Annotated in this window: 53 protein-coding genes, 1 tRNA gene and 4 pseudogenes (2 of these 58 only partly in view); 19 read left to right on the top strand and 39 right to left on the bottom strand. The window is 71.0% G+C overall.

Annotated elements, in window-relative coordinates:
- From AB0I71_RS06915 to AB0I71_RS06925, 3 genes are all read right to left on the bottom strand, one after another.
- Positions 1 to 482: the 5' portion of an HAD family hydrolase gene (locus AB0I71_RS06915; protein ID WP_357582280.1), read on the bottom strand. It extends 331 nt beyond the left edge of the window; only the first 482 of its 813 coding nucleotides appear in the window; the start codon lies at positions 480 to 482; its stop codon lies off the left edge, out of view.
- Positions 482 to 1303, bottom strand: a complete 822-nt coding sequence (locus tag AB0I71_RS06920) for an HAD-IIB family hydrolase (protein ID WP_357582281.1) — start codon at positions 1301 to 1303, stop codon at positions 482 to 484. The genes AB0I71_RS06915 and AB0I71_RS06920 overlap by 1 nt, the downstream gene beginning before the upstream one ends.
- Positions 1304 to 1477: 174 nt before the next feature.
- Positions 1478 to 2191 carry a hypothetical protein gene (locus AB0I71_RS06925; RefSeq protein ID WP_357582282.1) on the bottom strand — a complete coding sequence of 238 codons (714 nt, stop codon included), beginning with the start codon at positions 2189 to 2191 and terminating at the stop codon, positions 1478 to 1480.
- A 155-nt stretch (positions 2192 to 2346) separates the two neighbouring features.
- Between AB0I71_RS06925 and AB0I71_RS06930 the strand changes: the two genes are divergently transcribed.
- The 3 genes from AB0I71_RS06930 (at position 2347) to AB0I71_RS06940 (ending at position 4043) form a co-directional block, all read left to right on the top strand.
- Positions 2347 to 2778 (top strand): OsmC family protein, encoded by a 432-nt coding sequence (locus AB0I71_RS06930; protein ID WP_357582283.1) that lies wholly within the window; start codon positions 2347 to 2349, stop codon positions 2776 to 2778.
- A 118-nt stretch (positions 2779 to 2896) separates the two neighbouring features.
- Complete coding sequence (locus tag AB0I71_RS06935; RefSeq protein ID WP_357582364.1) at positions 2897 to 3241, top strand: metallopeptidase family protein; 345 nt, start codon at positions 2897 to 2899, stop codon at positions 3239 to 3241.
- An 85-nt stretch (positions 3242 to 3326) separates the two neighbouring features.
- Positions 3327 to 4043 (top strand): AIM24 family protein, encoded by a 717-nt coding sequence (locus AB0I71_RS06940; protein WP_357582284.1) that lies wholly within the window; start codon positions 3327 to 3329, stop codon positions 4041 to 4043.
- A gap of 57 nt (positions 4044 to 4100) precedes the next feature.
- Here AB0I71_RS06940 and pheA read toward each other — a convergent pair whose 3' ends face one another.
- The 4 genes and pseudogenes from pheA to AB0I71_RS06960 form a co-directional block, all read right to left on the bottom strand.
- The gene (gene pheA, locus AB0I71_RS06945) at positions 4101 to 5057 is read right to left on the bottom strand and encodes a prephenate dehydratase (protein WP_357582285.1); all 957 of its coding nucleotides are present in this window, start codon (positions 5055 to 5057) and stop codon (positions 4101 to 4103) included.
- 132 nt (positions 5058 to 5189) lie between these two features.
- Positions 5190 to 5669, bottom strand: a pseudogene (locus AB0I71_RS06950) (hypothetical protein); the annotation flags it as partial.
- A gap of 165 nt (positions 5670 to 5834) precedes the next feature.
- On the bottom strand, positions 5835 to 6293 hold the full coding sequence (locus AB0I71_RS06955) for a PAS domain-containing protein (protein ID WP_357582286.1): 459 nt from the start codon (positions 6291 to 6293) through the stop codon (positions 5835 to 5837).
- A 167-nt stretch (positions 6294 to 6460) separates the two neighbouring features.
- Positions 6461 to 7201, bottom strand: coding sequence for a hypothetical protein (locus tag AB0I71_RS06960; RefSeq protein WP_357582287.1), 741 nt, complete (start codon positions 7199 to 7201; stop codon positions 6461 to 6463).
- A 163-nt stretch (positions 7202 to 7364) separates the two neighbouring features.
- On the opposite strand from AB0I71_RS06960, the gene AB0I71_RS06965 reads away from it, so the two are divergent.
- On the top strand, positions 7365 to 8585 hold the full coding sequence (locus AB0I71_RS06965) for an arginine deiminase (RefSeq protein ID WP_357582288.1): 1221 nt from the start codon (positions 7365 to 7367) through the stop codon (positions 8583 to 8585).
- Between the two features lie 8 nt (positions 8586 to 8593).
- Here AB0I71_RS06965 and AB0I71_RS06970 read toward each other — a convergent pair whose 3' ends face one another.
- The 19 genes and pseudogenes from AB0I71_RS06970 to AB0I71_RS07060 form a co-directional block, all read right to left on the bottom strand.
- Positions 8594 to 9478: a DUF5926 family protein gene (locus tag AB0I71_RS06970; protein WP_357582289.1), complete on the bottom strand. Its 885-nt coding sequence runs from the start codon at positions 9476 to 9478 to the stop codon at positions 8594 to 8596.
- Positions 9479 to 9558: 80 nt separating this feature from the next.
- Positions 9559 to 9972, bottom strand: coding sequence for an ATP-binding protein (locus AB0I71_RS06975; RefSeq protein ID WP_357582365.1), 414 nt, complete (start codon positions 9970 to 9972; stop codon positions 9559 to 9561).
- Between the two features lie 66 nt (positions 9973 to 10038).
- Positions 10039 to 11496 (bottom strand): ATP-binding protein, encoded by a 1458-nt coding sequence (locus AB0I71_RS06980; protein WP_357582290.1) that lies wholly within the window; start codon positions 11494 to 11496, stop codon positions 10039 to 10041.
- Between the two features lie 105 nt (positions 11497 to 11601).
- Positions 11602 to 12393 (bottom strand): glycerophosphodiester phosphodiesterase family protein, encoded by a 792-nt coding sequence (locus AB0I71_RS06985; protein ID WP_357582291.1) that lies wholly within the window; start codon positions 12391 to 12393, stop codon positions 11602 to 11604.
- A 9-nt stretch (positions 12394 to 12402) separates the two neighbouring features.
- The gene (locus AB0I71_RS06990) at positions 12403 to 12738 is read right to left on the bottom strand and encodes a rhodanese-like domain-containing protein (protein WP_357582292.1); all 336 of its coding nucleotides are present in this window, start codon (positions 12736 to 12738) and stop codon (positions 12403 to 12405) included.
- Positions 12739 to 12807: 69 nt separating this feature from the next.
- Positions 12808 to 13735: pseudogene (locus AB0I71_RS06995) on the bottom strand (LCP family protein).
- Positions 13736 to 13934: 199 nt separating this feature from the next.
- Positions 13935 to 15122 (bottom strand): LCP family protein, encoded by a 1188-nt coding sequence (locus AB0I71_RS07000; protein WP_357582293.1) that lies wholly within the window; start codon positions 15120 to 15122, stop codon positions 13935 to 13937.
- A gap of 173 nt (positions 15123 to 15295) precedes the next feature.
- Positions 15296 to 16522: an LCP family protein gene (locus tag AB0I71_RS07005; RefSeq protein ID WP_357582294.1), complete on the bottom strand. Its 1227-nt coding sequence runs from the start codon at positions 16520 to 16522 to the stop codon at positions 15296 to 15298.
- 56 nt (positions 16523 to 16578) lie between these two features.
- On the bottom strand, positions 16579 to 17553 hold the full coding sequence (locus AB0I71_RS07010; RefSeq protein WP_357582295.1) for an NAD-dependent epimerase/dehydratase family protein: 975 nt from the start codon (positions 17551 to 17553) through the stop codon (positions 16579 to 16581).
- Between the two features lie 46 nt (positions 17554 to 17599).
- Positions 17600 to 18175 (bottom strand): annotated as a pseudogene (locus tag AB0I71_RS07015) (flavin reductase family protein).
- A 4-nt stretch (positions 18176 to 18179) separates the two neighbouring features.
- The gene (locus AB0I71_RS07020) at positions 18180 to 19562 is read right to left on the bottom strand and encodes a hypothetical protein (RefSeq protein WP_357582296.1); all 1383 of its coding nucleotides are present in this window, start codon (positions 19560 to 19562) and stop codon (positions 18180 to 18182) included.
- A 101-nt stretch (positions 19563 to 19663) separates the two neighbouring features.
- The gene (locus AB0I71_RS07025) at positions 19664 to 21355 is read right to left on the bottom strand and encodes an ABC transporter permease (protein ID WP_357582297.1); all 1692 of its coding nucleotides are present in this window, start codon (positions 21353 to 21355) and stop codon (positions 19664 to 19666) included.
- Positions 21340 to 22104 carry an ABC transporter ATP-binding protein gene (locus AB0I71_RS07030; RefSeq protein WP_357582298.1) on the bottom strand — a complete coding sequence of 255 codons (765 nt, stop codon included), beginning with the start codon at positions 22102 to 22104 and terminating at the stop codon, positions 21340 to 21342. The genes AB0I71_RS07025 and AB0I71_RS07030 overlap by 16 nt, the downstream gene beginning before the upstream one ends.
- A gap of 106 nt (positions 22105 to 22210) precedes the next feature.
- Positions 22211 to 23851, bottom strand: coding sequence for a cation acetate symporter (locus tag AB0I71_RS07035; protein WP_357582299.1), 1641 nt, complete (start codon positions 23849 to 23851; stop codon positions 22211 to 22213).
- A 1-nt stretch (position 23852) separates the two neighbouring features.
- The gene (locus AB0I71_RS07040) at positions 23853 to 24299 is read right to left on the bottom strand and encodes a hypothetical protein (protein ID WP_357582300.1); all 447 of its coding nucleotides are present in this window, start codon (positions 24297 to 24299) and stop codon (positions 23853 to 23855) included.
- Positions 24300 to 24401: 102 nt separating this feature from the next.
- On the bottom strand, positions 24402 to 25181 hold the full coding sequence (locus AB0I71_RS07045) for a LytTR family DNA-binding domain-containing protein (RefSeq protein ID WP_204028462.1): 780 nt from the start codon (positions 25179 to 25181) through the stop codon (positions 24402 to 24404).
- On the bottom strand, positions 25178 to 26404 hold the full coding sequence (locus AB0I71_RS07050) for a histidine kinase (RefSeq protein ID WP_357582301.1): 1227 nt from the start codon (positions 26402 to 26404) through the stop codon (positions 25178 to 25180). Before AB0I71_RS07050 ends, AB0I71_RS07045 begins: the two co-directional genes overlap by 4 nt.
- Positions 26405 to 26454: 50 nt before the next feature.
- The gene (locus tag AB0I71_RS07055) at positions 26455 to 28026 is read right to left on the bottom strand and encodes a sugar transferase (RefSeq protein WP_357582366.1); all 1572 of its coding nucleotides are present in this window, start codon (positions 28024 to 28026) and stop codon (positions 26455 to 26457) included.
- Positions 28027 to 28292: 266 nt separating this feature from the next.
- Entirely contained in the window at positions 28293 to 29153 is an 861-nt protein-coding gene (locus tag AB0I71_RS07060) for a DNA-formamidopyrimidine glycosylase family protein (RefSeq protein WP_357582302.1), read from the bottom strand.
- Positions 29154 to 29178: 25 nt separating this feature from the next.
- Here AB0I71_RS07060 and AB0I71_RS07065 point away from each other — a divergent pair, with 25 nt between their 5' ends.
- Positions 29179 to 30498 carry a glycosyltransferase family 4 protein gene (locus AB0I71_RS07065; protein ID WP_357582303.1) on the top strand — a complete coding sequence of 440 codons (1320 nt, stop codon included), beginning with the start codon at positions 29179 to 29181 and terminating at the stop codon, positions 30496 to 30498.
- A 99-nt stretch (positions 30499 to 30597) separates the two neighbouring features.
- Here AB0I71_RS07065 and AB0I71_RS07070 read toward each other — a convergent pair whose 3' ends face one another.
- From AB0I71_RS07070 to AB0I71_RS07090, 5 genes are all read right to left on the bottom strand, one after another.
- Positions 30598 to 31314: a CDP-alcohol phosphatidyltransferase family protein gene (locus AB0I71_RS07070; RefSeq protein ID WP_357582304.1), complete on the bottom strand. Its 717-nt coding sequence runs from the start codon at positions 31312 to 31314 to the stop codon at positions 30598 to 30600.
- A complete protein-coding gene (locus AB0I71_RS07075) occupies positions 31298 to 32365 on the bottom strand; it encodes an iron-containing alcohol dehydrogenase family protein (protein WP_357582305.1) in 1068 nt (355 codons plus the stop codon). Before AB0I71_RS07075 ends, AB0I71_RS07070 begins: the two co-directional genes overlap by 17 nt.
- Positions 32353 to 33084: a phosphocholine cytidylyltransferase family protein gene (locus tag AB0I71_RS07080; RefSeq protein ID WP_357582367.1), complete on the bottom strand. Its 732-nt coding sequence runs from the start codon at positions 33082 to 33084 to the stop codon at positions 32353 to 32355. Before AB0I71_RS07080 ends, AB0I71_RS07075 begins: the two co-directional genes overlap by 13 nt.
- Positions 33085 to 33188: 104 nt before the next feature.
- The gene (locus AB0I71_RS07085; RefSeq protein ID WP_357582306.1) at positions 33189 to 33932 is read right to left on the bottom strand and encodes a hypothetical protein; all 744 of its coding nucleotides are present in this window, start codon (positions 33930 to 33932) and stop codon (positions 33189 to 33191) included.
- Positions 33929 to 34378, bottom strand: coding sequence for an NUDIX domain-containing protein (locus AB0I71_RS07090; protein WP_357582307.1), 450 nt, complete (start codon positions 34376 to 34378; stop codon positions 33929 to 33931). The genes AB0I71_RS07085 and AB0I71_RS07090 overlap by 4 nt, the downstream gene beginning before the upstream one ends.
- A 117-nt stretch (positions 34379 to 34495) precedes the next feature.
- Here AB0I71_RS07090 and AB0I71_RS07095 point away from each other — a divergent pair, with 117 nt between their 5' ends.
- From AB0I71_RS07095 to corA, 4 genes are all read left to right on the top strand, one after another.
- Positions 34496 to 34888: a CBS domain-containing protein gene (locus AB0I71_RS07095; protein WP_221086736.1), complete on the top strand. Its 393-nt coding sequence runs from the start codon at positions 34496 to 34498 to the stop codon at positions 34886 to 34888.
- Between the two features lie 132 nt (positions 34889 to 35020).
- On the top strand, positions 35021 to 35479 hold the full coding sequence (locus AB0I71_RS07100) for an ester cyclase (protein ID WP_357582308.1): 459 nt from the start codon (positions 35021 to 35023) through the stop codon (positions 35477 to 35479).
- A gap of 127 nt (positions 35480 to 35606) precedes the next feature.
- A complete protein-coding gene (locus AB0I71_RS07105) occupies positions 35607 to 36701 on the top strand; it encodes a PLP-dependent aminotransferase family protein (RefSeq protein WP_357582309.1) in 1095 nt (364 codons plus the stop codon).
- Positions 36702 to 37175: 474 nt separating this feature from the next.
- On the top strand, positions 37176 to 38243 hold the full coding sequence (gene corA / locus AB0I71_RS07110; protein ID WP_357582368.1) for a magnesium/cobalt transporter CorA: 1068 nt from the start codon (positions 37176 to 37178) through the stop codon (positions 38241 to 38243).
- A gap of 133 nt (positions 38244 to 38376) precedes the next feature.
- Here corA and AB0I71_RS07115 read toward each other — a convergent pair whose 3' ends face one another.
- Positions 38377 to 39174: a hypothetical protein gene (locus tag AB0I71_RS07115; RefSeq protein WP_357582310.1), complete on the bottom strand. Its 798-nt coding sequence runs from the start codon at positions 39172 to 39174 to the stop codon at positions 38377 to 38379.
- 59 nt (positions 39175 to 39233) lie between these two features.
- Between AB0I71_RS07115 and AB0I71_RS07120 the strand changes: the two genes are divergently transcribed.
- A complete protein-coding gene (locus tag AB0I71_RS07120) occupies positions 39234 to 39761 on the top strand; it encodes a peptidylprolyl isomerase (protein ID WP_357582311.1) in 528 nt (175 codons plus the stop codon).
- 346 nt (positions 39762 to 40107) lie between these two features.
- Positions 40108 to 41019, top strand: a complete 912-nt coding sequence (locus AB0I71_RS07125; RefSeq protein WP_357582312.1) for a rhomboid family intramembrane serine protease — start codon at positions 40108 to 40110, stop codon at positions 41017 to 41019.
- 49 nt (positions 41020 to 41068) lie between these two features.
- On the opposite strand, the gene AB0I71_RS07130 is transcribed toward AB0I71_RS07125, so the two are convergent.
- On the bottom strand, positions 41069 to 41512 hold the full coding sequence (locus AB0I71_RS07130; RefSeq protein ID WP_357582313.1) for a PH domain-containing protein: 444 nt from the start codon (positions 41510 to 41512) through the stop codon (positions 41069 to 41071).
- A 128-nt stretch (positions 41513 to 41640) separates the two neighbouring features.
- Here AB0I71_RS07130 and AB0I71_RS07135 point away from each other — a divergent pair, with 128 nt between their 5' ends.
- The 5 genes and pseudogenes from AB0I71_RS07135 (at position 41641) to AB0I71_RS07155 (ending at position 46358) form a co-directional block, all read left to right on the top strand.
- Positions 41641 to 42813 carry an acetyl-CoA C-acyltransferase gene (locus AB0I71_RS07135; RefSeq protein ID WP_357582314.1) on the top strand — a complete coding sequence of 391 codons (1173 nt, stop codon included), beginning with the start codon at positions 41641 to 41643 and terminating at the stop codon, positions 42811 to 42813.
- Between the two features lie 197 nt (positions 42814 to 43010).
- Entirely contained in the window at positions 43011 to 43520 is a 510-nt protein-coding gene (locus tag AB0I71_RS07140) for a hypothetical protein (RefSeq protein WP_357582315.1), read from the top strand.
- Between the two features lie 71 nt (positions 43521 to 43591).
- A complete protein-coding gene (locus AB0I71_RS07145; protein WP_357582316.1) occupies positions 43592 to 44284 on the top strand; it encodes a response regulator transcription factor in 693 nt (230 codons plus the stop codon).
- A gap of 7 nt (positions 44285 to 44291) precedes the next feature.
- A pseudogene (locus AB0I71_RS07150) lies at positions 44292 to 45664 on the top strand (HAMP domain-containing sensor histidine kinase); the annotation flags it as partial.
- Between the two features lie 103 nt (positions 45665 to 45767).
- Positions 45768 to 46358, top strand: coding sequence for a hypothetical protein (locus AB0I71_RS07155; protein WP_357582317.1), 591 nt, complete (start codon positions 45768 to 45770; stop codon positions 46356 to 46358).
- Positions 46359 to 46437: 79 nt separating this feature from the next.
- Here the strand turns inward: AB0I71_RS07155 and AB0I71_RS07160 are convergent, their stop codons facing one another.
- Complete coding sequence (locus tag AB0I71_RS07160; protein WP_357582318.1) at positions 46438 to 48036, bottom strand: ricin-type beta-trefoil lectin domain protein; 1599 nt, start codon at positions 48034 to 48036, stop codon at positions 46438 to 46440.
- Between the two features lie 186 nt (positions 48037 to 48222).
- The gene (locus AB0I71_RS07165; protein WP_357582319.1) at positions 48223 to 50487 is read right to left on the bottom strand and encodes a hypothetical protein; all 2265 of its coding nucleotides are present in this window, start codon (positions 50485 to 50487) and stop codon (positions 48223 to 48225) included.
- Between the two features lie 125 nt (positions 50488 to 50612).
- On the opposite strand from AB0I71_RS07165, the gene AB0I71_RS07170 reads away from it, so the two are divergent.
- Positions 50613 to 51317 (top strand): glycosyltransferase family 2 protein, encoded by a 705-nt coding sequence (locus AB0I71_RS07170; protein WP_357582320.1) that lies wholly within the window; start codon positions 50613 to 50615, stop codon positions 51315 to 51317.
- A 100-nt stretch (positions 51318 to 51417) separates the two neighbouring features.
- Here AB0I71_RS07170 and AB0I71_RS07175 read toward each other — a convergent pair whose 3' ends face one another.
- Together AB0I71_RS07175 and AB0I71_RS07180 are read right to left on the bottom strand one after the other, a co-directional pair.
- Complete coding sequence (locus AB0I71_RS07175; protein ID WP_357582369.1) at positions 51418 to 52308, bottom strand: transketolase; 891 nt, start codon at positions 52306 to 52308, stop codon at positions 51418 to 51420.
- A gap of 2 nt (positions 52309 to 52310) precedes the next feature.
- The gene (locus AB0I71_RS07180) at positions 52311 to 53036 is read right to left on the bottom strand and encodes a transketolase (RefSeq protein WP_357582321.1); all 726 of its coding nucleotides are present in this window, start codon (positions 53034 to 53036) and stop codon (positions 52311 to 52313) included.
- 47 nt (positions 53037 to 53083) lie between these two features.
- Between AB0I71_RS07180 and soxR the strand changes: the two genes are divergently transcribed.
- Complete coding sequence (soxR, locus tag AB0I71_RS07185; RefSeq protein ID WP_357582322.1) at positions 53084 to 53521, top strand: redox-sensitive transcriptional activator SoxR; 438 nt, start codon at positions 53084 to 53086, stop codon at positions 53519 to 53521.
- Between the two features lie 151 nt (positions 53522 to 53672).
- Here soxR and AB0I71_RS07190 read toward each other — a convergent pair whose 3' ends face one another.
- A complete protein-coding gene (locus AB0I71_RS07190; RefSeq protein ID WP_357582323.1) occupies positions 53673 to 54650 on the bottom strand; it encodes an NAD(P)H-quinone oxidoreductase in 978 nt (325 codons plus the stop codon).
- Positions 54651 to 54798: 148 nt separating this feature from the next.
- Between AB0I71_RS07190 and AB0I71_RS07195 the strand changes: the two genes are divergently transcribed.
- Positions 54799 to 54885 (top strand) — tRNA-Ser (locus AB0I71_RS07195).
- A 159-nt stretch (positions 54886 to 55044) separates the two neighbouring features.
- Here AB0I71_RS07195 and AB0I71_RS07200 read toward each other — a convergent pair.
- Positions 55045 to 56995, bottom strand: partial view of a hypothetical protein gene (locus AB0I71_RS07200; protein WP_357582324.1) — the 3' portion only. 467 nt of this gene lie beyond the right edge of the window; the window shows 1951 of its 2418 coding nt (coding positions 468–2418); the start codon falls outside the window, past its right edge; its stop codon occupies positions 55045 to 55047.

The following is a 56995-nucleotide window of genomic DNA, read 5'->3' on the forward strand; positions in this document are numbered from 1 at the left end:
GGGTCCTGCTCACCGGCGCGCGCCAGCAGCTTCACCGCTGGTGCCGACAGCAGCTCCTCGGCGGTCTCCACGGCCCGGATCGCCTCGTCGTCGGCGTCCCAGCGCAGCGGGTAGTGCGTCTCGTGGCGCATCTGCCGGCCGTCGACGATCTCCACCGCCAGGCTCACCCCGGGTATCTCGGCACGCAGGCGTCGGACCACCTCGGCGAGCAACTCCGGGGCCAGCGGGTCGGCCCGCAACACCTCGTCGGTGGTCGGGTCGTAGACCACCGCGCCGTTGGCGCAGACCGCCGGCAGCGGCTCGGCCAGTTGGTCGTACACCAGCCGGAGCCAGCGGATCGGTCGGCCGGTGACCAGGACGACAGGCGTGCCCTGGGCGGAGATCCGGGCCAGCACGGCGGCGGTGCGGGCGCTGAGGGTGCGGTCGTCGCGCAGGAGTGTCCCGTCGATGTCGCTGGCGACCAGGTGCGGCGTGGAATCCATCACCGGGACAGTAGCCGGTCGAGATAGATCGCCACCCCGTCGTCGTCGTTGCGCAGGGTGACCTCGTCGGCGACCGCCCGCAGGCTCGGGTGGGCGTTGGCCACGGCCACCCGTCCCCAGCCGGCCCACTCGAACATCGGCAGGTCGTTGGGCATGTCACCGAAGACGAGCACGTCGGCCGGGTCCACGCCGAGGGTCTGCGCGATCACGCTGAGCCCGGAGGCCTTGTCCACCCCGGGCGGGCAGATCTCGATGAAGCCCAGACCCGCCTGGGTGAGGGTGGCGAGGTGCGGCGGGACGATCTCCCGGGCGACGGCCAGCAGCTCGTCCACGTGGTGATCGGCGGTACGCGCGAACGCCTTGATCACGTCACCGGCGAGGCACTCGGCGCGGCTACGCACCTCGAACGCGTCCTGGTAGGGCCAGGCGGGATGGTAGTCGCCCCAGAGCGGAGCCTCGTGCTCGTCCGACGCCTCGACCATGACCGTGAGCGGGCCGACCGCGGCCTCCAGCTCGGCCAGCAGAACAGCCAGCACCTCGCTGGAGAGGCGCTCGTCCCGCAGCACCACCGGCCCCTCCGGGTCGCTCTGGTCGACCACCCGGCCGCCACCGGCCAGCACCAGGAAGTCGGCGGCACGGATGTCGTTGCGGGTCAGTTCGGTCAGTCGGGGACCGCGACCGGTGGCACCGACCACCGGGATGCCGGCGGCGCGTACCCGGTCGAGAACCCCGTGGGTGAAGGCCGAGACGGTGTCGTCGCTGCGGACGAGCGTCCCGTCGAGGTCGGTGGCGATCAGCTTGGGCAGGCCCGGGCGGGTCATCGTTCCTCCTTCGCCCGCCGCCGTCGCGACCAGCCGTTCACCTTGTCGATCGGCGACCCGGCGTGACGGCGGGCAGCAACCGTACCTCGCAGAAACGGTCGCAACCATGGCTTCCAGGCGAATCGGGTGCCAACGGGCGACACACCGGAGGTGACCTCTTGACCAGGGCGGGGATCAGTCGGACGGCGCCTCCCGGGCGAAGGGGACCGTCGGCGTGACGGTGATGTCCGCGGGCGGACGTTCCCCCTCCGGCTCCGCCTCCTCGGCCGGTCGTCGGCTGCGCCGTCGCGGCTCGTCCGGCCCTGGCCGTGCTCCGACCGGTCCGGGCGAGGTCCGGGCGAGCGCCGCGGCGAACAGCCCGACGGCGACGAACGCGACGATCAGTCCGCGCTCGTACTCGACGGCGAAGGTCAACTCCGGGTTGTAGAACATGCTCCGTCGCATCGTGTCGTCGAGCGACACCAGGGTCGTCGCCAGGAGCGCGAGCACGCCGGCGGCGAGTGCCAGCCCGGCCACCCGGGCATTCGCCCGGACGGAGTCCGTGCCGCGCAGCGCGAGCGCCACCGCCACGCCGAGCGCGAGGAGCCCGATCAGGTACGCGGGGCCCAGCCCGATGTCGGACACACCGCTTGTCACCTGGAGCGGGGTCTCCGGCTCCGGCCCGCCGTTGGGGATGGTGACCGTCGACCACTCGCCCAGCAGCGAAGCCAGAGCCGCCACCGCACCGAGGCCGGCCAGCAGCGCCGGCACCCGATGGTCCCGACCGAGACCGCCGAGAGACCGACGGAACCGGCCCGCCGCAGGTGACTCGTCCTCCGTACCCCACTCGATGACGCTGGCACCGTCGGAGCGGTCGTCCTGACGGGGAATGGGGAGGTCGTGGGTCATCACTCACCCTCTCCTGGTGGCCGGGACGCCGTGCGTCCGCCGCGCCGCGGGGTCCGGGTCGCATCATGACACAGCCGGCTGCTGCCGCCGAGGAACAACCACGCGGCCGGGGCGGTCGGTCGCCTGCCGGCCCGCGGTGGACTAGCGTCAGGTGCATGCCTATCCGTACCGCTTCCGCACGCTGGCAGGGCAACCTCACCGAGGGGTCCGGCACCATCCGCACCGGCAAGGGCGGAATTCAGGGGAACTACTCCTTCAAGTCGCGCTTCGAGGAGGGTGAGGGCACCAACCCTGAGGAACTGATCGGCGCCGCGCACGCCGGCTGCTTCTCGATGGCGTTCTCCAAGGCGCTCGCCGACGCCGGCACGACGCCCACCTCCGTGGAGACCACCGCGAAGGTGCATCTCGACAAGACCGACGCCGGGATGACCGTGACCCGGATCGAGTTGGACACCGTCGGTGAGGTGCCCGGCATCGACGAGGCACAGTTCGCCAAGCTGGCCGAGACCGCCAAGCAGAACTGCCCGATCTCCCGCCTGCTCTCGCCCGGCGCCGAGATCACCCTCACCGCCCGCCTCACCTCCTGACCCACCCCCTTCGCGCCGATCTTGCATTTTCGGTCTCCGTTATGCGGCTTCTGTGCCAATTCGCGACGACCGGAAGTGCAAGATCGCGGGCGGGGTGGGGAAGAATGAGGGCGTGGCGGTGGAGATGGGGCGGGAGCGGTTCGAGGAACTCGTGGGGGAGGCGCTCGATGAGGTTCCGGAGGAACTGCTGGCGCTGATGAACAACGTGGTGATCCTGGTCGAGGACGATCCGCCGCCCGGCGAGGATCTGCTCGGCCTCTACGAGGGACACGCGTTGACCGAACGCGGCTGGGACTACGCGGGGGTCCTGCCGGACCGCATCCTCATCTACCGCAACCCCATCCTGCGCATCTGCCACAGCGACGAGGACGTCGTCGACGAGGTGGCCGTGACAGTGGTGCACGAGATCGCCCACCACTTCGGCATCGACGACGCGCGCCTGCACGAGCTGGGCTGGGGCTGAGAGTTCCCGAACCAGGTCGCCCGGCTGGACGTGTTGCGGGCTGGCCCTACCGTCTCGGCCAGGTACGGCGAGTACGGGAGGAACCATGCGCAGTGAGCTGTTCTCGGCGGCGAATCTGGAGCGGGAGTCGGCGCAGCCCGGCATGCGGCTGCAGAACGCCAAGATGTTGAAGATCGAGCTCGACGGCGAGGCGATGGCCCGGGTCGGTTCGATGGTCGCGTACCAGGGTCAGGTGCAGTTCCAGGCGCTCGGCTCCGGTGGGCTGGGCAACTTCCTCAAGCAGAAGCTCACCGGCGAGGGCGTACCGCTGATGAAACTCAGCGGACGCGGCGACGTGTTCCTCGCCGACTTCGCCAAGGACGTGCACGTCATCGACCTGGAGCCGGGCGACGCCCTGTCCATCAACGGCTCCAGCGTGCTGGCGTTCGACGCCACCCTGCGCTACGACATCAAGATGGTCGGCGGGGCGGGCATGGCCTCCAGCGGCCTGTTCAACTGCGTCTTCACCGGGCACGGCAGGATCGCCGTCACCACCCGGGGAACCCCGGTGGTGCTCGCCGTCGACGCGCCCACCTACGTCGACCCGCAGGCCGCCGTCTGCTGGTCGGCGAGCCTGCAGACCGGCTACCACCGGGCCGACCAGCTCGGGCTCGGCACACTGCTGGGCCGCACCACAGGCGAGGCGTACACGATGAGCCTCGCCGGCCACGGCTTCGTCGTCGTGCAGCCCTCCGAGGAACCGCCGATCATGGGCAGCGGTCAGCAGGACCAGGGCGGGGTGCTCGGCGGCCTGTTCCGGTAGCTCGCGCTTCCGGATGTCGCGCAACCGGCGCAGCCGGACCCGGCTGCGCCGGGCCGCTCAGGTCAGCTCGCCCGCGCGCAGGCGGGCGAGCCAGGCGGCGGCGTCGGTGTAGTCGGCGTCGGAGAGGCCCGCCGGGGCGGCCACCGGCCGCTCCCTGGTCGGCCCGTCCCACCGGTGCCGGGGGTACGAGCCGAGGAAGCGTACGTCGGCGCAGACCCGGCGCAGCCCCTGCAACGCCTCACCGAGCCGGACGTCGGCGACGTGACCGGTGCAGTCGAGGAAGAAGACGTAGCGGCCGAGCGCCTCGCCCGTCGGTCGGGACTCGATCCGGGTCAGGTTGACACCCCGGACCGCCAGCTCCATCAGCACGGACAGCAGCGCGCCGACCCGGTCGTGCGCGATGTAGACGGCGAGCGACGTCACGTCGTCGCCGGTGGGTGGCGGCGGTGGACCGGGCCGGGACAACAGCGCGAAGCGGGTCACCGCGTCCGGATGATCGGCGATCTTGTCGGCCAGGACGGCGAGCCGGTGCCGGGTCGCCCCGATGGGGGCGCAGATGGCCGCGTCGTACTCACCGTTGGCCGCGCCGGCCGCCGCCGCTCCGTTGGACAGCACGTCCACCACGATCGCGTCGGGCAGGTGCGTCCGTAACCAGCCCCGGCACTGGGTGGAGGCCTGCGGATGCGCGGCGACGCTGCGTACCGACGGCAGCAGGGTGCCCGCGCGTGCCCCGAGCACGAACTCCACCGGGAGGATCACCTCTCGGGTGATGACCAGCGGTTCCCCCTCGGCCAACTCGTCGAGGGTCACCCCGACCGCGCCACCTATCGAGTTCTCCAGCGGCACCAGAGCCGCGTCGGCCTCGGCCGCGCGGACGGCCTCCAGCGCCTCGCCGACGCTGCGGGCCGGCGTGCGGCTGCCCCGCTCGGCGGCGGGCACTGTACGCAGTGCCTGCTCGGCGAAGGTGCCCTCGGGCCCGAGGTAGACGAAGCGTGTCGGCGGCGTTCCCGGCATGCGCCCAGCCTACGCACCCGGAGTCGGCGACGAGCCCGACGGCGAGGGCGAGGGGGTCGACGGCGTGGGCAACGGCGTCGGTGGGGGCAACGGCGTCGGTGGGGGCACCGGGACCGGGAAGCCGCCGCCGTCACTGCCGCAGGCCAGCGTCTGGATGCCGGCAGGACTGGCGACCCGCACCTCGGCCGTGCACACGTCGGTACCGGCGGTCACCAGGCTCAGGGTCCCGGCCCGGTCCCGGGTCACCACCTGGAGCGGCTCGTACCCGGCCACGTCGAGGGTGGTCAGCTGCCAGTCGGCGGCACACAACGGACCGTTGCGGACGCTGACCCGGGCATTGCCGGGCAGCAGCCCACGGCGGCCCCGCACCAGCTCGATGATCCGCTTCGCCGACGGCTCGCCGGTACAGGCCACCGCGACCAGCCCCGGGTCGGCGGAGGGAAGGGTGGGACCGGCACCGGGCGGTGCGCCGAACGACGGGGTGGCGGGGCTGGTCGGGCCGCTCGGTGTCGGGGTGGCCGCCCGGGTCGGCAGACCGCCGCCCTCGCGTACCTCCGGTGGCGCGCCGCATCCGACCGTCAGCAGCGCGGCCAGCACGGCGACACCGACCAGCCTGCTGTGCCGCCGGAACGGCCGGCAGGTGAAGTCGACACCGGACCAGGAGCCGGCGGTGGGCCGTTCAGGGGCGGCGTGCAACGGCGGGGTGGGCGGCACGGCGGTGGTCCTCAGGGCGGGAGACTCGGGGTGGCAGGTGGCCGTGCCCATGGTAGGAGGAAGTCAGACCTCGGAGAAGAAGGTGAGGGAGCCGGCTACCTCGCCGTCGGCGAGCACGGGTGTGGAGATGGCGTCCACTGTCGCGTCGGGCGCGTCCTCCGTCGCCGCCTCGATCCGTAGCAGCCCGCGGGCCAGGCGCCCGGAGGTGAGCGCCAGCAGCGGCGGGATCTTGTCGATCTCGGGCTCGGCCAACTCGCCCCGATAGGCGGTGAAGTCCAGTAGTCGCAGCCCGCCGTCGAGCAGCGGCAGACCTATCACGTCCTCCGGCGCGCCGAGTTGGAGCAGTTCACAACCGGCGGTGGAGACGGCCAGCACCCGGGTCTCGGCGTCGATCAGCAGACACGGCTCGTGGGCGCTGGAGACCGTGGCCGACCAGCGGCCGATGTTGTCGCACCCAGGCTCTGTCGGTGTCCCCCCGGAGGGTGCGAACACTTCCGAGAGCGAGAGTTCGACGTGGGCCACCGAGCCTCCTATGCACACCGACGGTACGTCCACGCTAGCCGGTCGCGGCAGCGACCGCCGACCGCGCTGGGCGTACGGTGCCGTCGGTGTTGATCAGTGCCCGGTCGGCGACGGCGCGGGCCGGCGGGAGCTGAGCCGTGCCCGGCCGCGTGGCGTCGCCGCTGACGTTACCGGCGGCCGGCCGGCTTGTCAGCGGCCATTCGGCCGTCCTCGTACCACCGGTAGTCGGCCGCGGGCGGGTAGCCGCCGTTTCCCCAGGTGCCGGGGTGCTGCGCGACTCGGGACAGCTTCTCGGCGGTGGCCGGGCTGATCCGGTTGCCGCCGGCCACGAGCAGCCGGTCGAGCTCCCGGTGGGTCGCCATGAGGCAGTCCTTGGGCAGGCCGTACACGCTGATGACCCCCGAGCCCACGAAGGTGAGCACCGGAGTCACCGGGATCGGGTGGCCGACGGCAGCGGTGAGCGCCTTGCTCGCCCGCCGGGCGTCGCGGCGGGCCTCGGCCACGTACGGCGGCCGCTTGCCGTTGATCTGCACCACGTCACCGGCGACCAGGACGCGGGCGCGGCCGTGGTCGGCGATGGTGACGGCGAAGAGCCCGCTCGGGCCGATGGCCAGGAACCCGGCCCGGTTGTCCGCGGTGTCGTCGAGCAGGACGTCGGCCGCATCGGTGCGGGGCCAGTCGATGACGTGCCACGCCGGCCCGAGGTGGTCGAGCTGACCGAGCGCGCGGGCACCGGCCGCCTCCAACCGCCGCGCGCCCCGCTCCGCCCGGCGACGACGGGCCCACTCCAACGGGGACGGGCGAGGAGTCGCGACCACCCCGGGCGACTCGACCCGGGGGTGCGGTACCGCCACTGGCGGCAGCGCCCTGGCGGACGGTACGGCTCGACGAGCGGGGAAGACAGTCATCGCGACCTCCGGCAAAAGGTCCCTCGAAGTTACGTTCTCACTACCCTACGTTGCCAGTCCCGGTGGTCGGCAAGCCGGAGCGCCGGAATGACTGTGGATGAATGCCATATTCACCCACGGTTGTTTTACCGGATACCGCCAAACCCTGCCCTACGCTGCGAGGGTGAGCCACCACGTGGACAGTGAGGTCGGCCGGCTCGGCACCGTCCTGTTGCACCGGCCGGGGCCGGAACTCGCCCGGCTCACCCCACGCAACAACGACTCGCTGCTCTTCGACGCCATCCCGTGGGTGGGCCGGGCCCAGGAGGAGCATGACGCCTTCGCGGCGGCGCTGCGGGAACGTGGCGTCGAGGTGCTCTACCTGACCGACCTGCTCACCGAGACGCTGGCCGTGCCGGACGCCCGGACGGAGCTGACCGACGAGGTGCTCGACTCGCCCCGGCTCGGCGACACCCTGCGCGCCCGGGTCGCCGCGCACCTGGCGTACCTCGACCCGGCCGCGTTGGCCGGCGTCCTGGTGGCCGGCCTGGCCCACGAGGAGCTGCGGCTCGGCCGGGACCGCCGGGGCGGCCTCGTCTACACCCTGATGGACCGGCACGACTTCATCATCGATCCGCTGCCCAACCTGCTGTTCACCCGCGACTCGTCACTGTGGATCGGTGACCGGGTCGGTGTGACGAGTCTGGCGATGCCCGCCCGGCGGCGGGAGACCACCCTCACCGACGCGATCTACCGCCACCATCCCCGGTTCGCCGGCACCGAATTCGTCTACCGACCGGACCTGGAGCCCCTGGAAGGGGGCGACGTGCTGCTGCTGGCCCCCGGGGTGCTGGCCGTCGGCGTCGGCGAGCGGACGACACCCGCCGGTGCCGAACGGCTCGCCCGCCGGGTCTTCGCGGCCGGACTGGCGCACACGATCCTCGTCGTGCCGATCGCCCAGGAGCGGGCGACCATGCACCTGGACACCATCTGCACGATGGTCGACGTCGACGCCGTGCTGATGTACCCGAATGTCGCAAGCACGCTGTCGGCGTACACGGTCATCGCCGGCACCGACGGCGAGGACCCGCAGGTCGACGGACCGGCACCGTTCCTGCGGGCCGCCGCCGACGCGATGGACCTGGACCGGCTACGGGTCATCGACACCGGGCTGGACCCGGTGACCGCCGAGCGGGAACAGTGGGACGACGGCAACAACACCCTGGCGCTCGCGCCGCGGCTCTGCGTCGGCTACGAGCGCAACGTCGAGACCAACGCCCAGCTGGAGCGGGCCGGGATCGAACTGATCCCGATCGCCGGCTCGGAGCTGGGCTCGGGGCGCGGCGGCCCCCGCTGCATGTCCTGCCCGCTGCTGCGGGAGCGGGACCTGAGCCGGCCCGGATGACCTGTGGATCAGCGCAGGGTGAGCTGGCGGCCCAGCAACCCCTGCCGGGACCTGCGGGCAGCGGCGTCGAGCGGACCGGTCTCGGCCAGGGCGTCGGCGTACCGCTTGGCGAAGTCGGCGACCGGCTGCTCCCATTCGCCGGCCGGGATCTCCTCGGGCAGGTCCCAGACCGGCACCAGCCGCCCGTGGGCGCGGAACATGCCGGCGAACCTGGTTTCCTCGCCGAGGGTCAGCGAGCCGGCCGCGCCGAGCCGGGCCAACGCGTCCAGGGCTGCCTCCTCGGCCTCGGGCAGCACCCAGCGGACATGGGCCTTCGCCGTCACCTGGCACCAGTACGCGGCACGCGCGGCAGTCAGCCGCACCGTGGGGTAGATCGCCGCGTTGGCCCGCTCCAGGGAGGCCCGCACGGTCGGGTCCTCGGCGGCTTCCGGGGCCAGCCAGAACTCGAAGCCCTCGTGCAGGCTGATCTCCAACGGGCCGTCGACCAGGATGTCCTGCAACCGGGGGCCCGGGCCGGGTAGCGGCGGCACCACGACCTGGGCACCGGGGTCGGTGCGCAGCGCGCAGAGCAGCGACTCGGCCAGGTCGCGAGAGACGTCACCGGACTGAAGATGACGCTGAAGCCCGATGAAGATGTGACCGTCGTCCCGGCTCATCGCGGGAGCGGCCATCGGCAGCACGGTGGCCAGGGCGACCGGCCGGTCACCGTACTCGTCGACGAGTGCCGGGGTGAGCCGCAGCGGTGCGGAGGCGGCTGGCACCAGCTCCCGCAGGGCGATCCATTCGGGCTCGTCGACCAGGCCTTCGAAGGGCCGGGGTACGAAGACGTCCCGGATGCGCTCCCGCTTGCCGGAGGAAGTGGCGGCTCGCTGGTTCTTTCGACGCTTGCTCACGGCGACACAGCCTAGAGCCCTCCGGCGGACGGTGGGGGCCGGACCCGCCCGCGGCCGCGTCAACCGGTCGACCGACCGGTTCAGCCGGTCGTCACCAGCGCCGGCCGGTCACCGGCCGGGTGGAAGTCGGCCCAGACGCTCTGACCGAGACCGTCGCGCTCCACGCCCCAGCTGGTCGCCAGGCCGGAGACGATGTGCAGGCCGCGGCCGTCGGCCGCGTCCATGTCCGGCGGCCGGATCCGCGGACTGCACGCGGCGCCGCCGTCGGTGACCCGCAGTCGGAGCTGCGGACCCTCGGGCGTGCACCGCAGCCGCCAGGCGACCCGGACCACGCCGCCCGGCAGTGGGTCGGCGTGCCGGACCGCGTTACCGACCAGCTCGGCCAGGACCGCCACCAGATCAGCCAGCATCGCCGGGGAGACGGCCCCGGCCAGCTCGGCGGCGAGCCGGTGCCGGGCGATCCGCGCCCCACTGGCATGGTGCGGCACCACCACGCACCACGCCCGTTCGACAGCTGTCGTCGCCACCTCTGCCCCTCTTTCGCCCCGTGACCCCCACTGTCACCTGCGGGGCAGCCGCACCTCTGCGACCGTACCCCCACCACTTCTCGGTCGGAGGAATACCCACCCATTCTGCTGTTCAACGATCCGGCGGACGAGATAGAGGCCGAGACCGGTGCCGGGATAGCGACGCCGGTCGCCGGAGTCACCCTGCCAGAACCGGTCGAAGGCCCGTTCCACGTGCTCGGGGCGTACGCCGATGCCCCGGTCACTGATCCGGAAGCAGACGGTCTGGCCGTCGGCACCGGCGGTGACGTCGATCGGGGAGTCGGGTGGGGAGTACTTGCCCGCGTTTGTGACGAGTTCGGTGAGCACGGTGGCCAGGCTCTGCCGATGCCCGATCGCCCTGGGCAACTCGGCCGGCACCTGGAGGGTGGTCCGCCGACGCAGGTCCGTGGGCAGGTCGTCGATCGCGACCCGCAGGGTCTCGGTGAGGTCGAAGGCGGCCGGCGGTCCGTCGCCCGGCCACGCCTCCGTTGCGGAGGAGAGCAGCCGGTCGAGCAGCCGGGCCAGCTCGTTGGCCCGCTGGCCGATGACCCGGGCCGCCTGCCGCCGGTCCGACTCGCTCAGCGACTCCCAGTGGTCGGTGAGGGTGTCCGCGTAGCCCTTGATGACGGTCACCGGGGTACGCAGTTCGTGACTGGTGACCGCGACGAAGAGGTCCCGTTCGTGGTCGTGCCGCTGCTGGTCGGTGGTGTCCCGGAAGGTGACCACCCGCAGGGCGCCGGGTCCCGGCAGCTCACCCGAGGTGATCCGCAGCCAGCGCCCGCCCGGCAGGCGATGATCGAGGACCTGCCCGGACGGCGGGAGCGGAAAGGGCAGCGGCTGGTTGATCGCCTCTTCGGTGGACCGACCGGTCACCTGCGCGGCGGCCGGATTCCAGAGCCGTACGTGGGCGTCCCGGTCGACCACGGCCAGCCCGTCGGCGAGCGCCGCGACCACCGGCCCGTCGCCGTGCACCGGCAGGCCGCTCTGGTCGCCGTACATGTGGGCGATGCAGGAGCCGAGGTATCCGACCACGCCGCGTTGCTCGGCACTCGGCTCCTCGTCGCCGGCCAGGTAGAGGGCGTGCAGGCTGCCGACCGTGTGTCCACCGATCTCGGCCCGGGAGACGACCATCCGCCGCAGGTCGCGCTCGGCAAGCTCGCTGACGAGCGGGTTGGTGAACTGATCGGTCCGTACGCACTGCACCCGGGGACCGGCGAGCAGGCAGATGGTGACCGGATCGTTTGCGGGTAGCGGCCGGCCCACGGTCCACTCGGCGGCCCCGGTGGCGGCGATCACCCGACCGCCGCTGGGCGCGAACTCCACGAACGCCATCCCGGCTGCCCCGAGCGCCGGCTGGGCCACCCGGAGCAACTGGTTCAGGACCGGTAGACCCGCGTCACCGGAATTGATCATCTCGATGACGGCGGTGTGCCCGGCGATGAGAGCCGAGTAGTCGGTGCGGTCCGGCATCCCCCGAGTGTGCCCGTCGTCGGAGTTTCCGGGCACCCCCGAGTGGCCCAGGGCCGGTGTCGGAGCCCCCGGCCAGCCACGTCGACACCGACGGTGGCCGGTCGCTCACCGCTGCATCCGGGCGAGGGTCTGCGCCGGGCGGTCGGTGATCACGCCGTCCACTCCCGCCGCCAGTACCAGGTCGAGGTCGGCCGGCTCGTTCACGGTCCAGACGTAGACCTGGCTGCCGGCCGCGCGCAGCGCCGGTACCAGGGCGGGGCGGGCGCGGACCAGCGCGATCCCCGGTCCGGCGATGCCGGCGCCGAACGGCAACCGACCCATGGGCAGCCAGCGCGGCAGCACCTCCAGCAGGAGCACGGTCGGCAGCGCGGGAGCCAGCGTCCGGATCCGGCGTACCGCCAGCGGGGAGAAGGACATCACGGTGACGTGTACGGGTGTGTCCGGGCCCGGCTCGGCCAGACCGTACCGGCGCAACAGGGCGACCAGGCGGCGCTCCACGTTCCCGCCGTAGCGGGACGGATGTTTGGTCTCCACCAGCAGCCGGACCGAGCGACCGGCGGCGAGCACGGCCTCCAGCAGCCGTTCGAGGGTGAGCAGCCGGGTGCGCGAGTCGTCGAGTACCTCGTCACCGTTGGCCGGAACACCCCCCGGATGCCAGGAACCGAAGTCCAACTGCTCCAACTCGGCGAGCGTACGGGCGCTGACCAGGCCACGGCCGTTGCTGGTCCGGTCCAGCCGCCGGTCGTGTACGCAGACGAGGTGCCCGTCGCGGGTCAGCCGGACGTCGCACTCCAGCCCGTCGGCACCCTCGTCGAGGGCGCGCAGGTAGGCGGCGAGGGTGTGCTCCGGAAGGTCGTACGAGGCGCCCCGGTGGGCGAATACGAGGGGTCCGTCCACGGCTCGCGCCTACAGGACCCGACCGGGCTGTCCGTCCGAGCCGATCACCTGTCGACCGGCCGCCTCCCAGTCACCCATCCCGCCGGCGACGTTGCTCACCTGCTCCCAGCCGTTACGCAGCAGATAGGCGACGACCTGAGCGGAGCGGCCGCCGGACCGGCAGATCACGGCCACGTCGCGGTCGGTCGGCACCTCGGTGAGGCGGACCGGTAGTTCCATCATCGGCAGGTGGTGGGCGCCGGGGGCGTGACCGGCGGTCCACTCGTCGTCCTCCCGGACGTCGAGCAGGTAGGTCTCATCGTTGATCTCGGCAACGGTCACTGTGGGTATCTGAGGTCCGAACACGGGTACCAAGCCTAGAACCTCGTCGCGCGGCTGCCCGCGACCTCCCGCCGGGACGGCTGCCGACAGCTCTCAGAGCCGGGTCACCCAGCGCGGATGGGCACCGGCCCAGTCCGGCATCCGACTGCCGCGCACCGCCGCGAACAGCCCGTCACTCTCGGTGTCGAGCCGGACGTAGGACACCTGGTCGATCATCTGGGGGTAGGACGGCACCTGCACGCCCCGTAGCCCGTCGGTGGCCAGGCCGTGCAGCGCGAGCAGCAGATCCTCCACCGGCACCCCGTTGGTGTCCACCGTCAGTGAGTTGCCGACGGCCCCGATCAGCCGGTGCAGCCGTACCGGGTCGGTACGCAACCGGGTCTCACCGGCCTGGTCCAGCATCGCCCCCAGCAACTGCTGCTGGTGGGTCTGCCGGTCGTAGTCGCCGCCCGGCAGGTCGTAGCGCTGGCGCACGTAGTCCAGCGCCTGGGCGCCGTCCATCCGCTGGCAGCCGGGATGGAAGACCCGGTCGGTGTGGATCGACCGCACCTCGGTGCGTACGCACATCTCGACCCCGCCGAGCAGGTCGATCACGTTCCGGAGGCCGGCGAAATCGACAAGGGCGGCGCCGTCGAAGCGGATGCCGGTGAGCTGGGCCAGGGTGGCCGAGAGCAGGTGCGCGCCGGGCTGGCCGCCGCCACCGTACTCGTACGCCGTATTGATCTTGTCTTCGCCGCCCGGGTAGCCGCCGCCGGGTGGGATGGCCACCAGCAGGTCGCGCGGCACGGAGACCAGATAGCCCGGGCGGCACGTGCACGATCAGGATCGTGTCGGTGCGCTGCTCGGAGCCGGCGTCACCGGGTCGGCGGTCCGAGCCGACGAGCAGGTAGTTGAGCGGGCCGTCCAGGTCGGTGCGGTCGGCGCGGGCGCTCGGGTCGAGCAACTCCGCGCGGGTCATCGTGCGTTCGTACCGATCGGTGAGCACCCGGAGCCCGACCACCGCGACGGTGGCCAGCAAGATCGCGGCCAGCCCGATGCCGAGCAGTACGCGGGGCCATCGCGGTCTCCGGGCGCTCTCGCCCGGGGCCCGCTTTCCGCCCGTACGCCGCTTCCTGGCCGTGACGTCCCTCCCGTGAGCCTGATGTGAATCCAACTCACATCAGGCTACGGAAGTGTCACTGCCAGTGACGGTGGTTTCGACTACCGCGCTGCCCGGCCGGTCACTTCCGGGAGGAGATCACCTCGGGGTTGTAGAAGACGAACTCGGCGAGCTTGTCCTTCCGGACCGCCTGGAACATGTCCAGGGTCTGCTCGCTGAGCGCCTCGTTGCCGTTGCCCTTGGCGTTGTACGTGCCGCCGTTGGTCTTCAGCATGATCAGTTCGTTCCCGGTGACCCCGCGCATGGTGAACACGAAGTCCTCGATCGATACGCCACCGGTGTCCAGGATGAAGGCCTTGCCGGCCGCCTTGACCAACTCGTTCAGCTTCACCGGGTTGGTCAGGCTGCCGTTCTGGGTGGCCTTCTTGGCCATCGCCTTGATCAGCTGCTGCTGGTTCTGCTGGCGGTCGTAGTCGCTGTTCTTGAGCCCGTACCGCTGGCGGGAGAAGTCCAGGGCCGCCCAGCCCTCCATCTCCTGGCAACCCTTCTTGTGCACGACCGGGGTGCGCGGCTTGCCGGTCTTCCTGGCGTCCGCGTTCCACATCGGCTCGCCGTCGACGTACGACATGTGGATCGACTTGACGTCCTGCTTCGGGCAGATGCGCACCGAGCCCAGCGAGTCGATCACGTTCTTGAAGCCGCCGAAGTTGATGATGGCCGCGCCGTCGAAGCTGACCCCGGTCATGCCCTTGATGGTCTGTGCCATCAGCTGGGCGCCGCCCTCCCAGCCGCCGCCGTTCTGGGCGCCGGCCTGGAAAGCAGAGTTGATCTTGCCGACGCCACCCGGGTAGCCGGTCTTCTCGAAGGCGGGGATCCGCGCCTCGGTGTCCCGGGGGATCGAGATCAGGTACGCCTGGTCGTGGGTGGCCGGGATGTGCAGCACGATGATGCTGTCCGCGCGTACGTCGTCGGCTGCCCACCGCTCCCGGGCGTCCACACCCAGCAGCAGCATGTCGATCGGGCCCTTGAGGTCGGCCCCGCCCTCGGCCGAGGTCTTACCCGCGTCGCCGAGCAGGTTGCGCTGGGAGATGCTGCCGGTGGCCTGACTGATCACGGCCTTGCTGCCGACGATCGCCACACCACTTGTCATCATCAGCGCGGCACCGAAGATCACGGTGAGCCGGGCCCAGAGCGGGTCCTTGCGTCGGGTGCGCTTCTTGCCGGACTTGCCGGAACCCCCGTCCGCCGGGGTCGGCGGAGCGGCGGACGCGCGCGGCGGCTCAAGCAGGGAGGGGCTGTGAACCGGCATGCGTGCTCCAGCTCGTGTTCGCAGAAGGGGGCGGGAACACTTTACGTTCGCATTCCCGTGGTGGCGAGTTCGTGTGGTGTCCGATTCACGTTCTCTGCCACGTCATCCTGCTGAAATGGCCGATCGTCCAGAACAAAGTAGACGACCGGCCGTTCCCTACCGTCCGGTCGTGCTCAGCCGTTACCTGTGGGCGACGGTTTGTTGGCCTGCATCCAGTCGGTCATCGTGTCCGCGCTCATCGCCCGGTACATGGTCAGCGCCTTCTCCCGGTCGGAGACGACCACCGACTCGCCGTTGATGGTCTGGCTGCCCAGGTGCGGGCTGGTAACGAAGGTCAGATTCTCGCCGCGCAGGTTGCGGAACTGCACAGCCATGTCGGTGAGCGAGAAGCCCTGGTCGACGGTGACCGCGTCGGTCACCGACCGGAGGAAGGCGTTGAGCTTCTTCGGGTTGGTGAGCGTGCCCGTGCTGGCCGCCTTGTCCATCAGCGCCCGCAGGAAATCCTGCTGGTGACGCATCCGGGCGAAGTCGCCGTCCGGGAACTGCTTGCGCTGCCGGATCCAGTCCAGGGCCTCGGTGCCGTTCATGTGGTTGGTGCCCTTTGTGAACTTCCGGTAGGGCTTGTGGATCGAGGTGATGGTCCGCTCCACCTTCAGGTCCACCCCGCCGAGGGCGTCGGTGACCTGCTTGAACCCGGCGAAGTCGATGGCCATCACGTGATCGATGTGCACGTCGGTGAAGCACTCGACAGTGCGTACCGCAAGGGGCAGCCCACCGAATGCGAAGGCAGCGTTGATCTTGCGCCGTTGACCCGTCTCACATCCGGCACCGGCGCTCTCCGGGATCGGCACGTACAGGTCCCGTGGGATGGAGACGAGGTACGCCTGCTTATGGTCGGCCGGGATGTGCATGACGATGATCGTGTCGGCCCGCCACTCGCCAGCCCGGTCCATCGGCGCGTCCGGGTCCCGCGAATCGGTGCCCACCAGCAGGATGTTCAGCGCGCCGTTTACCGCCTTGGCCGGTCGGCCGCCGGTGATCTCCGAGAACGGGTCGGTGCGGGCCATGTTCTTGTCGAGGCTACGGGCGTAGAACCAGGCACCCGTGCCGCCGATCAGCGCCAGCACCAGCACGGCCACGCCCGCCACCAGCGCGATGCGGCGCCAGTGCGGACGCCGCCGGCGCGGCGGTGGACCGCCACCGGGCCCGCCCGGACCCACCGGGCCACGTGGCCCTCCCGGGCCGCCTGCCGGAATCGGCTCGTCGTCGTACGCCGGGTACCACCGGGTGTCGGCCGGCTCGCTGGCCCGGCCCCCGCGTCCTGGGCCCGGCACCGCCGCCCGCCCGGCGCCACGGTGCAGGCGAAGGACCGGCAGCGCGGCGGGAATGGTCGCTGACATGTAACTCAATGTACGCAGCGCGAGCCACCATTGCCCCTAGGCGGTGGTGGCGGCGACTAGCCCAGCCGCTGGCGGAAGTGCTCGATGGTGCGCCGCAGCCCCTCCTCGGGCGCCACGGTGGGCTCGTAGCCGAGCGCTGTCCGGGCGAGGGTGAGATCCGGTCGGCGCATCTCGGGGTCGTCGGCACTACGCGTGACGTACGTCACTTCGGACCGGCTGCCGCAGAGCGACACGATCGTCTCGGCCAGCTCGCGCATGCTCATCTCGTGCTCGGTGCCGCAGTTCACCGGCCCGCTCTCGGTCGAGTCCAGCAGCAGCAGGATGCCCCGGACCAGGTCGGCGACGTAGCAGATGGAGCGGGTCTGGTTGCCGGTGCCGTGCACGGTGATCGGCTCGCCGCGCAGCGCCTGGGAGATGAAGGTCGGGATGGCCCGCCCGTCGTCCGGCCGCATCCTCGGCCCGTACGTGTTGAAGATGCGCACGATCGCGGTGTCCACGCCCCGACTGCGGCGGTACGCCATCGTCGCGGCCTCCGAGAAGCGCTTGGCCTCGTCGTAGACGCTGCGGATGCCGATCGGGTTGACATTGCCCCAGTAGGTCTCCCGCTGCGGGTGCTCCTTCGGGTCACCGTACGCCTCGGAGGTGGAGGCCATCAGGAACCGGGCACCGTCGGCGGCGGCCCGCTCCAGCAGGTGCAGGGTGGCCACCGAGCCGACCCGCAGGATCTCCACCGGCAGCTTCTCGAAGTCGGTGGGACTGGCCGGTGAGGCCATGTGCAGGATCGCGTCGAACCGCTCCGCAAGTGCCGGGTGGGCGGGCAGCCCGTCGGAGATGTCCGCCTCCACCAGGGTGAAGTTCGGCGCGTCGAACAGGTGCGCGACGTTCTCCTTGGACCCGGTGACGAAGTTGTCGAGCGCGACGACCGTGCAACCGCGCTCGATCAGCGAATCCACCAGGTGCGACGGAACGAAACCGGCACCGCCGGTGACCAGGACGCGGTGACCGGGACCGAAGCGCTGCTCAACCTTCATGACCGGTCAGCCTATAAGGAGTGCGTTGTTGATTCGTCGTGACGGGTCACGCCAGTTCCCGGTAACGCCCCCGGTGGTGCAGCAGCGGCTCGGCCTCGTCGGCCAGTTCCACCCGCTCGATCGTCGCCTCGACGAGCAGGCCCCAGCCGTACTCCCGGGCACCGTCGAGGCGGCAGCCGGCCCAGCCACCCGCGTCGTCCGGCACCGGTCCGTAGGGCGTGTCGAGCCACGCACCGGTGGCGAAGAGGCCGCCCGGCGACGGGAACAGACCGGCGAACCGGTCGGCGAGCTGCCGGTGCGGTGGACCGAGCGGCGTCACGGCGAAGCGGCCGGCCTCCTCGACCGCCGCCCACAGGTCCGACTCGGCGTCGACGAGTCCGAGCAGCCGCCCCGGCTCGCCCTCGGCGACCAGGGTCGAGGACACCGTCAGCCCGGCCGGGCCGGGTGCCGTCCAGAGCGTCACAGGCGCGGCGAGCCGCCCCCGCAGCCGGCGTACCGGCGAACGTGTGTCGGCCGGCGCGGCGAACGGGTCGGTGTGGTGGATCTGGGCACCCGGCTCATGATTCACGTGAAACATTCTGACCCCCCAGTCCGATTCGCGGGCCGGAGCCCATCAGCTCACCCGTTCAGCGTCGGCGGGTGAAGGCGCGCCCGGCGAGGGGGAACAACGACAGGCTGATCCCCGCGACGAACAGCCGCACGGTCGGGTCGAAGGTCAGGGCCGAGCCGAGGTCAGGGGAGACGTGCGTGCCGATGAAGGTCGGCACCGCAGGCCACACCGTGGCCGCCAGCAGCAGCAGAGCGGCGATCGCGATGAGGCCGGCGAGCAGGCACTGGCGTACGTACCGAGCGGATTGTCGGCTGCGCGCCCACAGCCGGCCGAGCGCAGACGTCGGTGGTCGGCGCCAGCTGCCATGGAGGATCCACCCCTCCTCGTGGCTGGTGAGCGGGTAACGGTTGACGATCGCCTGGATCAGCTCGTAGGTACACATGAGCAGGGCGACCGTCTGTGGTGTGCCCGACGCGCACAGGCGCTGTAGCTCCCGCGTCTCCGCGCGGATCCGGCCAGCCCACCCGCGCAACTGCCGGTCGGTGATGTCGACCCCGGTCCGGTTGACGCGCGGCCACGCCAGCTCGAACCGCTCCGCAGCTCGGTCGAGTTCCGCCACCGCGCCGCGTCGGTCAGGTGGCAAGGGATCCGACTCGACAAGTTCTCCGAACTCCAGCAGAGCGGCGACCAGAGCCAGGTCGGGTTCGCTCCACCGGAGTCGCTCGGCGCGCCAGGCCCGCGCGTACGGCCACAGTGCGGCAGCGACCACACCGGCACCGGCGAAGGCGAATCCCACCAGAAGGTCGTACCACCGCGTCCCGTGAACCGCGGGCGCGGACGACACCGCGACACACGCCACGGTCGGGACAGCGGCGCCGAGGGCAGCGGTGCGGGAGGCAATGGCGAAGCGCAGGACGATCGTGGCGAAGATGACCCCGACGATCAGGCTCGTGGCGGAGGCCACCAGCCCGGCGACGGAGGGGCCACCGACGATGCCGAGCGCGGCTGCGGCGGCCACGACGACGCCGACCATGAGCGGACGTGGGCGTGGTCCTTCGAGTGGCTGGGCGGCAGCGGCCTGCCGGAGCAGGATCGCGGTCCGGACCGTGGGCAGCACCGACACCGGTTCGGTGTCCACGAAGCCCCAGAAAGTGTCGTAACCTGCCGGCCCGCCGAGCCGCCTGGACCGCTCCCGCAGGGTCTGCTGGTTCTCCAGGGCGGTCCCGGCGATCTGCTCGCCGCGGCTGATCCACCAGGGGATCCCGTCCGGAGGGCCGGCGAGTTCCTCGTCGACCAGCGGCTCGCTGGCGGAGGGCGGGTCGGCGTCGTACCAGGGGACGAACTCGTCATCCAGGAACAGTCCCTGGCCGTCGGCCCCGCCGGTGAAGTCGATCGGATCCGGTTCGGGTCCGGGCGCGGCGGCCGTCCGGGGTCGAGGTCGAGGTCGTGCGTCGTCCACGCGATCACCACCAGGTCGCGGTTGTGCCCTCACGTGGTAGCACGGCAAGGCAACCTCGACGCGGTGCGCCGCCGGAAAGTCGGCGCGCCCGGCGCAAGCGGTCAGCGGCGGGGGGTGACCAGGGCGAGGAGTTCGGGTTGGCGGCGGTCCAGCACGTCACCGGCGAGGTACGCGCCGAGCAGCGCCGCGCCGACGCCGTAGGCCACGCCGAGCGGCAGGCCAAGCCAGAGCCAGGCGTCGCCGAGCAACGCCGCGGCGAGCACCATCGGTGCGGCGAGCGCGGCGGTGGCCACCATGGCCAGCAGGGTCAGCAACCCCTTCACCACCCCGGCACCGCTGTTCATCGCGAACGGGTTGCTCGTCTCCGGCAGCGCGTACGCGCCCAGCACGGAGACGAACGAGTTGACCGCCAGCCCGGCGCCGTAGGTGGCGACCAACGCACCCGCCATGAACCCGAGCCACGTCGGCTGGCCGAGCACCAGCGCGATCACCACGGCGACCACCGCCAGCATCGGCAGCACGTAGAGCGAGAACGCGGTGATCCGGGCACGCAGCTCCAGCCGGCCCGGCACACCGGCCACCACGTTCGCCGCGTACGCGCTGCCGTCGAAGCCGAACTGGTTGGCCAGGGTCACCGCGGCGAGCAGCCCGACGAAGAGCATCGAGAGGCTGACCAGCACCGGTGACGAATTTCCGGCGGCACTGAAGCCCTGATCGCTGTCGAACGTGAAGCCCTGCCCACCGAAGTTGACCATCACCGGCACGAAGAGACCGACCACCGCGATGGTGATCAGGTTGGCTCGTCGTCGCGCGTCCCGCCACCAGTAGCGGGCCTCCCGAGCGACCAGGGCACCGAACCGGTCCCGGCGCAGCCAGCCGGCGGCCCGGGGGAAGAGCTGGGCCACCACACCGCCGGTGAGCCCGGGCCTCGCCCTGGTCGGCCCGGCGCTGGCCGCGCCCACCATCGCCGACTCCAGCGAGCGCGACCACCAGGCCAGCAGTGCGACGATCGTCGCCACGGTGATCAGCAGTTTCACGGGTGCGGCCCAGGCCCGGCCCTGCGCCACGTCGATACCCACCGTCCACGGGGCACCGAAGGGGGTCCAGCCGATCACCGTCGCCAGACCGCTGAGCCGGTCCCAGTTGGTGTCCTGGATCGCGGCCACGCCGGCGATCTGCAACGGGCCGAGCAGCGCGGCGACCACCGCGAGCAGGACGGCGGCCAGGTCGCGAACCCGGCGGGAGCGAAGCATGGAGGCGAATGCGCTGGTCACCGCTCGGGCACCGGCGACGCAGAGGAGCAGCCCGCAGACCACCCCGACCGCGGCGACCAGGGCGGCCGACCAGCCACCGAACACCCCGGCGGTGACCACCAGGCCGGAGAGCGCCAGCAGCACGGCGATCGTGGGCACGCTCACCAGCGCCGCCGCGAACAACCCGGTCACCAGGGTGCGTCGGGACAGCGGCAGCAGCGCGAACCGGGCCGGGTCGAGTGTCTCGTCGACGCCGAAGAAGACCAGGGGCAGCAGCAGCCAACCGAGTACCGTCAGCCCGCCGGCGAACGCCGCGATCATCAGGGCGTACCGGTCCTCACCGACCAGGCCGGGAGCTGCCAGGCCGAAGAAGGCGCCGACCGCGAACCAGAGCCCGATCAGCGAGCCGACCAGGAACAGCGCCACGCGCCAGCCCTGACCGCGGAAGTTGTTGCCCATCACCCGCAGCTTGAGCCGGACGAAGTGGCGCGCCGAGACCGGCCGCGCCTGGTTCGCCGGTGCGGTCACCGGGACAGCCACGCCAGCTCCTCCCCCGTGGCGGTACGCCCGCCGACCACCTCGACGAAGACGTCCTCCAGCGAGCGGTCGCCGCGTACCTGCTCCAGCGTGCCGACCCGCTTGATGGTGCCCCCGGCGAGGATCGCCACGTGGGAGCAGAGCCGTTGCACGACCTCCATGACATGGCTGGAGAAGACGACAGTCCCGCCGCCGGCCACGTACCGCTGGAGAATGTCCCGGATCAGGGCCGCCGAGACCGGGTCGACCGCCTCGAACGGTTCGTCGAGTACGAGCAGCCGGGGCCCGTGCAGCAGCGCGCAGGCCAGACCGATCTTCTTCTTCATGCCGGCGGAGTAGTCCACCACCATGGTCCGGCCGGCATCGGCGAGGGCCAGCACGTCGAGCAGCTCCGCCGCCCGCTTGTCGACCACGGCCGGGTCCATGCCGCGCAGCAGACCGTGGTACGCCAGCAGTTCGCCCCCGCTGAGCCGGTCGAACAGGCGTACCCCGTCCGGCATGACGCCGAGCAACTGCTTCGCGGTGACCGGGTCGGCCCACACGTCGCGGCCGAGCACCCAGGCGCTGCCGGCGTCAGGCCGCAGCAACCCGACCGCCATCGACAGGGTGGTGGTCTTGCCGGCGCCGTTCGGGCCGAGCAGCCCGTAGAAGGAGCCGGCCGGGACATCGAGATCCACGCCGGCCACCGCGACCTTGCCGTCGAAGCTCTTGGCCAGGCCGCGTAGCGCCAGCGCCGGGTGCTCACCAGTCATGCGCCCGACCGTATCCGGTAACGACCAGCCCGCCGCCCGACCGAAGGAGGATCCGCAGCTCATCCCCGAGTCGGACACCACAGCCGAGTGGACCGGGAACCCTTCCTTACGAGCGGAGGGCGTCGGGGGCGTGCAGGCGGAGCATGGTGCGGCCGATGTCCGCCGGGGCGCGGCGCCGGGTGGCCAGGGAGACCACGATCATCACCGTGAAGGCCAGCGGCACCGTCCAGGCGGCCGGTTGGGCGATCAGGGTGGCCGGCCAGCCGGTCAGACCCGGGCCGAGGACGGTGATCAGGACCGACGACACGGCGGCACCGCCGCCGACCAGGATGCCGGCGGCGGCGCCCGCGTCGGTCAGGCCCCGCCACCAGATGCCGAGCACCAGCAGCGGGCAGAAGCTGGAGGCGGCGACCGCGAACGCCAGCCCGACCACCTGCGAGACGTCCATCCCGGAGACGTTGAGGGCGAGGACCGTCGGCACCACCCCGGCGATCACCGTGGCCAGCCGGAAGCCGCACACCGAGCCCCTACCGAGCACGTCGGTGGAGATCACCCCGGCGACGCTGGTGAGCAGCCCGGAAGAAGTGGACAGGAAGGCCGCGAACGCCCCGGCGGCGACGAGCGCGGCCAGCAGGCGGCCGGTGGTGCCGGCGCCGAGCGCCGCCTCGGGCAGCAGCACCACCACCGCGTCGGTCTGCCCGGTGACCAGCAGTTGCGGTGTGTAGATCCGGCCCAGCACGCCGTAGATCGTGGGCAGCAGGTAGAAGACGCCGACAAGGGCCAGCACCACCAGGGTGGTCCGGCGGGCCGAGGCCCCGTCGGGGTTGGTGTAGAAGCGGACAAGTACGTGCGGTAACCCCATGGTGCCCAGGAAGGTGGCCAGGATCAGCGAGTACGTGGCGAACAGCCCCCGGTCGTCGGAACCCGCGGCGCTGGGCAGCAGCCAGTCGGTGGCCCCGTTCGCCACTCCGGAGACCTCCGGGACCGGTTCACCCTCGGCGAAGCTCAGCTCGTCGCCGGGGCGTACCTCAAGGGTCTGGCCGTCGGCCAGGGTGAGCACCGCACGCTGCTCGACCACGACCGTGGTCGCCGTCCGGAACGTGGATCCGTCGGGCGGGGTCACCGCCGGTCGCCCGTCGGCCTGCCACTGCAGGGCCAGGAAGATCGCCGGTACGGCGAGAGCCGTCAGCTTGAGCCAGTACTGGAACGCCTGCACGAAGGTGACCGCCCGCATCCCACCCAGTGCCACGTTCGCGGTCACCACGGCGGCCACCACAAGCGCGCCGACCGGGTACGGCGAGCCAGCCAGCGTGGCCAGTGTCAGGCCGGCACCCTGGAGCTGCGGCACCAGGTAGAGCCAGCCGATGAAGATCACGAAGATGGTGGCCAGCGTCCGTAGCCGGCGGGAGCCGAGCCGCAGCTCGCAGAAGTCGGGCAGGGTGAACGCGCCGGACCGGCGCAGCGGAGCGGCCACGAACAGCAGCAGCGCCAGGTAGCCGGCGGCGAACCCGACCGGATACCAGAGCACGTCCACGCCGTACTTGAGGATCAGCCCGGCGACGCCGAGGAAGCTCGCCGCCGACAGGTACTCCCCGCCGATCGCGGCAGCGTTCCAGGTGGGGCTGACCGTCCGGGAGGCGACCAGGAAATCGGAGGTGGTGCGGGCCAGCCGCAGGCCGTAGAAGCCGATGGCGACGGTGACCAGGGTGACCGCCACGATCGCCGGTACGACGAGATCGTTGTCCACGTCAGCGCTCCGGCCGCTGGACCAGGTCGGTGAAATCCTGCTCGTTGCGTTCGGCCAGTCGGACGTACGTCCACCCGACGGCCACCAGGAACGGGAAGGAGAGCACCCCGAGCAGCAGCCACGGCAGGTTGACGCCGAGCACTGTCATCCGGCCGACCGACGGCGCGATGGCGAACAGCCAGGGCAGCCCGCCCAGCCCGACCATCACCACCGCCGACAGTTGCAGGGCCAGGGCCAGCTGAGCGCGGACCAGGCCGCGGACGAGTGCCTCACCGACCCGGGTCTGCTGGGTCAGTTCGGTGTGGGTACCGGCGGGCCAGTGCGGCCGGCGGGACACCTCGGCCAACACCACCCGGGTACGCGCGGGAGGTCCGGAACCGACGGGCTCGTCGGAGGTCCCGGCAGGATCGGGTCGGCGGGGTGCCGGCAGTGCATCCTCGGCGGCCATCCCGGCAGTCTCGTCGGCCCGACGGGAATGTCAAGAGGGCTGTGGACAACGGTGTGGACAACGGGTCGGACCTGTGGACAACCCGGTGGACAACGTCGCCGATCAGCGGCTCCACTCCTGCTTGGCGGCCCGGACCAGCTTGTCCTTCAGCTCCCGGGTGTGCCGGCGGCTGACCGGCAGCTCCGTGCCGTCGATGACCACCACGTAGCCGGAGTTGACCAGGCGGAGTTCGGCGATCAGCCGCAGCTGCACCAGGTACGAGCGGTGGATCCGGACGAACCCGGCGTCCGCCCAGCGCTCGGCGAGCGTCGCCAGCGACACCCGCACCAGGTGCGACCCGTCCGCGGTGTGCAGCCGGGCGTAGTCGCCCTGCGCCTCGACCCACCGCACGGCCGACCGGGGCAGCATCCTGGTGGTGCCGGCCAGCTCGACCGGGATCGTGGGATCCTCCTCGGCTCGGGCCAGCGCGGCGGGATGGGTGGGCACCACCCGCGAGCCGACCACCCGGCGCAGCGCCTCGGCCAGCCGCTCCGCGCGTACCGGCTTGCGCACGTAGTCGGTGGCGCCCATGTCGAAGGCGTCCGCCGCACCGTCGTCGTAGGCGGTCACGAAGACGATCGCCGGAGGTCGGGCGAAGCGGCGCAGCACCCGGGCCAGCTCCATGCCGTCCAGGCCGGGCATCCGGATGTCCAGGAAGACCACGTCCACGTCGTCGTCGCGGAGCACCCGCAACGCCTCGGTGGCGTCGCCGGCCGTGTGCAGCCGGGCCACCCGGGGGTCGGCCCGCAGGTGGTACGCCAACTCGTCAAGCGCCGGTGGCTCGTCGTCGACCGCCAGCACCCGCAGGAAGCCGGTGCCGGGAGCCGGGCCGGAGCCGGTCACGAACCCGCCCGTACGCCGGGGTGGAACTTCGGCACCCGCATGCTCACCTTCGTACCCGAACCGACTCCGGTCTCGACGACCAGGCCGAAGCCGTCGCCGAAGACCGACCGCAGGCGCTCGTCGACGTTCGACAGCCCGACGTGCTGGCCCGGGTCGTCGCCCGGGTCGCCGGTCGACCCGGCCAGCTCGGCGATTCCCGCGGTAAGCGTGGCCGGATCCATCCCCACTCCGTCGTCCTCCACCGTTATGTGGCATTCGGCGCCCGCATCCCGGGCCTCGATGCTCACCATGCCCGTGCCCGGCTTGCGCGACAACCCGTGGCGTACCGCGTTCTCGACAAGTGGTTGGAGGCAGAGGAACGGCAGGGTCACCGGCAGCACCTCGGGGGCGATCTGGAGCCGCACCTGGAGCCGGTCGCCGAACCTGGCCCGCTCGATGGTCAGGTAGCGGTCGATCGAGCGCAGCTCCTCGGCCAGCGTGGTGAACTCGCCGTGCGCCCGGAACGAGTACCTGGTGAACTCGGCGAACTCCAGGATCAGCTCCCGGGCCCGCTCGGGGTCGGTCCGGACGAAGGAACCGATAGCGGTGAGCGCGTTGTAGATGAAGTGCGGGCTGATCTGGGCGCGCAGTGCGCGTACCTCGGCCCGGGCCAACCGCTCCCGGGACGAGTCCAGCTCCGCCAGCGCCACCTGACTACCGGCCCAGTGGGCGGTCTCCAGGGTGGCCTGGACCAGACCGGGGGCCGGTGCACCGTCGGTGACGGCGACAAGCGCACCCGCGATCCGGCCGGACGCCCCACCGAGCGGGGCCACCACCGCACCCCGCACCGGGCAGTCGATCCGGTCGCAGGTCAGCTCCGCCTCGCCCAGCACGGTCGAGCGCTCCGACGCGATCACCCGACGGGCTGCGGTCCGCAACTGCTCCCGGTGGTGCGCGCCGCGTCCGTCGAGCGCGAGCAGGTCGTCGGTGTCGGTCAACGCCAACCCTTCCGCGCCGACCAGGGTGCGCAGGTGGCGGGCGGCCTTCGCCGCGCCGGCCGGATTCAGCCCGGCCCGCAGCGGCTCGGCCGCCAACCCGGCGGTGTGCAGCACCTCGTAGGTGGCCCGCTGTCCGGGCGTGGCGATACCGCGCCGCCCACGCAGCCGTCCGACCGCGTACAGCGCCCCGGCCAGCACGCTGACCAGAGAGAAGACGCCGATCACGGCGGAGATGTTGCCACCCACGTCGATGATCCTGCTGGTTGGCGGCGCTGCGGGAAAGGGGTGGGCGCCGGTCAGTACGCGCCCTTGCGCGCCACCACCACGCCCACCGTGCGCCACAGAATGCTCAGGTCGTACGCCAGCGACCAGTTGTCGACGTAGTACAGGTCCAACCGGACGGCCTCGTCCCAGGAGAGGTCGGAGCGGCCCGACACCTGCCACAACCCGGTCATTCCCGGACGAACCAGCAGTCGACGTCGCACATCACCCAGGAAGTCGCCGTCGTCGGCGGGCAGCGGGCGCGGCCCGACCAGCGACATCTCACCCTTGAGCACGTTGATCAGCTGCGGCAGTTCGTCAAGCGAGGAGGCACGCAGGAAGCGGCCCACCGGGAAGACCCGGGGATCCTGCTTCATCTTGAACAGCATGCCGTCGGTCTCGTTCTGGTCGACCAGGCTGGCCAGCCGGTCCTCCGCGTCGACGTACATGGTCCGGAACTTCCACACCCGGAACGTGCGCCCCTCGTGCCCCACCCGGGGTTGCCGGAAGAAGACCGGACCCGGGTCGGAGATCCGGATCGCGATGGCGATCGCGACGAAGACCGGGATCAGCGCGAGCAGCCCCAGCCCGGCGGCGACCCGGTCCATCATGCTCTTGGCCAGCAGCGCCGGCCCGGACAGGGTGGGCTCCTCGACGTGCAGCAGCGGCAGGCCCTCGATCGGGCGGATGTGCACCCGGGGGCCGGCGATGTCGGTCAGCTGCGGGGCCACCACCAGGTCGACGCCGGAACCTTCCAGCTGCCAGGCCAGGCGGCGCAGCTCGCCGGGCTCGGCGCTGGCCGAGCCGCAGACCGCGATGGTGTCCGCGCCCACCTCGCGTACCAGGGCCAGCACGTCGCGGCCGGCGTACACCGGGACGGGGGTCTGCACGCCCTTGGCCGCCGCGTACCCGTCGGTGATGTGGATGGCGACCGGGACGAGCCCGGCGGCCGGGGTGCGGGTGACCGCCGTGTACACCTCCAGGCACTCCGGCAGCGTGCCGACCAGCACCATCCGGTGCGCCGCCTGCTGGATGTTGCGCCGGACGGTGTGCAGCACGAAACGGGCCAGGATCCGGCCCAGCAGGATCAGCAGCAGCGCCAGCAGCAGCGCCGTGCCGACGGTGAACCGGGACAGGTCGGTCTTGGTGGCGAAGGCGAGGAACGACAGCGCGGCGCAGACGGTCACCCCGGCCCGGATCACCCGCTTGAACTCGTCCGGCCCGAGCCCGAGACAGCGTCGGTCGTAGGCGCCGTTGAACCAGAGGATGACCAGCCAGCCGAGCGGCAGCAGCAGGAACGCGACGGTGTAGAACCAGGTCGGGTCGTTCTGCGCCTCGTGGAAACCCGCGGTGGCCTGGTCGAAGGTGCGGATCGCGGTGTAACTGGCGAAGGCCGCCGCGGCGAAGTCGAGCAGCAGCAGGATCGCCGTGTAGGGCCGGTGCCAGCGCGACACGCGCCGCCGGGCCCGGGCCCACGCCGATCGGGGTACGCCGTTCGGGGACGGCGGGTTCGGCGGCTGGATCTCGAAGCTGTCGACGTGCCGCACGAGTCTGCTCCGGCCTTCGTTGGTCACCGGGCGCTGGAGGCTAGCCGTCACCTCACCCATGTCCTCCCGCATGACCCGTCGCGTTCACTCGCCGTGACCGCCCGGGTCGCCCACCGTTCCAGTTTCCCACGCGAGTTCCGTTCCGTCGCCGACCCGAGGGACATTGCACGGCGGCCACCTACCGCCTGGGATCTGGCCGGCCCCATGCCATTCGGAGGCCGGGGACCGGGCCACTATACCGATGGATGGCGGCCCGGGTAGAGCGCCGGACCGGTGGTTGCGCACCGCGCGTCCGATTCCGCTCCGTAATCAGCGAGTGGTGTTACTCACCGTACGAGTCGGGACAACCGTCGGTCAGCAAGGGGCTTTCCGCCGGTCTGACAGGTCGGGCAGTACTGCAGGCTGGAGTCGGCGAACGAGACCTCCCGGACGGTGTCTCCGCAGACCGGACAGGGCAGCCCGGTGCGCGCGTGCACCTTGAGCCCGGATCGCTTCTCGCCCTTCAACTCCGCGGCCCGCTGCCCCAGCGACCGGGTCACCGCGTCACCGAGCACCCGACGGGTCGCCGCGTGCAGGGTCGCCATCTGGTCGTCGGTCAGCCGGTCGGTGAGCGCGAACGGCGAGAGCTTCGCGGCGTGCAGGATCTCGTCGGAGTAGGCGTTCCCGACCCCGCCGAGCACCGCCTGGTCGGTGAGCACCCCTTTGACCTGGCCCCGGCGGCCACGCAGGGCACCGGCGAAGGTGGCGAGGTCGGCCGAGAGCGCGTCCGGCCCGAGCTTGGCCACCCCGGGCACCGCCTGCGGATCCGTCACCAGGTAGGCGGCGAGTTTCTTCTGGGTGCCGGCCTCGGTCAGGTCGAAGCCGGAGCCGTCGTCGAGGCGTACCCGGATCGCGATCGGTCCCTTGCCCGGCCGTAACGGAACGGTCGAGGCGAACGCCTCCCGGTAGTGCAGCCAGCCGGCGCGGGCCAGGTGGACCACCAGGTGCAGGCCGCCGTCGAAGACCACGTCGAGGAACTTGCCGTACCGCCGGGCGTCGGTCACCGCCCGGCCCGCGACGGCTGTCGGTGCCGGGTCGTACGTCTTCAGGGCGCTTATCGCGGCGACCTCCAGGCGGTCGACACGCCGGCCCACCGCGCGCTGTCGCAGGTAACCGGCGAGCGCCTCCACCTCCGGTAGTTCGGGCACGCTGCCAACGGTAGCGTGTGCGAGCGTGAGAATCGTGGTGGCGCACAACCGGTACCGGGAAGCTCAGCCCTCCGGTGAGAACACCATCGTCGACGCGGAGATCGCCCAGCTCGCCGCCGCCGGGGTGGAGGTGCTGCCGTTCCTGCGCAGCTCCGACGAGATCCCGTCGATGCCGAAGACGGTGAAGGCGCTGCTCCCGATCTCCCCGATCTACGCTCCCCGCGCCCAGCAGGAGCTGGGTCGGCTGCTCACCGAGCACCGGCCGGACGTGCTGCACCTGCACAACCCGTACCCGCTGCTGTCGCCCTGGGTGGTGCGGACCGCGCACCGGCACGGGGTGCCCGTGGTGCAGACGGTGCACAACTACCGCCAGGTCTGCTCCTCGGGGCTGTACTTCCGGGACGGCATGATCTGCCAGGACTGCCGGGGCCGGGCACTGGGTGTGCCGGCGGTGGTGCATCGTTGCTACCGGGGGTCGCGGGCGCAGAGCGCGCTGATGGCCACCACCCTGGCCGTGCACCGGGGCACCTGGAAGTCGGTGGACCGGTTCATCGCGCTGACCAGCGCGGTCGCCGACCATCTGCGTGACTACGGCATCCCTGACGAGCGGATCGTGGTCAAGCCGAACGGGATTCCCGACCCGGGCACCCCCGCCCCGCTCGGCCAGGGCTTCCTCTTCCTCGGCCGGCTCTCCCCGGAGAAGGGGCTCGGTCTGCTGCTGGAGGCGTGGCGCCGGCACCCGGACGGCGCGCTGGGTCCGCTGCGGGTGGCCGGTGACGGTGAACTGCGCCCGTTGGTCGAAGCGGCGGCGGCCGAACGCGCGGATGTCACGTTCCTCGGCCCGCTCGATCGGGCCGGCGTCCGCGACGCACTGGCGGCGAGCGCCGTGGTGCTGGCCACCTCCACCTGGCACGACGTGCTGCCCACCGTGATCATCGAGGCGCTGGCCAGTGGGCGGCCGGTGCTCGGCACCGCGCTCGGCGGCATCCCGTACCTGGTCGGTGCGGACACCCCCCGCGAACCCGCAGGCACCGGCCCGGCGGTGACCGCCTCAGCGCCCGCCCCGCCCAGCCCCGGCGGCCCCGCCGGCCCCGTCGGTCAGACCGGCCCGGCCGTACCGGCAGTCACCCCGCGGCAGGCCGGCCTGCCCGCCGGCATCCGGGCCGGGGAGGCCGGCTGGGTCGTGCCACCGGACCCGGCTGCGCTGGCCGCCGCGCTACCGGTAGCCGCCGCCGGAGCCGCCGCCCTGTCCAGCTCCGCCCGCACCCGCTACGAGCGCACCTTCCACCCCGACGTGGTCACCAAACGCCTCATCGACGTCTACACCTCCCTGACCCACCCCTGACCGCCCCTCCACCGCCCTGGTTGATCATGAGGTTGACGGCACTGTTTGATCTTCAAAGTGCCGTCAACCTCATGATCAACGGGGTGGGGCAGGGTGGGGTCAGCGGAGGCTGGCGCGGGCGGAGAAGGCGATGCTGGCCAGGAGGAAGCCGCCGTTCACCACGGTGAAGGCGAGCATTACCCAGAGGGTGAGTGCCGGGGCGAGGGCCAGGACCAGGGCGGCCACGAAGATCACCGCGCCGTAGTCGCGGACCAGCTTGACCAGGCGTACGGGGAGGCTGGTGGAGGTGACCATGCTGGCGGCGTTCGGGCCGGACTGCATCACCGAGGTGACCAGGTTGACCATCCAGGTGCCGGCGAACGCCGCCACCAACCAGGTCGGCGTCTCCGGCTGCTGCGCCACGGCGGTGGCGGACAGGGCGGCGACCAGGGCGATCTGGGCGGCCACGTCGCAGAGCACGTCGACCCGGGCACCGGCGGCGCTGCCCTGCCCGGTCACCCGGGCCAGTTGACCGTCGGCGCAGTCCAGGGCGTACGCGATCTGCCAGCCGAGGAGCGCGACCAGCCCGACCACCGGAGCCGGCACGTCCCCGGCGGCGACCGGGCCGGCGAGTGTGACGACGGTGACCGAGGTGGCCAGCCCGAGCAGCAGGTTGGTGATGGTCAGCGCGGTCGGCCGGAGCCCGAGACGCTGGGCGACAAGCGCGAAGACCGCGCCGATCCACTGGCTGACCGACTCGCTGAACAGGCCACCACCCCGGTTCACCCGGTGGAAGTCGGCGACCGTGGGGTGGGACGGCTCAGCCAAGGTGCTCACGGAGGGCGTCAACGTAGTCTCCCAGCCGGGTACGAAGGTCGTCGGCGGACAGCGCCAGGTGTTCGAGGATCGTGTAGCGGTCGGGCCGGGTGTGCGGGGCGAAGGCCACCGCCTCGACGAACTGCTCGTCGGTGAGCCCGAGGTCGGTCGGTCGGGTGGACAGCCCGTGCCGGTGCAGGCAGCGGGCGAGCTGACCGAACCGTTCCAGGTCGCCCCGGAGGTAGGTGCAGAACAGCGCGCCGAGCCCGGCCTGCTCACCGTGCGAGGAGGTGCCCGGGAAAAGGTGGTCGATGGCGTGCGAGATCTCGTGATCGCCACCGCTCGCCGGCCGGCTGGAACCGCAGATCGACATCGAGATGCCGCCCAGGATCAGCGCCTCGGCCAGCGTGGTCAGGAACCCGTCGTCGGTGATCTTCCCGGGATGGTTGACCAACGCCTCCGCCCCGGTGCGGGCCAGCGTCACGGCCAGGCCGTCGATCGGCTCGCCGCGCACCTGGTGGGCCAGCTCCCAGTCGGCGCAGGCGCTGAGATTGCTGACCGCGTCGCCGATGCCGGCCTGCGTCTGCCGGTCCGGACCGTTCTCCACGAAGTCGAGATCGACGAGCACGGCGATCGGGATGTGCACCCCGTACGAGCCCTTGCCGCCCTCGTGGGTCAGCGACGCCACCGGAGAGGCGATCCCGTCGTTGGCCAGGCTGGTCGCCACGGTGACCATCGGGATGCCGTAGCGGGTGGCGGCGTACTTGGCGGTGTCGATGGTCTTGCCGCCGCCGATCCCGACGACCGCGTCGTAGCTGCGGCGACGCAGTTGGTCACCGAGCTCGTTGGCGGAGTCGACACTGCCACCGGCGACGGTGAACACGTCGGCAGACCCGAGGGAGGGCCGGCACAACTCGACGATCTTCTCGCCCTGACCCGGACCGACCACCACCGCGACGTCGCCGCCGCTGGAGATCCGGCGGTCGGCCAGCAGCGAGCCGAGGTCGGCCACCGCGCCCCGGCGGACCTCGATCGACAGCGGCGTCGCGACGGTGCGGGCTAGTAGCGGCACGCGATCTCCCGGGCCCGGGCCAGGTCGGCGTGGTTGTCGACCTCGACCCACGCCACGTCACCGATCGGCGCGGCCCGGACCTCGCCGCCACGATCGGCGAACTCCTGGTACCCGTCCTCGTAGTACAGGTTCGGGTCGCGCCGCCAGGTCGCCTCCAGGGCGTCGGCGAGCGCGTCGGCCACCTGCGGCTCGATGAGAGTGGCCCCGATGTACTCGCCGTACGCCTCGCCCGGGTCCATCAGCTTGGTGATCCGGGTGAGCTGGCCGGCGGCGTCGAAGGTGGTCTTCATCTCCTCCTCGGCCAGCGGCTTGAGGGTGTCGACCGCCAGCAGCACGCCGGGTCCCCGCTCGGCCAGCAGGGTCTTCTCGATGCTCACCGGGTGCACGGTGTCCCCGTTGACCAGCAGGACGCCCCGGGCGAACCAGTCACGGGCCAGCCAGAGGGAGTACGCGTTGTTCCACTCCTCGGCCTTGTCGTTGTGCACCAGGGTGATCGTGACGCCGTACCGGCGCTCCAGGTCGGCCTGGCGCTCACGGACGGCGTCCGCGGCGTAGCCGACCACCACAACGACCTCGGTGAGCCCCACCTCGGCCAGGTTGCGCAGCGCGATGTCGAGGATGGTGATCTCGCCATCCACCGGCACCAGGGCTTTGGGCAGGGTGTCGGTGTACGGGCGCAACCGACGGCCTGCGCCAGCTGCCAGCACCATTCCGACCATGCCGGCATCAGTTCCTGTTCTCGCGGCGTTCACCGAAGGAGGATAGCGCCGCCGGTAAAGGCGCTGCCGCCGGTCAGCCGGCCAGCAGTCGGCGGGACCCTCGCTCAGCCGGGCAGCGCCGCCAGGTCGGCGAGCATCGTCAGCCGCTCCTCGGCGGTCAGCACGGCATACGGTCCGGCCGCTCGGCGGTCGGTTTCCAGCTCGATGGCCTGGCGCTGCGGACCGTCGGACAGTGCCACGATGCTCGCTGCGGTGTGCCCGGCGGCGTGCCACGCGGCGGCGTGCGCGTCGGCGCGGTGGAACCGTAGGGCGCCGAGCCGGTTGAGCAGCAGCACGCCGGGTGGGGTGCCGTCCGGCTCGTGCGGGGGTGTCACCGTGTGGAAGGCCTCACCGCCGTGCGCTACGGACAGCAGGCGGCCGACGACCTCCGTCAGCCGCAGCACCCGGTCGTGGTGGCCGGCCCACAGTTCCTCGGTCACCTCGGCGTGCACCTGGTACAGCTCGGCGAGGAAGGCCATGCCCCGCTCGGTGGCGGCCAGCCCGCCGTCCGGCCGGCGGTGGATCATGCCGTACGCGACATGTCGGTCCAGACTCCGTCGGCAGGCGGTCGGGTCCCGGTAGCGGGTCACCGCGGCGAAGCCGGTGCCGTCGACCGTGCCGCCCGGTGCGGCCAGCCGGGTGCGCAGTTCCACCAGGAAGCCGGTGGCGGGTTGGCCGCCGTACCGCTGGCTCAGCTCGGCTCCGCCACCGTGCCGGCCGGCCTGCATGGCCGCGGCGAAGACCCGGTCCACGGCTGGCGCCACAAACGCCGCGTACCGGTGTGGAGGAAGCCCGACCGTGTCGCTCACGAACCGATGGATCGCAGGACGGCGAAGGCCCGCTCGGCGATCTGCCGGACCATCCCGTCGTTGACGTCACGGTGCTCGTCGAGCAGGTCGAGGTCGTCGGGGCCGAGCCAGCGGTACTCGGTGTGCTTGCCCGCCTCCAGGACCGGGGCCGTCAGATCGCCGTCCACCCGGACCAGCCAGTCGCTCTCGATCCGGGCCAGCCCGTCGTCGCCGACGTAGCGGTACTCGCCGACCTCGGCGATCACCTCGGACACCCGCCAGCCGGTCTCCTCGGTGACCTCCCGGTGCAGCGCCTCGTGCACGGACTCGTCCGGTTCGAGGTGCCCACCGACGATGTCCCAGCAGTTGGCGAAGAGCCGCCGGTGTGGTGAGCGGCGTTGGAAGAACAGGCGTCCGTCGGGGGCGACGATCAGCGCTCCCGCGCAGCGCAGCGGCTCGGTGGACACGTCAAGAACAGTAGCCGTGACCGTCCCACCGCGACGATGTCCGGTCTTGTCCTGGAAACCTACGGGCCTCACCATTGCGGGTAACCGGGTGCAGCCGTCCCAAAGGGGTGATGTGTCATGCAGGTTCGGGAAGCTATGTCCAGTGAGATCCTCGTGGTCGGTCCGGAGCACACGCTCCGCCAGGCGGCGCGGATGATGTCGGAGCGCGGCATCGGGTCGGCGGTGGTGATCGACCCGGATTCCGAGGGAATCGGGATCATGACCGAACGCGACGTGCTCAACGCGATCGGAGCCGGTCTCGACTGCGACGTCGAGCGGACCGGGGCCCACCTGACCTGGGACGTGGTCTACGCGGGGCCGGAATGGACGATCGAGGAAGCGGCGGCGGCGATGGCCCGCGGTGGCTTCCGGCACCTGGTCGTCCTCGACGGTCGTGAGGTCGCCGGCGTCATCTCCGTACGCGACATCATGCGGGTGTGGGCGGCCAGCCGGATGGTCGGCACCGGCTGACGCCACGTCGTCGGCCGGGCTGTCGCCCCGGCTGGCCATGTCGTCGGCCGAATCGTCCCTGGTTGGGTGGGCTGGTCGGCGGGTACTGCCCTGGTGTGGGCGCGGGCGGATCGTGCCCGGCGGGGAGGCGTGATGCGCGGCGCGGACCGGTTGATCCAGCAGCAGTACGAGATGCTCCTGCGGCGGGACGTGGCCCGCCTGCCGGAGCTGTACGCGACGGACGCCCGTTACGCCATGCCCGGCGTGACGGTGCGTCCTACCGAGTTGCCGGCCCTGCTGCGTACCTGGACCGGCGCCTTTCCCGACCTGCGGGTCGATCCGCTCGGCGCGGTACGCACGGCCGGTGGCGCGGCTGTCGAGCACCTGCTGACCGGCACCCACACAGGTGTGCTGCACACCCCCTTCGGCACCGTCGCGCCCACCGGACGGGACGTCTCCTGGGAGGTGGTGGACGTGGTGCGGGTGCGTCGGGGTCGGATCGCCGGCTGGCGGTCCTACTTCGACTGGGGACAGTTGATGACTCTCCTCGGCCTTCGGGTGGCGGGGACCTCGCGACGGCCGATGGAGGAACCGGTGAGCCTTCCCGCCTGATCTGTCGCACAGCCGGTGCGAGCGGGTGGTCATCGGACGCGGCCGTTCACCCGACCCGGTGGCTCAGGATGCGGACATCGCCGTGCCGTCCGCGTACGTCCCACCACCGCCCGTACGCTGAACAGCCATGACCGCCGAGCAGCTGATCTCCTTCGCCCGTGGCGCCCCCTCACTGGACATCGTCGATGTCGAGGGGCTCAAGGCCGCCGCCGTCCGCGCCTTCGACGCCGACCCCGCCGGGGTGACCGCGTACGGCACCTCCGTCGGTTACCTCCCGCTCCGGAAGTGGATCGCCGAGAAGCACGGCGTCGAGGCGGAGCAGGTGCTGGTCACCAACGGCTCGTTGCAGGCCGACGCCTTTCTCTTCGATCACCTGGTCCGTCCCGGCGACGCGGTGGTGGTGGAGCGTCCCACCTACGACCGCACCCTGCTCAATCTGCGGAACATGGGCAGTGAGCTGCACGGCGTCACCATCCAGCCGGACGGTCTGGACACCGCCGAGCTGCGCAAGCTGCTGGAGTCCGGGGTACGCCCCCGGCTGGCCCACGTCATCCCGAACTACCAGAATCCCGCCGGCGTGACGTTGTCCCTGGAGAAGCGCCGCGAACTGCTGGACCTGGCCGCCGAGTTCGGTTTCACGATCTTCGAGGACGATCCGTACGCGGACATCCGGTTCCGGGGCGAGGCGCTGCCGTCGATGCTGTCGATGGACACCCGCGACGTGGTGGTGCACGCGTCCAGCTTCACCAAGACCGTCTGCCCGGGCGTCCGGGTCGGATACCTGGTCGGCCCGGCGGATCTGATCGCCGACATCGCGAAGCGTGCGACAAGCCTCTACATCTCTCCCGGCATGGTGTCCCAGGCCATCGTGCACCAGTTCTGCGTGTCGGGGGACATCGGCCGTTCGATCGAGACGGTCCGGGCGGCCCTCGGCGAGCGCGCCACGGTGCTCGCCGAGTCACTGCGCCGGCACATTCCGGAGGCCCGCTTCGTGGAACCGGACGGCGGCTACTTCCTCTGGATCGAGTTGCCTGAGGACGTCGAGGTCGACCGGCTCGCCCCGGCGGCGGCCGAGCGCGGCGTCGCGGTGGTCAAGGGCAGCGATTTCGTCATCGACGGCGGGCGGCACGCGCTGCGATTGGCCTATTCGGCGGTCACCGCGGACCGGATCGACGAGGGTGTCCGGCGGCTGGCCGAGGCGATGAAGGCGGTACGCGGCTGAATTTCTGTCGGCTTTCCGACAGAACGGCGATACCGGCCGGCCCGGGTCTCCCGCTGAAGCGACTCGGGGCCCACAATGCTGCGAGCGTCACTCACCATGCGTACTGGAGATCAGGCACGCGTACTGGAGATCGGGGCGGCCGCACCCGTCACGATTCCGGTACCGGCGCGGCCCGGCCGCCCATCCGCTTGGTGTGACGCGGCCAGCACAACCCCCCGCCCCCACGGCGCCGGGCGGGCCGGATCGCCCCCTCACCCCCCCCGATGCGGTCCGGTCCGTCCGGCGCCACCCCTGCCGCGCGGCCATGATCGCTGCGGCGGCGTAACCTGCAAGCCGCAGCCGGCGGGGGAGGGCGTGATGACGGAGCGGACGCAGCGCGCGGAGACGAACTCCCCGGACGACGCGGTCACCGAGGGCAGCCGGCCCGAGAGCGCCAACGGAGGCCGCACCCTGCGCCCCCGGAACTGGTCGCCGATGCGGGCCGTGACGCGCCGGCTCAGCCCGGACGGCTCGCAGCCCGGCCAGCCGCCGGCCGGCCAGCGACGCAACGCGGTGGTCGACTGCGCGCTCTACCTCGACGGTCAACGGCAGGCCGGCGACTGGGACTACGCCGACGCGCTGGCGGCGGCTCGCGGCGTCGAGTCAGGTTTCGTGTGGCTCGGCCTGCACGAGCCGGAGCTGGCCGAGATGACCGAGATCGCCACCACCTACGGGCTGCACGAGCTGGCCGTCGAGGACGCGGTGAAGGCCCAGCAGCGTCCGAAGCTGGAACGTTTCGGCGAGGTCAGCTTCCTGGTGCTGCGCACCGCCAGGTACTGCGAGCACACCGAGCTGACGGAGAACTCCGACGTGGTGGAGACCGGGCAGGTGATGCTCTTCATCGGCCCGCAGTTCGTGATCAGTGTCCGGCACGGCGACGCCTGCCGGCTGGCGCCGGTACGCGAGGAGTTGGAAGCTCGCCGGGAACTGCTGCTCAACGGCCCCTGGGCCGTCGCGTACGCGATCACGGACCGGGTCGTCGACCTCTACCTGGAGGTCGCCGACCAGCTTGAGGACGACATGGACGTGCTGGAGACGGAGGTGTTCGACCGCCAGACCAGCGGCCGGATCCAGCGGATCTATCAGATGAAGCGGGAGCTGGTCGAGTTCAAGCGGGCGGTGATGCCGTTGCAGCGACCGCTGCTGTCGCTGACCACGCAGATGAACCGGGACGTGCCCAAGGAGGTGCGCCGCTACTTCCGGGACGTGCAGGACCACCTCAGTCGCACCGTCGAACTGGTCAACTCCTACGACGACCTGCTGAACTCGATCCTCCAGGCACGACTGGCCCAGGTCACCGTCGACCAGAACAACGACATGCGCAAGATCGCCGCGTGGGCGGCCATCGCCGCCGTGTGGACCGCGATCGCCGGCGTATACGGCATGAACTTCGACTTCATGCCGGAGCTGAAGTGGACCTACGGCTATCCCGGGGTGCTCGCCCTGATGCTCGCCACGTCCCTGGCCCTCTACCGCTGGTTCCGTCGCAACGACTGGCTCTGACCCGCACCCTCCCTCCCCTACCGCCCGCCTCGCTGAAGGCGTCGACCATGAAGTTGTTGCCGCGATCACCTGTGTGTCGCGGCAACAACTTCATGATCAACCCGAGCGGGGGTGGGGGACGGGAGGGGAGCGGTCAGGCGCGGGTGTTGGACTTGTTGTTGGTGGCCTTGCTGAGGTCGTCGGCGGGGCGGCCGGTGCTGGTGCGGGCACCCTCGGCGACCGAGGGAACCTTCCCGGTGGGGGTCACCCTGGACGGCGCGGTCGCGGTGGGGGTGGTGGAGGCGCTGTCGCCACCGGCCACCGCCGAGCTGCCCGCTCCGGTCGAGACCTTGCCGGCACCGGCCGGGCCGGCGGTACGCACCTCGATGGTCTCCACCTCCTCGTGCATCGGCTCCAGCGCGGCGCCCGCGTCGTACTCGGCCCACTCCTGCTGCTCGCGGTGCCGCCGCATGGCCATCGCGCCGGCCAGTCCGGCAACCACACCGGCGGCCAGCAGGCCGACCATGGTCCCGCTCCGGCGGGACTTCTTCTTCGCCTTCATCTTCTTCGCCTTCCTGCTGACCGCGGCCTGCTTGGCAACTGCGGCCTTCTTCCCCTTGGCGGCCCGATCGGCCGCGTCGGACTGCGCATGACGTACGGCCAGCGCGAGGGGCGCGAGGGCGGCGGCCGTCGTGGCGAGCCCGCTCGAAGCCCGGTCCCGGACGACGACGGCGGTCGGTGCCACCGCACCGCGCGCCGCCTGGAACCGCGGGCCGACCGTGTCGCCGGCTCCTCTCGCCGCGTGCGTGGCGGCCTGCCTCAGGTGACCGATGCTGCGGTTCAGTTCGGCCCGGGCCAACTGCGCCTGGGTCCTACGCCGCCAGTTTCCAAACACGGTCCCACCTCCTGGGAGTTGCTCTGTCTCATCCTCCACCTTCGGATGCCTCCGCATGTCCAGATCGGGCACATGGGAGGATCCGCATGGAACTGACCAACGAGTGAGGAGTACCCGTGGCCGAGGCTGTCTACGCCACCCTGCACACCAACGCCGGCCCGATCCGGCTGGAGCTCTTCGGCAACCACGCCCCGAAGACCGTCCGCAACTTCGTCGAGTTGGCCGAGGGCACCCGCGAGTACACCGACCCGCGCACCGGCCAGCCGGGCAACGGCCCGTACTACGACGGCACCATCTCGCACCGGGTGATCAGCGGCTTCATGATCCAGATGGGCGACCCGACCGGAACCGGCCGGGGCGGACCGGGCTACACCTTCGCCGACGAGTTCCACCCCGAGCTGCGGTTCGACCGGCCGTACCTGTTGGCGATGGCGAACGCCGGGCCCGGCACCAACGGCTCGCAGTTCTTCATCACCGTCTCGCCGACGCCGCACCTGAACAACCGGCACACCATCTTCGGTCAGGTGGCCGACGAGCAGTCCGCGAAGATCGTCGAGGCGATCGCCAACACCCCGACCGGCCCCAGCGACCGGCCGCTCCAGGACGTCGTCATCGAGCGCGTCGAGATCGAGCGCTCGGCCTGACCGGGCGTACCGGGCCGACGGCAACGGCCCTGGTCGGCCTGCAATCCGGTCGACCAGCTCGCCGAGTGGCAGCTCCTGCCCGTCGGCGGGAGCGGACGACGATCAGCGGCGTTGAGGACCGGTCCGGATACGACTGAGGTATCCGGACCGGTCTTCGCCTCGCCGTGGCCGCCACGACTCCGCCTCGGACCGGTCGGGAACATCGACGCCCCGCCGGTCGAGGCGGCGACCGGGTGGGTCCGGGCGGCGCGAAGGTGGCCGGACGGGGTACGCCTCGACCCGCCTGAGTGGTGGCTCGGGGTACCTTTGCTCGCATGACTGAGCGCTCGGGTATCTGGGGCCAGCGATGAGCGAGTCCCCGCCGACCACGCCGGCCTGCTACCGCCACCCCGGACGGGAGACGTACGTCCGCTGCACCCGGTGCGACCGGTCGATCTGCCCGGACTGCATGAACGAGGCGTCGGTCGGGTTCCAGTGCCCGGAGTGCGTTTCGGAGGGCCGCCGCAGTGTGCGGCCGGCGCGTACCGCCTTCGGCGGTGGAGTCGCCGGGCGGCACGGCTATGTGACCAAGACCCTGATCGCCCTCAACCTGCTGGTGATGCTGGTGTCGATCGCCTCCGACCGGGGCGGTGACGCGGCGGCCGGTGGTAACGGCTTCGGCGGGCTGATGGGCGGCAGCACCCCGTTGACCGAGTGGGGCGCGGTGCTGGCCCGGGCGATGTTCCTCGACGGCACCATCGGCGGCGTCGCCGAGGGCCAGTGGTACCGCCTGATCACCGCGATGTTCCTGCACTACGGCGTGGTGCACCTGCTGCTGAACATGTGGGCGCTCTGGGTGCTAGGCCGCTCGCTGGAAGCGGTGCTCGGGCCGCTGCGCTTCGCCGCGCTCTACTTCATCGCCGGCTTCGGCGGCAATGTCGCGGTCTACGTGTTCAGCGCGCCCAACCAGATGTCGGCGGGAGCGTCGACCGCAATCTTCGGCCTCTTCGCGGCGATTTTCGTGATCATGCGCAAACTGGGTCGGGACACCTCGGCCATCCTCCCCATCCTGGTGATCAACCTGATCTTCACCTTCACCGTGCCGCAGATCTCGATCGCCGGTCACCTGGGTGGCCTGGTGTTCGGCGCGCTGATGGCACTGGTGCTGGCCTACGCGCCGCGGTCGCGTCGGACACTTGTGCAGTTCGGTGGTGGCGCGATCATCCTGGTGGCGCTGCTCGGGATGGCCCTGGTCCGGACCGCAGCGCTACTGGGCTGACCGCCGATCGACACGGTGCCGGCGATTCACGGCTCGGTCGCGGCGCGGATCAACGGTTGTCCTCGAACCTTCCTGCCCGGGCGGTGAGCAACGCGTCGGCCACCTCGGCCGGGTCGGCACCGAGATCGAGGCGGCTGAACAGGTGCAGTGACTCGCCCGCATCGATCTCCAACGTCGGTCCGGCGAGTCCGCGCCCGGACCGGCGTTGCACCTGAATGCTCTCCACCGCGCGCCAGGGCAGGTGCCGTCGGCTCAGCAGCCCGGCCGGCACGGTGATGCCTGTCGCGTCCACCGCCAGCCGTACCGGCGCGACCAGGTCCCGCAGGCCCCAACCCGTGAGGACCGCCGCGGCCAATCCGCCGAGCGCCGGCCGGAGCGGATCGCCCTCGGCGAGCAGAATCCCCAGGGCGAGCACGACGGCTGCCGCGACCAGCTTGAGGACCGGTAGGGCCGGGGGCGCCCGCCACTGCTGTGCGATCGTGTCGTACGCCACGGCACCAGCATGCCAGCGCCGCTGGGCACCGGCATCCATCCGGAACGCCGGCCGGTGAGGGCAGGGTCGGGGCGGCTGGCCCGGGTGGGCGTAGGATCGGGAGCAGCCCAAGTTACCGGGGAGTAGACATGAGTGACGCGGTTATCGTCGGTGCGGTGCGCACCCCGGTCGGGCGGCGCAAGGGCAGCCTGGCCACGGTGCACCCGGTGGATCTCTCCGCGCATGTGCTGTGCGCCCTCGCCGAACGCGCCGGGATCGACCCGGCCCAGGTGGACGACGTGGTCTGGGGCTGTGTCTCGCAGGTCGGCGAGCAGTCGTGGAACGTCGCCCGGAACGCCGTACTTGCCGCCGGTTGGCCCGAGTCGGTGCCCGGCACCACTCTGGACAGGCAGTGCGGTTCCAGCCAGCAGGCACTGCACTTCGCCGCGGCCACCGTGCTCTCCGGGCAGGCGGACCTGGTGGTAGCGGGTGGCGTGGAGTCGATGACCCGGGTGCCGATGGGCTCCAGCGTGGCCGGTGGGATGCCGTTCAGCGAGCAGATCCTGGCCCGCTACCGGGGGGTCGAGGGCGTCGCCGACGACTCGCCGCTGCCCTTCAACCAGGGCGTGGGTGCGGAGCTGATCGCCCGGCGGTGGCGTCTGTCCCGCACTCAGCTCGACGAGTTCGCCCTGGCCAGCCATGAGAAGGCGGCCGCCGCTCAGGACGCGGGCGCGTTCGAGGCCGAACTCGCTCCGGTGGCGCTCGCCGACGGCGGCAAGTTCGCGGTGGACGAGGGCATCCGGCGCGACACCTCACTGGAGAAGCTGGGCGAGCTGCCCACTCCGTTCCGTCCCGACGGTGTGGTCACCGCCGGTTCGGCTTCGCAGATCTCCGACGGTGCCGCCGCGCTCGCGGTCACCACGAGCGAGTGGGCCAGCCGGCACGGGCTGCGTCCGCTGGCCCGCGTACACACCGCAGTGGTCGCGGCGGACGACCCCGTCGCCATGCTGACCGCGCCGATCCCGGCGACCGCGAAGGCGCTGCGCCGCGCGGGGCTGGGCATCGAGGAGATCGGGGTGTACGAGGTGAACGAGGCGTTCGCTCCGGTACCGCTGGCCTGGTTGGCGGAGACCGAGGCGGACCCGGAGCGACTCAATCCGCGCGGCGGTGCGATCGCCCTCGGGCATCCGCTCGGTGGCTCCGGCGCCCGGATCATGACCACGATGCTCGCCCACATGCGCGACAACAACATCCGCTACGGCCTCCAGACCATGTGCGAAGGCGGCGGAATGGCCAACGCCACAATCCTCGAACTCCTCTAGCCCACCACCCCACCCACCCCCTGCCGACCCCGGCCAGGTTGATCAAGAAGTTCTGGTTGGGAACCGGTGCCCGGGAGACCAGAACTTCTTGATCAACTCGCCTGGTCGCGTGGGGACGGTGGGTGGGTGGGCGTGGAAATTGCAGAAAGCATGTTCGTTGGGCATGTCACGGTGGGGGCGGGGTCGTTGGGCAGGGCATGGACGTCTTCTCCCGAACGTTCCTTCCGGCCGCCGCCGAGGCCGGCCTGGCGATGCAGACCGCCAGCCGGCACATGCCCGTGTTCCGTCGCTGCGTCGGTTCCGGCGACGCCACCATCCTGGTCACCCGGTGCAGCCGGCCCGACCGGCCGGTCAACGGGGATTATCTGCTGCTGCTCACCCACCGGCGGCTCGTGGTCACCCGGCAGACCCGGGTGCTGCACCGGCTCCGCCTGCACCTCAACACGGAGCTGCGCGAGCTGAGCCACGTCACCTGGAGCCCCGACCCGCGACTGCACTGCGTGGAACTGGCTGCCACCGCGATCGACGGCATCCGCGAGCGTTTCCTGATCCGCACCCAGCACCCGAAGCAGGTGTGGCAGCTGGACGCGTTGCTCAACCACGCCTTCCGCACCCGGGTACGCAGCGCACAGCCACGGATCGTGGCCACCGTCGCCGAGGCGCCCGCCGCCCGACCTGTCACCTTCCAGCCCGTCGTGGCCCGCTGACCGGGTCTTCTTACCGAATCCGAACACAGCCCTGACGCTGCCGGGCCACGTCGATCGGCAATCATGGCCCAGTGACCGCCGAGAACCCGCAGCGCGGGCTGGTCCTCGTGGTGGAGGACGAACCGAGCATCGCCGACCTGGTCCGGCTCTACCTCAGCCGCGACGGTTTCGGCGTACATGTCGAACGGGACGGCAGCGCCGGTCTCGCGGCGGCCCGCCGGTTGCGTCCGGTGGCCTGCGTACTCGACATCGCCTTGCCGGGTCTGGCCGGCACCGAGATCTGCCGCCGGTTACGCGAGGCCGGCGACTGGACCCCCGTCATCTTCCTGACCGCCCGCGACGACGAGGTGGACCGCGTCGTCGGCCTGGAGCTGGGGGCCGACGACTACGTCACCAAACCGTTCAGCCCTCGTGAGCTCGTGGCCCGACTGCGGGCGGTGCTGCGCCGCGCCGCCGGCCCACCTGGCGGTGCCGGGCAGCCCGTCGTGCTCGGCCGGGTCACCGTCGACGCCGACCGAAGGTCGGTCACTGCCGACGGCGCCCCGGTGCAGCTGACCTCCACCGAGTTCGATCTGCTGGCCCACCTGATGAGTCGGCCGGGTCGGGTCTTCTCGCGGGAGGAACTGCTGGCCGCGGTCTGGGGATACGCGGCACACGGCGGTACCCGTACCGTCGACGTGCACGTGGCGCAGGTCCGGGCGAAGCTCGGCGGCGCGAGCGTGATCCGGACCCATCGCGGAGTCGGGTACGCCGCCGATGGCTGACCGTCCCGGCCGTACGCTGACCGCTCGCGCGGTGCTGGTGACCTGCGCGGTGGCGTTGGTGTCGGTGCTGGTGACCGCAGTGGTCGCAGTGCCGGTGGCGGTCCGTGCCGCCGAGCGGCGGGACCGGCAGGCCCTCGCCGCGCAGGCGCAGCTCGCCGCCGAGCTGCTGCGAGCGCGGCCCGGTCGGGTCCGCGAGCTGGCCGGCGAGCGGTTGATCCGCCAACTCGGCAACCAGGGTGCCACCATCTACCTGATTTCGGGCGGCGACGTCGACCGTGCCGGGCTGCCTCCCCAGGTGGTGAAACGGGTTTCCAACGGGCGGAACTTCTCCGGCCGGCGGCTTGTCGACGGAGAACGGGCGCTCGTCGAGGGCCGGGCCCTGCCCGGCGGCGACGGCGTGGTGCTGACCCGCCCGCTCGGCGCCGGAGTGTGGCGTCAGGTGCTGCGCGGACTCTGGCTTCCGTTGCTCGCCGGGCTGGGCGCGGGTGCGGTCGCGGGCTCCTTGCTCGCCCGTCGGCTGGCCCGGCCGATCCGTCGGGCGGCCCTCGTCGCGGCCCGGCTGCGTGCCGGCGACCGCACCGTCCGGGTGCCGGTCGAGTCGCCGGCCGAGGTGGCCGACCTGGCGTACGCACTGAACGGGCTGGCCGCCGCACTGGCCACCAGCGAGGGACGACAGCGGGAGTTCCTGCTCTCCGTCTCGCACGAACTGCGCACCCCGTTGACCGCGATCCGCGGCTACGCCGAGGCGCTGGCCGACGGGGTGGTCGAACCGTCGGCGGCGGCCGCGACCGGTCGGACCATGCTCGCCGAGGCGGAGCACCTGGACCGGCTGGTGGCCGACCTGCTCGCCCTGGCCCGGCTGGAGGCTGTCGATTTTCCGCTCGAACCGGTGCCGGTGGATCTGGCCGGCCTCGTCGCTGACGCCGGCCGGACCTGGGCGGACCGGTGCTCCTCGGTCGGGGTGGTGTTCCGGATGGAGCTGCCGGGGCAGCCGGTGCCGGCGTACACCGACCCGGGGCGGATCCGGCAGGTGCTCGACGGCCTGCTGGAGAACGCGCTGCGGGTGGTGCCGCCGGGGGCGCCGGTGGTGCTGGCGGTCCGCCCGGCCGGTGCCGACCCGGCCACCGGCGGGGTGGTCGAGGTCCGCGACGGCGGACCCGGTCTGACCGACGACGACCTGACGGTGGCTTTCGAGCGCGGCGCGCTGCACCAGCGTTACCGAGGGCTGCGCAAGGTCGGCAGCGGGCTCGGGCTCGCGCTGGCCGCCGGCCTGGTCCGCCGGCTCGGCGGTGAGATAACCGCCGGACACGCCCCGGAGGGCGGGGCCGCGTTCACCATCCGGCTGCCGGGGATCCTTACCTGACTCGTACCTCGACCTGACGGTCGGCTCATCCGGCCGGTCCACGCTGGGTGGACGGATCATCGCCGGCCAGGTCTCGGCCCGACGAGATCCGGTGGACCAGCACCGACGAGAGGATGAGGCATGGCACGCAGGGGATCCTTCACCGCCACCGGCGCGCTGCTGGTGACTGTCGCGTTGGCCGCCGCCGGCTGCGGGGTGGGTCGGGCCGAGCGGGACGCGACGCCGGCGAGCGCCGTCGAGGTGGTCGCCGCGATGGGCGCGGAGGGTCAGGCACTGGCCGCGCTGGGCCTGGACCCGGAAGAGCTGGACCCCGAGGCGAGCGCGGCTGCGCCGGTGGAGCCGACGCCGAGCGCTGGCAGGAAGCGCCAGGAACGGGTCGAGGAGTGGCGCAAGCGTCGGGCGGCCCGGGTGCTGCTGCGCCAGAACACGCTGCACGGCGAGGTCGTGGTGCAGACCAGGGAGGGCGGTACGAAGACCGTAGCGGTGCAGCGTGGTGAGGTGACAGCCCTCGCCGACGACGCGATCACGGTCAAGTCGACCGACGGCTTCACCCGGACCTGGACCTTCGCCGAGGACCTGCGGGTGGTCGAACGGCGGAAGTCGATCACGTCCAACGACATCAAGGTCGGCACCAAGTTGGGCGTCGCCGGCGCGATTAACGGCGATCAGGCGCAGGCCCGCCTGATCGTCGTCCCGTTCAACCAGAAATGACAGCGGGCCCGCCGGGCCCGGCGCGGCGATCAAACGTGATCACCGGCGTCGGGCGCGGCGGGCCGCACCTACCCCGACGTCAGTAGACCCGGGAACCGATGAAGTCGTCCCGTCCATAGCCGACGGGCTGGGCGAACGACCGTGACTCGAACGACCACTGCTGCCGGGTGCTGCTGGAGCAGGTGGCCAGCCGCAGTCGGGGCGTACCGAGCAGCGGGTTGTCGAAGGCCAGGCAGAGGTTGGTGTTACCGGCGGCGCGTAGTTGGTTGCCGGAGATGGTGAACTTCTGGTTGGTGCCGCCGTGGCAGTCGTAGACGTTCACCGCCGTGCCCGAACTCAGCGAACCACCGGCCACGTCCAGGCAGCGGTCGTGGGAGAGTTCGGAGTGCAGCGACTGCCGGGTCGGGTCGTACCAGAATCCCTGGTTACGTCCGCCGTGGCAGCGGTACGACTGCTGCGCCGTGCCGTTTCGTGAGTCGTACCCTTTGCCGTCCACACAGGTGCCGGTGGCGGCGTTCCGGAGCTGCCGGAATTCCATGAGTCCGGGGTAGAGCTGGCCGTTGCCGGTACTGGCCGGGTCGACGCAGGTGCCCCGCTGCTGGCCGGAGGCGTAGAACTGGGTGATGCACTGGGCGAACATGCCGTGCCCCCGGTAGTTCGGGTGGAACGACTGGCGGGCCGCGTTCTCGTCCCAGACACCCAACTCGATGTAGAGCCCGCGTACCGAGGTGTTGTCGGTGCACACCTCGTGGCCGTGGAAGAGGCGGCTGGCGTCGAGGTAGCGGGTGCCGGTGTTGGCCGCCGCCGCCCGCAGCGCCGACTCGAACAGCGGCACCGCCTTGTTCCGGGCGAACGCGGCGTCGGCCAGGTACAGCAGGCAGCCGCCGGAGTACCAGCCGGGGAAGTTCGGGTTGTCCTCCACGTCCGGGCTGGCCGGGCTGGAGTACGACATGAAGACCAACTCGTAGTCGGAGTTGAGGTAGCCGGCGTTCGTCATCGTGCGGCGGATGTCGTTGAGTGCCTCTTCGACGGCCCGGCGGCTGCCGTCGGTGCGGACCGTCCACTGATCGGTGTAGGTGGGCCAGCAGGGGCCTTGGAACAACACCCGGCGCAGCGCGCAGTCGGTGGCGACCGGGCCGAACTGGATCGTGCCGTCGCCGTTGGCGCCAGCCACCACCCAGATCAGCTTGATGTGCGTGTTACGTGCCTTGATCGCGAGGTGGTCACCCTGGTTCAACTCGTTGTGCTGGGTGGGGCCGCCGGCGATCAGGTTCCACGGGGTGGCGCCCGAGCAGGCGATGTTGTAGCGCTCGTCGGCGGCGATACCGGTCCGGAACACCGCCTGGTCGTACGAGCGGTCGCACCAGTTGCCCGGCTGGTGGGTGCCGGGCACGTAGTTGCCCACTCCCTCGCCGGAGATCTGGCTGTCGCCCATGGTGATCAGCGCGGTCCGGCGCGTGTCGATCGGGCGGATGCCTGGGGCACCGTAGAGCGCGGTGGCCTCGGCGGCGCGGATGGTTTCGAGGTGGGCGGGGAGCGGCTGGACGGCGGGACGGTCGGCTGCGGCGGCGGGTGGGGCCGTGGCCAGCATCGGCAGGACGAGAGCGGTGGCGAGGACGGCGACCTCGGCAAGGCGCCGTCGAGGCGTCCGTTCACGCCTGGCGTGGGTACCAGACATCGACGCACTCCTTTCGGGCTCGATCGCGGGACGTCGATCGAGTTACCGGACGGTAACGCGTGCGATGCAGGTATGTGAATACGTCTCGGAATACTTGCGCGCTGCGCCGAACCGGGCCAATGACCCCTTTTCAGCCCTGACCGCTCGGCGGGCAACCGCGACCGGCCAGCTCGCAACCGCGACAGGTCACCGCTGCTCGGGCAGGGCGTATCCGACGTAACTGCGGAACTCCAGTCGCCAGCCGGCAGGCAGCAGGTCGGTGCAGAGCTTCCGGCTGCCGACGCAGAGGATCGCGTCGACCGACGCCGGGTCCGCCGGTGGTCGATCGTCAAGCACCGACTGGAGCGCAAGCAGGTCGGGCTGCCCGCCGTCCGCGTCGCGGAGCAGCAGCCACCAGGGATACTCCCAGTCGTCGTTGCGCTGGGACAGGCCGATCCGGCGCGCGTCGGCGGCCCGGACCGCGTCGGCCGCCCAGCGGTACTCCTCCGCCCACTGCGGACGCCGCACGAAGCGGCTCTCCCAGTCGGAGGTGGTGAAGACCGAGCCCGTGCCGACCAGACGGCGCGGGAAGCCGTACGACACCGACAACACCCCGGCCAGCGCGCAGGTGGCCAGCACCGTCACCGCGAGCCCGGCGGCGACGGGCCGCCTGCCGTCGGTGACCGCCGGACCGGTCCGCGATTCGCCGCCGCTGGACGCGACCCGACCCGAGCGGCGGAAGAGGGCGTCGAGCCAGAGGCCGGCAAGTGGCACCGATGCCGCCAGGGCGTAGAGGATCAGGCGATTCCCCCACGGCTGCCACTTGATCATGGCGGTGTGCAGCACCACGGCGACGACGACCACCAGGGCGTACCCGCGCAGCGTCCCCGCCGCGCCCGGACTGATCCGGGCCGGGCGGCGCAGTGCCGCCACCGCGCCGATCAGCGCCAGGGCCCCGGCCAGCGGGAAGGCCACCCGGTCCTCGTCGGGGTACCACGACGCGGCCGGGAAGATCTCCTGCCCGAAGGTGATCGCGCGGTCCTGCGGGTCGACCCCGAGCAGTCCGGCCAGTCCGATGATCGCCTCGGCGGACACCTCGCGCAGCGGTGCCAGCGGGGTGTCAAGCGCGGTGTGCCCGATCCGGAGCGCGTTCACCAGCACCGACGGCGGGTCGTGCCGCTCCATCGGCACCGACTCACGCAGCCGCTCCGGTCCGAGCGGGTGGCCGAACTCGGCGTACACCCGGCCCAGGAAGGGACCGACCACCATGGCCGCGACCAGCAGGATCAGGGCAGAGGCGCCGACGGTACGCGTGATTCCGGCGACCGGGGCCCGGCGGTGCGTGGTCGCCCGGCCGACGTACGCCAGGCGGAGCTGGCCCAGCCCCCAGAGCACCAGCAGCGGACCGACCGCGAGCAGCCCGCTGGTCTTGGTGACCGCGGTCAGCCCGGTGGCCGCACCGAGGGCGAGCAGATCACCCAGGTGCGCACGTCGGCGCAGCCCGTCCAGCGCGAGGGTGCCGGCGCAGAGCACCCAGGCGGCGCAGACCAGGTCGGTCTGGGTGCTGGTCGCCTGAAGGGTCACCATCGGCGTGGTGGCCAGTACGAACACGGTGAGCACCTGGGCCCGGCGGCCACCGCCGAGTTGCGCGGTCACCCGGGCGACCGCGAGCAGGCAGACCACCCCGGCGGCCCACTGGACCAGATGGTGCAACGCGTCGCCGCCGGTGAGCAGCCGCAGGTGCAGCAGCAGGTATTCGGCGCCCGGCGGAATGGTGACCTGCCGATGGATCGCTGTCGCCCAGAACGTCAGATCGCCCTGGGCCACCCAGCGCTCCACCTTGGGCAGGTGGTACGTCTGCGAGTCGAAGTTGTTCGGCGCGGCCAGCAGGGCCACCAGCAACTCGACCAGGAGCAGCCCGGCGACCGTACCGACGAGCAGCCGCTCGCCCCGGCTCGCCGTACGCCAGAAACGGCTGGCGGCGCTGCGCCAGCCGGCAGCCGACGGTCCGTCCGGCTCGGACGGTGTCGACGGCCGCCCCGGGCCCACGGTGACCGTGCCGACCGCTGCTCCGACCGGCTCGGCGGTGACGCCTGCCGGGCCGGGCGGGACGGACCGGCCCGGGTCCGGCGACGACCCGGCGGCGGTGCCGCCAGCCGGGACGGCCGGGCTCGCGGCAGGCATGTCGGTCGCGCGAGCACGGGCGTCCGCCCGTCGACGCCAGCCGGCGGCCACCGCCGCCACGGTGAGGAAGAGCAGCCAGGCCAGGCCGAAGGCGGGCGCGGTGAGCAGCCGCAGCGCGCCCAGCACCTCGACCGTCGCCACCGCGTAGGCGCCGACAGCGAGGGTCGCCCGCACCACCGCGAGCCGCCGTGGTGCCACGGTGTCCACCGCCCGTGGCCGTAGCGCCACGCTGAGCAGAGCGAGCGCGGCAACGGGAACCAGGACGAACGGGAAGCCGGCGGCCGACATGGCCGGAAGTAAACACCATCAGCCTGGGTGCCCGACGGTGCATCACCGTCGGTGGTCGTCACCACCCGGCTGACCTGCCGGGCTAGGCTATGGCCGACACATTGCCCGCCCTCGTGGAGATTCCCGTGAAGCTGTCGATCCTCATGCCGGTCTACAACGAGGAAGAACGCATCGCGGATGCCCTCAAGCAGGCGCTGGCGGTCGAGTACCCGTGCGAGATCGAACTCGTGGTGGTCGACGACGGCAGCCGCGACGGCACCGGTGAGGTCCTCGGACGCGCCGACGACGCCCGGCTGCGGGTCATCACGCACCAGCGCAACGCGGGCAAGGGCGCGGCCATCCGCACGGCGGTGGCCAACGCCGAGGGCGAGTACATGGTCATCCTCGACGCCGACCTGGAGTACGACCCACAGGACATCCCCAAGTTGCTGGCCCCGGTGCTGGACGGCCGGGCGACAGTGGTCTACGGCAACCGCACCTTCGGCAGCCACAGTGCCTACAGCTTCTGGTACGTGATGGGCAACAAGGGCGTCACCATGGCGGCGAACGTGCTGTTCAACTCCTACATCGGAGACCTGGAGACCTGCTTCAAGCTGATGCCTGTCGCGCTCTACCGCTCGTTGGACGTCCGTTCCCGCGGTTTCGGCATGGAGGCCGAGGTGACCGGCAAGCTGCTGCGTCGCCGCATCCGGCCGTACGAGGTACCGATCAGCTACCGGGCCCGGGGCCGCGAGGAAGGCAAGAAGATCACCTGGCGGGACGGCGTCGAAGCGCTCTGGATCCTCGGTCGCGAACGCACCCGCCGCAACCGCGACGCCGCGCCCCGCTGACCACCCGGCGTCCGCTCTGCGTGAGCGCCCGCGCCGGTTGCGGCAGGTCGGGGCGTAGGCCAGCTCTGAGACCGCGACATGCCGTGAACCGGGACAGCGGTCAGACCAGCGCCGGTGACAGGAAGCCGGTGATCGAGCGGCGCAGACCGCTCGCGTCCAACCCGTGCCAACGGGTGTGGTCCTCGGCCGAGCCGTAGCGCCGCAGCTCCTCCCGCGTCACCCCGAGCGCCAGCAGCCGGTGCGGCCGGTCGGTGAGCGCCGCCGAGACCACCCGGGCCGAGGTGCCGGCCAGATACGGCTCCACCAGGATCACCTCCCTGTCGACAAGCGCCCGCAGGCCGGCGGTGTCGAACGGGTGGGGCCGGTGGGTGTACGCGACGGTGACCGGCAGGCCCGAGGTCGCGGCGAGGGCCGCGTCCAACGTGGGTCCGACCGCGACCAGCAGCGCCGCGCCCGGCCCCGCGTCCCGCACCACCACGAGCGCGCCGTCGCCGCCGTGCGGTCCGCCGTTGCTGAGCGTCGACAGCCGCAGGTACGCGGACTCCTCGGCGGCGACCGCCGCACGCAGCAACGCCGGTACCTCGTCGGGGTGACCCGGTACGTGCACCGTCCACCCGTGCAGCGTGTCGATGAGTGAGACGTCGGCCGGGCTGAGGTGGGTACGCCCCGCCGCCGCCCGGTCGTAGGAGGCACCCACGCTCACCAGGACCGCACTCGCGTCCTGGTGGTCGAGGTCCAGCTTGATCTGCTCGTACGCCCGCTCCACCAGGAACGGCGCGTAGCTGTGCACGATCGGCCGCAGCCCGGTCAGCGCCAGCCCGCCGGCCACGCCCAGCATCAACTGCTCCCGGATACCGACGTTGAGCACCCGGTCCGGGTGCCGTCGGGCGGCCGGGGCGAACGCGGCGGCGGAGATGTCGGCCAGCACCAGTGCGGTACGCGGATCCTCGGCCAACAGCGCGGTGGTGGTCTCCACGAACCTGTCCCGCATCGTCACTTCCCCTCCTCGATGACCGCGACCACGAGGTGTGGCCGGTGCCCGTGGTGCCCGGTCAGCGCCGTGTGCAGAGCGGTGTGGTCCCGCCCGTCGACAGTCGCGGCGGTCCACCCGTTGGCGGTGAACCGGGTTGCCAGGCCACCCGGCCAGCCGTGGGTGGCGGAGAAGTTGTCCACCACGATCGCGGTCAGGTTGGCCAGGCCGACCGCTCCCGCGTACGCGATCGCCTCATGGTTCGAGCCCTCGTCCAGTTCGGCGTCGCCGAGCAGCACGTACACCCGGGGTTCGAGCAGACCCTGGGCGCGCAACCCGAGCGCGGTGCCGACGCCCAACCCCAGACCGTGCCCGAGCGAACCCGAGCCGATCTCCACGCCGGGGATCAGGGTGCGGTCCGGATGATCGCCGAGCCGGCTCTCCGGCCCGCCCTGGTCGTCCAGCCAGTCGGGTGGGATGAAGCCCTTCGCGGCGAGCAGCGCGTAGTAGCCGGCCACCGCATGCCCCTTGGAGAGCAGGAACCGGTCGCGGTCGGGGTCGTCGACGGTCGCGGGAGTGATCCGCAGGACCCGGTCGTAGAGCACCTGGAGCACGTCGAGGGTCGACAGGACGTTGGAGGTGAACTGCCGGCCGGCGCGAACGCGCTCCAGCAACTGGCCGACCGGCTTGCGCCCGTCGAGCGGCGCGGCGGCCTCGGCGACCCGGGTCGTGGTGGCGAGTGTGGTCATACGGATAGCCTGCAAGTTGAAGCGAGGTTCAACTCAAGGGCAACGTGATGCAGGAAGCTCTGACGATCGGCCAACTCTCCGACCGCAGCGGGGTGGCGCAGTCCGCCCTGCGCTACTACGAGCGGCTGGGGCTCATCCGGGCCGAGCGGACCAGCGGCAATCAACGCCGCTACCACCGAGGTGAGCTGCGCCGGGTGGCGTTCATCCGGATCGCCCAACAGGTCGGTATCTCGCTGGAGGAGATCCGTGCCGCGCTCGACTCACTGCCCGCCGCCCGGACCCCCACCGCCGAGGACTGGGCCAAGCTCTCCACGGCCTGGCGGGCCCGACTCGACGAGAAGATCCGGCTGATGAGCCGGCTCCGCGACGACCTGGACGCCTGCATCGGCTGCGGCTGCCTGTCGCTGCGCCGCTGCACCCTCTACAACCCGGAGGACAACCTGGGCGGCGAGGGCCCCGGAGCCCGCCTCGTGCTACCCGGCTAATTTGCTGCCCGGCTGGTGGTGCCGGCCTGCCCCGGCTGGTGGCGTCTACCCGCCCGGATGCTGGTGCCAGCTGCCGGTGCCGGTCTCGGTGCGCCTGCCCACCTTCCGTGCCGCCCGGCAGACCCGCCCGGTGGCGGGCACGTCGCCGCGCTCAGCCGACGGTGAGCAGGACCTTGCCGACGTGTTCGTTCGACTCGACGAGCCGATGTGCCTGGGCCGCGTCGGCGATCGGCAGCCGTCGGTCGATCACCGGACGCACCCGACCCGCCTCGACAAGCGGCCAGACCTGTTCGCGTACCCCGCGTACGATCGCCGCCTTCTGCTCCAGCGGCCGCGAGCGCAGCGCGGTGGCCGCGACCGTGCCCCGCTTGGCCAGCAGCGCACCCAGATCCAACTCACCCTTGCGGCCGCCCTGCATGCCGATCACCACCAGCCGCCCGTCGACGGCCAGGGCGGCGACGTTACGACCCAGGTAGGACGCGCCCATGATGTCCAGCACGACATTCGCGCCCCGGCCGTCGGTGACCCGCCGGACCTCCTCGACGAAGTCCTGCTCCCGGTAGTCGACGAGCAGGTCGGCACCCAGCTCGCGCAGCCGGTCGTGCTTCGCGGCGCGCGCGGTGGCCACCACTGTCGCGCCGAGCGCGGCACCGAGCTGGATCGCGAACGTGCCGATTCCGCTGCCACCGCCGTGCACCAGCAGCGTCTCTCCCGCCGTCAGGCGGGCCACCTGCACCACGTTCGACCAGACCGTGCACGCCACCTCCGGCAACCCGGCGGCGTCGACCAGATCGACGCCGGCCGGCACCGGCAGCAGCTGCCCGGCGGGCACGGCCACCCGTTCGGCGTACCCGCCGCCGGCCAGCAGCGCGCAGACCTGGTCACCCACCCGCACGCCGGCCACGTCGGGACCGGTCGCGCTGACCACCCCCGAGCATTCCAGTCCGGGGTACGCGGGCGCGCCCGGCGGCGACGGATAGTGCCCCTGCCGCTGCAACAGGTCGGCCCGATTCACCGCGGTGGCCCGTACGTCCACGACCACCTCACCCGGACCCGGCTGCGGGTCCGGCACCTCGCTCCAGGTCAGTACCTCGGGTCCGCCAGGCTCCGCAATGGTGATCGCTCGCATGGCCCAGTCTTACCCGATCCCGGGCCGGCTCCACGTCACACCCCGGACCACCACACAGCGTCAGTGGTCACGGCGCACCGGGTAGCTCGGCCGCTCACCGACGTACCCGCCGTGGCAGACTAGGCACGGCCGCGCACCGTGTGGCCCAGGAGGGTTCGCCTAGTGGCCGATGGCGCTGGTCTTGAAAACCGGTAAGGCAGCAATGTCTTCGTGGGTTCGAATCCCACACCCTCCGCCCACCCGGACAGCAAAAACGCCCCCTGACCAGCGCGAACGCTGATCAGGGGGCGCTTCTATGGTGGTGAATGAGTCTCACTTTATTCGCCCGGGTGCCGCTGTGCCTCACCGGTCGTGTCGTTTACCGGCGACAGACAGCATGGCAGTGAGTGCCGTGCTAGATAGAACTGGTTCGACGAGGACTTGGCACAGCGGGTGCCTCAGGGTGCCCAGAACCAGCCCTGGCGCCTCTTTCCTTTTGCCTCCTAGGGTAGTTGCTCCATCTGCCCGAATAAGCGGACTTGGTTTCGGTCACAAATCGCAGCATTCGTGAAGGCTCATAGAAGTAGGCGGCGGGCATGAAGTGGACGCCGGCTACGGCTGCGGGCAGATCGAGCCAATCGAAGTAAGAGGGTTCGTGGACCGATACTGTTTGACCAAATGCGTCAGAGAGTGTCGTAAGGCTGTTCCCCGCCTCGTCCGTCTCCGTCTTGATCGGTCGAAACTGCTGCCGCATGTAGCCTGCCGTCCTAAAGAACCTAACCACTTCCTCGACAGTGTCGAGTACAAGACCGAGCTTCAAAACGTCCGCTGTTCGGGGGTGCGCCAAGGTGTTTCGAACCTCGCTTACCTCGGCTGATACCATCCGCTGCGAAGCCCTCCGCAAACCGTCAATGATCCCTTGCTGGCTCTCGGGGAGAAGGTCTAGGAATGGAATGGTATGCACGAAGGGGAAGATTTGAATTTTTTGTACGCCGGCCCACTTTGGCACCTCTAGCGGATCTCGCAAAAGTTGCTCGCCTTGCGCCCTCAAGGTGTCAAAGTGGTCGGCAAGGGCTCCGAAGCCACGCACGAGTGCGTAGAGAGTAGATTCAGCGGAGAACGACAAGCGCCGGCCCTGCTCATCCCGGGCTTGCATGTCATGAAGGCGACGTAGCGCGGCGGGTGCATCGTCATTCGGCCGGTAAACGAAGCGCTTTTCTGAGCCGTGGTGATCAGTGAGCAGCGCCCAAGTAGCGAAAGCTAGGCAGTCCCTCAAGACGCGCTCTAATTCTGGGAAGAACGGCCCTGCCTCTCGCCGAATCTGCTCGATGTCCAACATCTGCGGATTGACACCAGCGCTTTGGCATGCCCTCTTCGTCGCGTCCAGGTAGCGCCAAAAGTCAGAGTACTGGTCCAAGCCGTCTGATATCGAAAATCCGAGCTTCCACAGTACCGAATTGACCCGATCTTCGTCATCGCGAAGCAGGTCATCCTGGATCATTAGGTTCTCGGTAGCAACGATTAGGTTCGAGTGTCGGACCAGTAGCAGTGAGGAGACAACATCACGAGGGCTTCGGTTCTGTACGAACTTTTCTATTCTGGCTTCCGTTGTCTCCGCGGCTTCCTCGCGCATTTGCCAGTCCAACTCCGTGCGCTCGTGCTCATTGTCTAGCGGATACATCTCCGCGATCATGCGCCTCAGCCGTAAGGGGCCCATGTTGAAGTACGGTGAATCAAGACGCGCGCCGTATCTATTGATCTGAGTCAGTAGCCCGTATGGGCCGGTACCTCTCATGTTCATGACAGGGCTTCGGATTTCGTTATACGGAACAGCAATTGTTCCCTGCAGGACAAGCGTATCGAGGCCCCGCACAATCGTAGAGTTTCGCGCGACCGATACGAGCTGCAATAGTTGGGCTTCGTTCATGCTTTCCGCATTTGCGGCGCTAACTCCTGGAATGTCTGCTGCGGCGGCGGAAAGCTCGTCTGTATTCGTCACGATCCAAGTAAACAGGGAGCGCAGCTCCGAGATCGCCAGACAGTCACCTAACGCATAGATCAAAGAGTCCGCAGATAGATCATTGTACAAAGACCTGTAGATGCTTGGGCCTTCCGGTCCGAAATCTTTGAGAAAGCCCGACCAGTCGCTCGGTTCCTTGCTCTCCCGTTCAAGATACTTGCTAAACTTTGGGCGAAGTTCATTAATGGGAGCTTCCATAGATGTCTGAAGGCCATACCTATGGACACTTTCGCATGTTACGTCCGAGCAGTGGTAGGGTACGTACCGGACGGGGTCAATGATGCGCTGCTCTTTGCTGCGTAGTAGCCCGTAAGGGCCGGTCACGAAACGGCCAGCTTGAAAAACT

This window comes from Micromonospora sp. NPDC049891, assembly GCF_040660295.1.
Lineage (GTDB): Bacteria > Actinomycetota > Actinomycetes > Mycobacteriales > Micromonosporaceae > Micromonospora.

Coding starts and splice junctions, on each gene's coding strand:
- AB0I71_RS06920 (WP_357582281.1), bottom strand. CDS start 1,303: ATGACCCGCCCGGGCCTGCCCAAGCTGATCGCCACCGACCTCGACGGG.
- AB0I71_RS06925 (WP_357582282.1), bottom strand. CDS start 2,191: ATGACCCACGACCTCCCCATTCCCCGTCAGGACGACCGCTCCGACGGT.
- AB0I71_RS06930 (WP_357582283.1), top strand. CDS start 2,347: ATGCCTATCCGTACCGCTTCCGCACGCTGGCAGGGCAACCTCACCGAG.
- AB0I71_RS06940 (WP_357582284.1), top strand. CDS start 3,327: ATGCGCAGTGAGCTGTTCTCGGCGGCGAATCTGGAGCGGGAGTCGGCG.
- pheA (WP_357582285.1), bottom strand. CDS start 5,057: ATGCCGGGAACGCCGCCGACACGCTTCGTCTACCTCGGGCCCGAGGGC.
- AB0I71_RS06960 (WP_357582287.1), bottom strand. CDS start 7,201: ATGACTGTCTTCCCCGCTCGTCGAGCCGTACCGTCCGCCAGGGCGCTG.
- AB0I71_RS06980 (WP_357582290.1), bottom strand. CDS start 11,496: ATGCCGGACCGCACCGACTACTCGGCTCTCATCGCCGGGCACACCGCC.
- AB0I71_RS07000 (WP_357582293.1), bottom strand. CDS start 15,122: ATGCCGGTTCACAGCCCCTCCCTGCTTGAGCCGCCGCGCGCGTCCGCC.
- AB0I71_RS07005 (WP_357582294.1), bottom strand. CDS start 16,522: ATGTCAGCGACCATTCCCGCCGCGCTGCCGGTCCTTCGCCTGCACCGT.
- AB0I71_RS07010 (WP_357582295.1), bottom strand. CDS start 17,553: ATGAAGGTTGAGCAGCGCTTCGGTCCCGGTCACCGCGTCCTGGTCACC.
- AB0I71_RS07030 (WP_357582298.1), bottom strand. CDS start 22,104: ATGACTGGTGAGCACCCGGCGCTGGCGCTACGCGGCCTGGCCAAGAGC.
- AB0I71_RS07040 (WP_357582300.1), bottom strand. CDS start 24,299: ATGGCCGCCGAGGATGCACTGCCGGCACCCCGCCGACCCGATCCTGCC.
- AB0I71_RS07055 (WP_357582366.1), bottom strand. CDS start 28,026: ATGGGTGAGGTGACGGCTAGCCTCCAGCGCCCGGTGACCAACGAAGGC.
- AB0I71_RS07080 (WP_357582367.1), bottom strand. CDS start 33,084: ATGGTCGGAATGGTGCTGGCAGCTGGCGCAGGCCGTCGGTTGCGCCCG.
- AB0I71_RS07095 (WP_221086736.1), top strand. CDS start 34,496: ATGCAGGTTCGGGAAGCTATGTCCAGTGAGATCCTCGTGGTCGGTCCG.
- AB0I71_RS07100 (WP_357582308.1), top strand. CDS start 35,021: ATGCGCGGCGCGGACCGGTTGATCCAGCAGCAGTACGAGATGCTCCTG.
- AB0I71_RS07105 (WP_357582309.1), top strand. CDS start 35,607: ATGACCGCCGAGCAGCTGATCTCCTTCGCCCGTGGCGCCCCCTCACTG.
- corA (WP_357582368.1), top strand. CDS start 37,176: ATGCGGGCCGTGACGCGCCGGCTCAGCCCGGACGGCTCGCAGCCCGGC.
- AB0I71_RS07115 (WP_357582310.1), bottom strand. CDS start 39,174: ATGCGGAGGCATCCGAAGGTGGAGGATGAGACAGAGCAACTCCCAGGA.
- AB0I71_RS07125 (WP_357582312.1), top strand. CDS start 40,108: ATGAGCGAGTCCCCGCCGACCACGCCGGCCTGCTACCGCCACCCCGGA.
- AB0I71_RS07135 (WP_357582314.1), top strand. CDS start 41,641: ATGAGTGACGCGGTTATCGTCGGTGCGGTGCGCACCCCGGTCGGGCGG.
- AB0I71_RS07140 (WP_357582315.1), top strand. CDS start 43,011: ATGGACGTCTTCTCCCGAACGTTCCTTCCGGCCGCCGCCGAGGCCGGC.
- AB0I71_RS07155 (WP_357582317.1), top strand. CDS start 45,768: ATGGCACGCAGGGGATCCTTCACCGCCACCGGCGCGCTGCTGGTGACT.
- AB0I71_RS07160 (WP_357582318.1), bottom strand. CDS start 48,036: ATGTCTGGTACCCACGCCAGGCGTGAACGGACGCCTCGACGGCGCCTT.
- AB0I71_RS07165 (WP_357582319.1), bottom strand. CDS start 50,487: ATGTCGGCCGCCGGCTTCCCGTTCGTCCTGGTTCCCGTTGCCGCGCTC.
- AB0I71_RS07175 (WP_357582369.1), bottom strand. CDS start 52,308: ATGCGGGACAGGTTCGTGGAGACCACCACCGCGCTGTTGGCCGAGGAT.
- AB0I71_RS07180 (WP_357582321.1), bottom strand. CDS start 53,036: ATGACCACACTCGCCACCACGACCCGGGTCGCCGAGGCCGCCGCGCCG.
- soxR (WP_357582322.1), top strand. CDS start 53,084: ATGCAGGAAGCTCTGACGATCGGCCAACTCTCCGACCGCAGCGGGGTG.
- AB0I71_RS07190 (WP_357582323.1), bottom strand. CDS start 54,650: ATGCGAGCGATCACCATTGCGGAGCCTGGCGGACCCGAGGTACTGACC.